The organism is Hymenobacter bucti, from assembly GCF_042681145.1.
Lineage (GTDB): Bacteria > Bacteroidota > Bacteroidia > Cytophagales > Hymenobacteraceae > Hymenobacter > Hymenobacter bucti.
The window spans coordinates 1-57,531 of the sequence record NZ_JBHUFD010000003.1; the positions used below are offsets into that span (position 1 = coordinate 1).

At 62.5% G+C, this 57,531-nt stretch carries 44 protein-coding genes; 28 read left to right on the plus strand and 16 right to left on the minus strand.

The window, feature by feature from the left end; translation table 11 throughout:
• Positions 1-58 precede the first annotated feature (58 nt).
• Complete coding sequence (locus ACFSDX_RS07725; RefSeq protein WP_382312711.1) at positions 59-1,702, plus strand: M28 family peptidase; 1,644 nt, start codon at positions 59-61, stop codon at positions 1,700-1,702.
• A 100-nt stretch (positions 1,703-1,802) separates the two neighbouring features.
• Positions 1,803-2,648 carry an alpha/beta hydrolase gene (locus tag ACFSDX_RS07730; RefSeq protein WP_382312712.1) on the plus strand — a complete coding sequence of 282 codons (846 nt, stop codon included), beginning with the start codon at positions 1,803-1,805 and terminating at the stop codon, positions 2,646-2,648.
• On the opposite strand, the gene ACFSDX_RS07735 is transcribed toward ACFSDX_RS07730, so the two are convergent.
• Positions 2,645-4,066 carry a DNA/RNA non-specific endonuclease gene (locus ACFSDX_RS07735; protein ID WP_382312714.1) on the minus strand — a complete coding sequence of 474 codons (1,422 nt, stop codon included), beginning with the start codon at positions 4,064-4,066 and terminating at the stop codon, positions 2,645-2,647. The two genes, ACFSDX_RS07730 and ACFSDX_RS07735, sit on opposite strands and share 4 nt — an antisense overlap.
• A 169-nt stretch (positions 4,067-4,235) precedes the next feature.
• Entirely contained in the window at positions 4,236-5,558 is a 1,323-nt protein-coding gene (locus ACFSDX_RS07740; RefSeq protein WP_382312715.1) for a hypothetical protein, read from the minus strand.
• Positions 5,559-5,787: 229 nt separating this feature from the next.
• Between ACFSDX_RS07740 and ACFSDX_RS07745 the strand changes: the two genes are divergently transcribed.
• From ACFSDX_RS07745 to dinB, 4 genes are all read left to right on the plus strand, one after another.
• Positions 5,788-7,548 (plus strand): DUF885 domain-containing protein, encoded by a 1,761-nt coding sequence (locus ACFSDX_RS07745; protein ID WP_382312716.1) that lies wholly within the window; start codon positions 5,788-5,790, stop codon positions 7,546-7,548.
• A 76-nt stretch (positions 7,549-7,624) separates the two neighbouring features.
• Complete coding sequence (locus ACFSDX_RS07750; protein WP_382312717.1) at positions 7,625-7,981, plus strand: thioredoxin domain-containing protein; 357 nt, start codon at positions 7,625-7,627, stop codon at positions 7,979-7,981.
• Positions 7,982-8,115: 134 nt separating this feature from the next.
• Positions 8,116-8,883: a YdcF family protein gene (locus ACFSDX_RS07755; protein ID WP_382312718.1), complete on the plus strand. Its 768-nt coding sequence runs from the start codon at positions 8,116-8,118 to the stop codon at positions 8,881-8,883.
• Between the two features lie 83 nt (positions 8,884-8,966).
• Positions 8,967-10,037, plus strand: coding sequence for a DNA polymerase IV (dinB, locus tag ACFSDX_RS07760; RefSeq protein WP_382312720.1), 1,071 nt, complete (start codon positions 8,967-8,969; stop codon positions 10,035-10,037).
• 103 nt (positions 10,038-10,140) lie between these two features.
• Here dinB and ACFSDX_RS07765 read toward each other — a convergent pair whose 3' ends face one another.
• Positions 10,141-11,508: an NAD-dependent succinate-semialdehyde dehydrogenase gene (locus ACFSDX_RS07765; protein ID WP_382312721.1), complete on the minus strand. Its 1,368-nt coding sequence runs from the start codon at positions 11,506-11,508 to the stop codon at positions 10,141-10,143.
• 193 nt (positions 11,509-11,701) lie between these two features.
• On the opposite strand from ACFSDX_RS07765, the gene ACFSDX_RS07770 reads away from it, so the two are divergent.
• The 3 genes from ACFSDX_RS07770 (at position 11,702) to ACFSDX_RS07780 (ending at position 13,890) form a co-directional block, all read left to right on the plus strand.
• The gene (locus tag ACFSDX_RS07770) at positions 11,702-12,262 is read left to right on the plus strand and encodes an RNA polymerase sigma factor (protein ID WP_382312722.1); all 561 of its coding nucleotides are present in this window, start codon (positions 11,702-11,704) and stop codon (positions 12,260-12,262) included.
• 35 nt (positions 12,263-12,297) lie between these two features.
• Positions 12,298-13,197: an anti-sigma factor gene (locus ACFSDX_RS07775; RefSeq protein ID WP_382312723.1), complete on the plus strand. Its 900-nt coding sequence runs from the start codon at positions 12,298-12,300 to the stop codon at positions 13,195-13,197.
• A gap of 153 nt (positions 13,198-13,350) precedes the next feature.
• On the plus strand, positions 13,351-13,890 hold the full coding sequence (locus tag ACFSDX_RS07780; RefSeq protein ID WP_382312724.1) for a heme NO-binding domain-containing protein: 540 nt from the start codon (positions 13,351-13,353) through the stop codon (positions 13,888-13,890).
• A gap of 118 nt (positions 13,891-14,008) precedes the next feature.
• On the opposite strand, the gene xseB is transcribed toward ACFSDX_RS07780, so the two are convergent.
• A complete protein-coding gene (gene xseB, locus ACFSDX_RS07785) occupies positions 14,009-14,326 on the minus strand; it encodes an exodeoxyribonuclease VII small subunit (protein ID WP_382312726.1) in 318 nt (105 codons plus the stop codon).
• Positions 14,327-14,366: 40 nt separating this feature from the next.
• Complete coding sequence (xseA, locus tag ACFSDX_RS07790; RefSeq protein WP_382312728.1) at positions 14,367-15,755, minus strand: exodeoxyribonuclease VII large subunit; 1,389 nt, start codon at positions 15,753-15,755, stop codon at positions 14,367-14,369.
• A 440-nt stretch (positions 15,756-16,195) separates the two neighbouring features.
• Here xseA and ACFSDX_RS07795 point away from each other — a divergent pair, with 440 nt between their 5' ends.
• From ACFSDX_RS07795 to ACFSDX_RS07815, 5 genes are all read left to right on the plus strand, one after another.
• A complete protein-coding gene (locus ACFSDX_RS07795) occupies positions 16,196-18,256 on the plus strand; it encodes a M13 family metallopeptidase (protein WP_382312729.1) in 2,061 nt (686 codons plus the stop codon).
• A 262-nt stretch (positions 18,257-18,518) separates the two neighbouring features.
• The gene (locus ACFSDX_RS07800; RefSeq protein ID WP_382312730.1) at positions 18,519-19,277 is read left to right on the plus strand and encodes a methyltransferase family protein; all 759 of its coding nucleotides are present in this window, start codon (positions 18,519-18,521) and stop codon (positions 19,275-19,277) included.
• A 168-nt stretch (positions 19,278-19,445) separates the two neighbouring features.
• Positions 19,446-21,521: a M13 family metallopeptidase gene (locus ACFSDX_RS07805; protein WP_382312732.1), complete on the plus strand. Its 2,076-nt coding sequence runs from the start codon at positions 19,446-19,448 to the stop codon at positions 21,519-21,521.
• A gap of 151 nt (positions 21,522-21,672) precedes the next feature.
• A complete protein-coding gene (locus tag ACFSDX_RS07810; protein WP_382312734.1) occupies positions 21,673-22,866 on the plus strand; it encodes a zinc dependent phospholipase C family protein in 1,194 nt (397 codons plus the stop codon).
• 119 nt (positions 22,867-22,985) lie between these two features.
• Positions 22,986-23,741, plus strand: coding sequence for a peptidylprolyl isomerase (locus tag ACFSDX_RS07815; RefSeq protein ID WP_382312736.1), 756 nt, complete (start codon positions 22,986-22,988; stop codon positions 23,739-23,741).
• Between the two features lie 60 nt (positions 23,742-23,801).
• Here the strand turns inward: ACFSDX_RS07815 and ACFSDX_RS07820 are convergent, their stop codons facing one another.
• Together ACFSDX_RS07820 and ACFSDX_RS07825 are read right to left on the minus strand one after the other, a co-directional pair.
• Positions 23,802-25,103, minus strand: a complete 1,302-nt coding sequence (locus ACFSDX_RS07820) for a metal-dependent hydrolase family protein (protein ID WP_382312737.1) — start codon at positions 25,101-25,103, stop codon at positions 23,802-23,804.
• Positions 25,104-25,177: 74 nt separating this feature from the next.
• Positions 25,178-25,699: a CinA family protein gene (locus ACFSDX_RS07825; protein ID WP_382312738.1), complete on the minus strand. Its 522-nt coding sequence runs from the start codon at positions 25,697-25,699 to the stop codon at positions 25,178-25,180.
• A gap of 171 nt (positions 25,700-25,870) precedes the next feature.
• On the opposite strand from ACFSDX_RS07825, the gene ACFSDX_RS07830 reads away from it, so the two are divergent.
• From ACFSDX_RS07830 to ACFSDX_RS07840, 3 genes are all read left to right on the plus strand, one after another.
• Positions 25,871-26,125, plus strand: coding sequence for an acyl-CoA-binding protein (locus ACFSDX_RS07830; protein ID WP_382312739.1), 255 nt, complete (start codon positions 25,871-25,873; stop codon positions 26,123-26,125).
• A 97-nt stretch (positions 26,126-26,222) separates the two neighbouring features.
• Complete coding sequence (locus ACFSDX_RS07835; protein ID WP_382312740.1) at positions 26,223-27,260, plus strand: hypothetical protein; 1,038 nt, start codon at positions 26,223-26,225, stop codon at positions 27,258-27,260.
• A gap of 63 nt (positions 27,261-27,323) precedes the next feature.
• On the plus strand, positions 27,324-27,686 hold the full coding sequence (locus ACFSDX_RS07840) for a hypothetical protein (RefSeq protein WP_382312741.1): 363 nt from the start codon (positions 27,324-27,326) through the stop codon (positions 27,684-27,686).
• A gap of 164 nt (positions 27,687-27,850) precedes the next feature.
• Here the strand turns inward: ACFSDX_RS07840 and ACFSDX_RS07845 are convergent, their stop codons facing one another.
• Together ACFSDX_RS07845 and ACFSDX_RS07850 are read right to left on the minus strand one after the other, a co-directional pair.
• The gene (locus ACFSDX_RS07845) at positions 27,851-28,081 is read right to left on the minus strand and encodes a CDGSH iron-sulfur domain-containing protein (protein WP_382312742.1); all 231 of its coding nucleotides are present in this window, start codon (positions 28,079-28,081) and stop codon (positions 27,851-27,853) included.
• A 38-nt stretch (positions 28,082-28,119) separates the two neighbouring features.
• A complete protein-coding gene (locus ACFSDX_RS07850) occupies positions 28,120-28,641 on the minus strand; it encodes a GNAT family N-acetyltransferase (protein ID WP_382312743.1) in 522 nt (173 codons plus the stop codon).
• Between the two features lie 157 nt (positions 28,642-28,798).
• Here ACFSDX_RS07850 and ACFSDX_RS07855 point away from each other — a divergent pair, with 157 nt between their 5' ends.
• Positions 28,799-29,287, plus strand: a complete 489-nt coding sequence (locus ACFSDX_RS07855; RefSeq protein WP_382312744.1) for a hypothetical protein — start codon at positions 28,799-28,801, stop codon at positions 29,285-29,287.
• A gap of 56 nt (positions 29,288-29,343) precedes the next feature.
• On the opposite strand, the gene lepB is transcribed toward ACFSDX_RS07855, so the two are convergent.
• Positions 29,344-30,348 carry a signal peptidase I gene (lepB, locus tag ACFSDX_RS07860; RefSeq protein ID WP_382312745.1) on the minus strand — a complete coding sequence of 335 codons (1,005 nt, stop codon included), beginning with the start codon at positions 30,346-30,348 and terminating at the stop codon, positions 29,344-29,346.
• Between the two features lie 416 nt (positions 30,349-30,764).
• On the opposite strand from lepB, the gene ACFSDX_RS07865 reads away from it, so the two are divergent.
• The 8 genes from ACFSDX_RS07865 to ACFSDX_RS07900 all read left to right on the plus strand — a co-directional run bounded on the left by ACFSDX_RS07865 (position 30,765) and on the right by ACFSDX_RS07900 (position 43,464).
• On the plus strand, positions 30,765-32,096 hold the full coding sequence (locus ACFSDX_RS07865; protein WP_382312746.1) for a tetratricopeptide repeat protein: 1,332 nt from the start codon (positions 30,765-30,767) through the stop codon (positions 32,094-32,096).
• A 103-nt stretch (positions 32,097-32,199) separates the two neighbouring features.
• Positions 32,200-32,871 (plus strand): HupE/UreJ family protein, encoded by a 672-nt coding sequence (locus ACFSDX_RS07870; protein WP_382312747.1) that lies wholly within the window; start codon positions 32,200-32,202, stop codon positions 32,869-32,871.
• Positions 32,872-32,934: 63 nt separating this feature from the next.
• On the plus strand, positions 32,935-33,330 hold the full coding sequence (locus tag ACFSDX_RS07875; protein ID WP_382312748.1) for a hypothetical protein: 396 nt from the start codon (positions 32,935-32,937) through the stop codon (positions 33,328-33,330).
• 241 nt (positions 33,331-33,571) lie between these two features.
• A complete protein-coding gene (locus ACFSDX_RS07880; RefSeq protein ID WP_382312749.1) occupies positions 33,572-35,884 on the plus strand; it encodes a TonB-dependent receptor in 2,313 nt (770 codons plus the stop codon).
• A 679-nt stretch (positions 35,885-36,563) separates the two neighbouring features.
• Positions 36,564-38,369: a DUF4331 domain-containing protein gene (locus ACFSDX_RS07885; protein WP_382312750.1), complete on the plus strand. Its 1,806-nt coding sequence runs from the start codon at positions 36,564-36,566 to the stop codon at positions 38,367-38,369.
• A gap of 33 nt (positions 38,370-38,402) precedes the next feature.
• Positions 38,403-42,236, plus strand: a complete 3,834-nt coding sequence (locus ACFSDX_RS07890) for a DUF4331 family protein (RefSeq protein WP_382312751.1) — start codon at positions 38,403-38,405, stop codon at positions 42,234-42,236.
• 77 nt (positions 42,237-42,313) lie between these two features.
• A complete protein-coding gene (locus ACFSDX_RS07895; RefSeq protein WP_382312752.1) occupies positions 42,314-42,532 on the plus strand; it encodes a PID-CTERM protein-sorting domain-containing protein in 219 nt (72 codons plus the stop codon).
• 308 nt (positions 42,533-42,840) lie between these two features.
• Positions 42,841-43,464 (plus strand): deoxynucleoside kinase, encoded by a 624-nt coding sequence (locus ACFSDX_RS07900; protein ID WP_382312753.1) that lies wholly within the window; start codon positions 42,841-42,843, stop codon positions 43,462-43,464.
• A gap of 91 nt (positions 43,465-43,555) precedes the next feature.
• Here ACFSDX_RS07900 and ACFSDX_RS07905 read toward each other — a convergent pair whose 3' ends face one another.
• Positions 43,556-44,227 (minus strand): DUF2461 domain-containing protein, encoded by a 672-nt coding sequence (locus ACFSDX_RS07905; protein WP_382312754.1) that lies wholly within the window; start codon positions 44,225-44,227, stop codon positions 43,556-43,558.
• A gap of 458 nt (positions 44,228-44,685) precedes the next feature.
• On the opposite strand from ACFSDX_RS07905, the gene ACFSDX_RS07910 reads away from it, so the two are divergent.
• The gene (locus tag ACFSDX_RS07910; protein WP_382312755.1) at positions 44,686-46,350 is read left to right on the plus strand and encodes a sensor histidine kinase; all 1,665 of its coding nucleotides are present in this window, start codon (positions 44,686-44,688) and stop codon (positions 46,348-46,350) included.
• A 596-nt stretch (positions 46,351-46,946) separates the two neighbouring features.
• Positions 46,947-47,852, plus strand: a complete 906-nt coding sequence (locus tag ACFSDX_RS07915; RefSeq protein WP_382312757.1) for an NAD(P)/FAD-dependent oxidoreductase — start codon at positions 46,947-46,949, stop codon at positions 47,850-47,852.
• A gap of 343 nt (positions 47,853-48,195) precedes the next feature.
• Here the strand turns inward: ACFSDX_RS07915 and ACFSDX_RS07920 are convergent, their stop codons facing one another.
• From ACFSDX_RS07920 to ACFSDX_RS07940, 5 genes are all read right to left on the minus strand, one after another.
• The gene (locus ACFSDX_RS07920; protein ID WP_382312758.1) at positions 48,196-49,617 is read right to left on the minus strand and encodes a glycoside hydrolase family 125 protein; all 1,422 of its coding nucleotides are present in this window, start codon (positions 49,615-49,617) and stop codon (positions 48,196-48,198) included.
• A gap of 160 nt (positions 49,618-49,777) precedes the next feature.
• On the minus strand, positions 49,778-52,078 hold the full coding sequence (locus tag ACFSDX_RS07925; RefSeq protein WP_382312760.1) for a GH92 family glycosyl hydrolase: 2,301 nt from the start codon (positions 52,076-52,078) through the stop codon (positions 49,778-49,780).
• Between the two features lie 108 nt (positions 52,079-52,186).
• On the minus strand, positions 52,187-52,897 hold the full coding sequence (locus tag ACFSDX_RS07930) for a basic secretory protein-like protein (protein WP_382312761.1): 711 nt from the start codon (positions 52,895-52,897) through the stop codon (positions 52,187-52,189).
• Positions 52,898-52,984: 87 nt separating this feature from the next.
• A complete protein-coding gene (locus ACFSDX_RS07935) occupies positions 52,985-54,490 on the minus strand; it encodes a RagB/SusD family nutrient uptake outer membrane protein (RefSeq protein WP_382312762.1) in 1,506 nt (501 codons plus the stop codon).
• Between the two features lie 20 nt (positions 54,491-54,510).
• Positions 54,511-57,531: SusC/RagA family TonB-linked outer membrane protein (locus tag ACFSDX_RS07940; RefSeq protein ID WP_382312763.1), on the minus strand; the 3,021-nt coding region annotated here is incomplete at its 5' end.

Here is a 57,531-nt window from a genome sequence, read left to right on the forward strand (position 1 = left end):
GGGGGCCAGCCCCGCACCCTACTTTGCTTTTTGCAAGCTGTTTAATTAGGAATCAATTATGAAAATCTGGCTTTATCTAGCGGCCGCTGGCCTGCTCGCCGCCCCGGCCACCGCCCAAACGCTCACCTTGCCTAAAGCCGTGGCCGACCAACTGCAAACCGTGCGCCCGGCCGACCTGGAAGCCCACGTGCGCTACCTGGCCGACGACCGCCTACGCGGCCGCCTGCCCGGCACGCCCGGCTACCAAATGGCCGTGGACTACGTGGCGGCCCAATTCAAGAAAAACGGCGTGGCCCCGGCCGGCGACCAGGGCGGCTACACCCAAAAAGTGCGTCTACGCCGCGCCTTCGTGGAGCCCGGCGCTGCACTGAGCTACCAGCCCGCCGCGGGCGCGGCCCAGCCGCTGGCCTACGGCCCGGCCATCACGGTGTACCCGAACCCCGGCCAGCCCGAGGTGAGCGTGGCCAACGCGCCGCTGGTATTTGCGGGCTACGGCATCTCGGCGCCCGAGCTGAAGTACGACGACTACGCCGGCCTCGATGTGAAGGGTAAGGTAGTGGTAGTAACGCGCCAGCCACCCAAGCAGTTTGCCGATAACGAGCGGCAGTACTTCGCCGACGTGCGCACAGTGCTCGAAACCGCCGCCCGTCACGGCGCGGTGGGCGTGCTGCTAGCCAGCGCCCACGCGGAGGCCAAGCTGCCCGAGTTTCCGAAGGGCATGGTGAGCGCCCTGGGGCCCGATGGGCAGGTGGCGGTGTCGCGCAGCTACGCGCCCGGCTCGGCGCAGCTGGTGGGGGCCATCAGCCCGGCCACGTTGCAGCAGCTGTTTGCTGGCGCGACTACGGATACCACGCGGGCCCTAGGTGCCCTGCGCGGCGGCAAAGCGGCCTCGGTAGCCCTACCGGGCCGGCTGAGCGCCCACTACCGCAGCCGCTACCAAGACGTGGACAGCTACAACGTGGTGGGCAAACTCACGGGCTCCGACCCCATTCTCAAAAACGAGTACGTGGTGCACAGCGCCCACCTCGATCACCTAGGCGTGGGCGCGGCCATCAACGGCGACTCGATATATAACGGCGCCCACGACAACGCCACCGGCGTGGCCAGCGTGCTTGAAATCAGCAAGCTCTACGCCGGGCTCAAGCAGAAGCCCCGCCGCTCGGTGCTCTTCGTGCTGATGACGGGTGAGGAAATGGGGCTCATTGGCTCGGCCTATTTTGCCAAGCTGCCCACCGTGCCGCAGCGGGCGCTGGTGGCCGATGTCAACACCGACATGCCTACCCTCATTGCCCCGCTGCTGGCGGTGGTGCCCCTGGGGGCCGACCACTCGTCGCTGCTCACGGAGGTAACGCGGGCCGCCAATTACTTGAATCTGAGCATTGAGCCCGACCCGGAGCCAACCCAAAACCGCTTCATCCGCAGCGACCAGTACAGCTTCGTGGTGCAGGGTATCCCGGCGCTGCACATCAAGTACGGCAACAAAACCGCCGATGGTAAGAACAACCTCAGCGAGACGGTGCAAAAGTGGCGCGCCCTCACGTACCACAAGCCGCAGGACAACTTTGAGGGTGGCACCTTCGACTGGGCGGCCGGCGCCAAATACGCGCAGCTCAACTTCCTCATCGGCTACCAAGTGGCCCAGGCCGTGAAGCGCCCCACCTGGAACAAGGGCGACTTTTTTGGGGCAAAGTTCGGGAAGTAAGCCCTAGGTAGGGCGGTGGCGGCTGCAACGCTTAAAGGCAACGGCAGTCTATGTAAAAGCCAAGGCCCTAGGTCTTGGCTTTTACCTTGCACCCCTCCCAATGCTGCGCTACCTCGTACTCTGCTGGCTGCTTTTTGCAACGACTATGGCCTGGGCCAGCAAGCCCCTGGCCGACTGGATAGCTACGCCCGACTCAATGGGCCTTCGCTACAAAAGCCTGACCCTGACCACGCCCGACCACGTGCGGCTCGCGGCTTGGCTGATAGCGCCGGTAGCCAGCGCGCCCGACCAGCGCACGACAATGGTAGTGGCCGGCAGCGACTGGGGCAACATGTCCTACAGCCTCGACCAGGCGCGGGCGCTGGCGGCGGCCGGCTACCAGGTGCTGCTGTTCGACTACCGCGGCTTTGGGCACAGCGAGGCTTTCGCCATCGACCAGCATCAGCTGTACTACCCCGAGTTTGCCATTGACCTAGGTGCCGCCCTGGCCGAGGCACGGCGGCGCAGTCCGCGGCAGCGCGTGGGTATTATCGGCTTTTCGATGGGCACTATCCTGGGGGCGAAAGTGGCCGCCACCACGCGCTGCGATTTTCTGATAACCGACAGCTACTTCGCTAACCCGCAGGCGGTGGTAGCTCACTACCAAAAGGTTCGCCCCGAGCGCCCCGTCACGCTGCCCGCCGATGCGGCTACCTACGTCGGCGTGGCCCCTAGGGTCGATTGCCCCTGGCTGTTCATCGCGGGCACCGAAGACCAGGCCACGCCGCTGGCCGACTCGCTGGCGACGGCCCGCGCCGCCCACCACGGGCAGCGGCGCGAGGTGCTGGCCGTGCCCTGCGGCCACCTAGGTGCCATAGTAAAGCTAACGAAACAGACCTTCGGCGACGGCTACGTGCAGGCCGTGAGCCGCTTTCTGGCCGGCAAATCGGCGACGGCCAAGGGCTAGCGCACCCGGCCGCCGTCCACCACTTGTTGCAGCTGCGCCTGGGTTGCCAGCGGCAGCGCGCTGAGAATATCGAGGCCCGAGGCGGCCTCAATCTTATCAACGGACGTCAGGTACTGGTTCCAGTCGGGGTTGATGCTGTTGTCGTTGGGCGTGTCGATGGCGACTACGCGGCCCTGGCCGGCGGCAATGCGCTGGAGGTCATTGTTGCCTTCGGGCAGAAACACGATGACTTTCCAGATGCGGGCGGGCACCGTCACGCGGCCCTGGTCGATGGTGCTGGCGGGGCCGTTTTTACCCACGCCGCCGCGGCCGTAGCTGCCCATTAGCACGTAGGCCTCCTGGCCTTTTACCACCTGCGCGCGGGTGTATTCCTCTAAGTTGCCCCAGGTTTGCTGGTTGTTCTGGGAGGCCTGAGGCACCATGTTGCTCATCAGGAAAGTGGCCGAATTATCATCGAGGCTGGCGGTGCGGTCGCCGCTGGGGCAGTTGTGGCCTTTGTCGAAGCCCGAGCCCGAGTAGCTCTGCGGCGACACCGCGTAGAACTGCCGGGGCAGGGCCGGGTCGGCTCGGAAATCATCTTGCCGGGGGGCAGCCTTGGTAAGGTCGGTGCGGCCCACGTGCCAGCTCGTCCAGACCGGGATGCCACGCTGGGCATTGTAGCCGGTGGCGTACTGCGGGTGAATGAGCAGGTAGTTGGTCGTGTTCGTCGGGTCCGACGTCGCGCCGCTGGGGTTACCTAGGAGCAGGTTATCGTTGTCGGGGCGGGTGCCGGCGGTGGGTAGCTGGGGCTGCGGGGTAGGCGTGGGGGTTGGGTTGGCCGGAGTTGGAGCAGGGGTGGTAGGCACCACGACTACTACCCCGCCGCCCGTGGTTTCGAGGCTAATGTCATCGAGGTTGAGGCGGTTTTTATCGGTGCCAATCTTGCGGATTTCCAGGCGGATGGCTCCGCTGGCGGTGCCGGCAAACACGGCCGCGCGCAGGTCGGGGCCGCTGGCGGTTTGGGGCTGGCCATTGCGCTGCCAGGTGCGGCCGCGGTCGCGGCTCAGCCACAGCTCCCAGGTGCTGGGGCCATCGCTGCCATAGGCCGCCGCCTTGATGCTAATGCGCCGCACCCCGGCCGGGGCATCGAACTGCATGGTGAGCCGACCGCCGGGGCGCAGGCGGGCGGCGTGCTCGCCGTCCTTGTGGTCTTCGGCAGCGCTGCCAATGAGGGCTTCGGTGAAGAGCCAGGTGCCGGTGGTCAGCATTTCGGGCGCCGTGGCGTAGGCGCCCTTGGTACCCGCCTCAAAGGTTTCGAATAGGGCGGCGGCCTGGGTGGGGGCAGTGGCGTTGGTAGTAACTACGGCCGTGGTTTCGGTAGCAGGCGCCGAACAGGCGAAGAGAAGAGTAGCGGCGAGAAAAGCAGCGGGAAATTGCATGGCGCGAAAGTAGGGTGCGGGGCTTGCCCCCGCCCGGCGTTGTTAGGTATTCCGAACGTAATCTAGTGTTGTTCAGTACGTTACACGCAGTGCTTACGCGCCCGGCGCTGTTCGGCGTTAGAGAGAATACGCCCAGCAACGCCGGGCGGGGGGCAAGCTCCGCACCCTACTAGTATAGTTTAAACAATGGTTTTACGTTGGCCAGCGTCTCGCCAAAGCGCTCCGAAGCGCGGGCCTGCTGGTAGGTTTCGGCGGCGGCTTTGGCGCGGTTGGTTTCGTCGGCAATCACCTTGGTGGCGCGCTCGGCCTTAATCAAGCCATCTTGCTGACCCTGGGCAATGGCGGCCCGGATGGCGGCGCTGTACTGACCCGTAATGACGGGTAGGCGGTCGGTGAGGCTCTGGAGCTGGGTGGCGAGCTGCACCACCTGCTCGGCCGAGTTGTTAGCGGGCGTGAGGTAGGCGTCGGGGTCGAGGATATCGAGCTGGTTTTGGGCGCTGGCAAACGACTTGTCGAGGGCCGTGAAGCGGGCCGGCAGGTTGGTAGCCACGTAGTTACTCATGCGGCTGATGTTGCTGACATCGAGCGAGTTGGTAGCCGGCTGGCCCGCGGGCGATGCCGTGTAGTAGGCCGTAATATCTTCCTGGTACGCTGCTAGCTGCGCATAAGGCCGGTAGAGCTGGCTGAGCTGGTGCTGCAACACGCTCAGCTCATTGTCTAGGGTCAGCAGCGAGGCTTGGTTGTCGGCGCGGGCCGCGTCGAGGGCCCCAAAAAAGGCGAGCGTGGGCTTGAGGCCATTCTCAATCGTGCGGACCTGGGCGGCCGAAAAGCCGTCGCTGGTGAGGCTGCTGGCGCGCACGCCGCTCAGCAGCTCGCTCACGGCGTTCAGCATCGGGCCCACCGTGGGGATGGTCTTGACCAGCGAGTTGCTGGTGAGGTGCGTGGCCAGGTCAACCAGCCGGCTACCCCGGTTTTTGTCCACCATTTTGCTGGTGATGAGCGACTTGGTGTAATCGACCAGCGAGATGCCCAGCGGGTTGGCGTCGGTGGGCGAGGAGAGGGCGGCCTGCTCGTTGGCATTGCGCAGGGCTTGCGTAAGAGCCCGTAGCTGCGAGAGGCGGCTGTGGCACACTTGCAGCAGGTCGGCAGTGGACTTTACATTGCCCTTGGCCAGCGAGAAGCGGGTGGTTTGGCTCAGCTTCTGGCCCGTCAGAAAGTTGTTGAACTTGCCCCCTAGCTCGGTATACACGCGCTGCTGCTGCCGGTACGACTGCCGCAGGCTATCGACGCGCCGCGTAAGCAGCAGCACCGTGGCCTGGGCCTGGGCGAGGGCCTGCGCCTGCATGTCTTCGGGGGTGAGGCGGGCGGCCGGCGCGGGTGCGGATGGGGCCGCCTCGGAGGGCAGCGCCGTGGAAGTAGTAGCCTGGGCAAACGCGCAGGCGGGCAGTAGCAAGCCTAGGCTCAGCAAATAAGGACGGACAGCAATAAGCATAGGATAGAAGAAAGGCTAGTTTGGACGTGGCGGTTAATGCGTTACCGACCAGCCAAACCAGCCCCCAAAGATGCAAACACCGGGCCGAGTGCGGTGTGTAAATTGCTGCTGCCGGCGGGCGACCTAGGGCCTGCCAAAGGGGAAATGACAAGTGCTAAGCCTTTCGCCCGCCGCAAATTCTCGGTGGTTGGCCGTTCCTTTGAGCCGTCGTCCGCTTCCTCGTCTTTGCATGAAACTTCGCTACCTACCCTTACTAGCGCTGGCCCTGCCCGCCTGCACCAGCAACACCACCAAAACCGCCGACCCGGCCGCCACCGTCGCCGATGCGCGCTTCGACCGCTACAAGGACCAGTTCCTGCTCGACTTCTGGCGGCAGAACCCCGACTACGCCTCCTCGCAGGGCTTTCATACATACGACTCGCTGCTGGTGATACCCGACGCGGCCCAGCGGCGCCGCGAGGCGGCCTTCGTGGCGCAGCACCTAGGGCGCCTGGCGGGCTTCAATGTCGATAGCCTCTCGCCCACCAACCAGATAGACTGGCGCCTGCTCGCCAACGAGCTGCGGAGCCAGCGCTGGTACGCCGACACGCTGCGCAGCTGGCAGTGGAACCCCGCCAGCTACAACCTAGGGGCCAGCGTGGGCGACCTGCTCAATGGCCGCCACTACCCGCTGGCGCGTCGCCTGCGCAATATTTCCGACAAAATAGCCCAAGCCCCGGCCTATTACGCGGCGGCCAAGGCCAACATCACCGGGCCCACCCGCGAGCACGCCGAGCTGGCCGTGCAGCAAAACGCGGGCGGCCTGGCCGTGTTTGGCCCCGCACTGGCCGACTCGGTGCGCAAGTCGAGCTTGAGCGCGGCCGAGAAGCAGCTGCTGACTCAGCGTATCGCCGGGGCGCAGCGGGCCGTGCAGGGCTACCTCGATTTCCTGAATAAGGATGTGCTCACGGGTAAGGACTTCCGCTCATTTCGCATCGGCCAGGCGCTGTTCGACCGCAAGTTTGCGCTCGATATTCAATCGCGCTACTCGGCCGCGGAGGTGCTGGCGCTGGCCCAAAAGCGCAAAGCCTATTTGCTGCACGACATGGGCCGGCGGGCGGCGCGGCTGTTCCCTAGGTACTGCGCCGGGCAGCCGGTGCCTAAAGACAGCCTGCAGCTCATCCGGCAGGTGATTGATAAGCTGACGCAGAAGCACGCCCCGCGCGAGGGCTTCGTGGCGGCGGTGAAAAGCCAGATTCCGACGCTGACCAAGTTCGTGAACGACCACCAGCTGCTGACCCAGGACCCCAGCAAGCCGCTGGTGGTGCGCGAAACGCCGCTCTACATGCGCGGCAGCGGCGCCGGTGCCAGCGTGAGCGCCCCCGGCCCCTACGACCTCAAGGCCAACACGTACTACAACGTGGAGCCGCTGCCCGCGACTTGGACGCCCGCCCAGGCCGAGAGCTACCTGCGAGAATACAACGACTATATCTTGCAGATTCTCAACATCCACGAGGCCATTCCGGGGCACTACACGCAGCTCGTGTACGCCAACCGCTCGCCCTCGCGGGTGAAAAGCATCTTCGGCAACGGCGCCATGATAGAGGGCTGGGCCGTGTACGCCGAGCAAATGATGCTGGAAGCCGGCTACGGCAATAACTCCGACGAAATGTGGCTGCTCTGGGACAAGTGGAACATGCGCTCGACCCTCAACGCGGTGGTCGATAACCTGGTGCAAACCCAAAACGCCAGCGAGAAAGACGTGGTGGCCTTGCTCACCGGCGCGGGCTTTCAGGAAGAAGCCGAGGCGCGCAATAAATGGCACCGCGCCACCCTCAGCCAGGTGCAGCTGAGCTCGTACTTCACGGGCTACACCGAAATAGTGGCCCTGCGCAACGAGGTGCGGCAGCAAGAGGGTGATAAGTTCAGCGTCAAGAACTTCAACGAGCAGTTTCTTAGCTTCGGTAGTGCGCCGGTTAAATACATCCGCGACCTGCTGCGGCGGCCTTAGGGTGGTACTTTTGCCGCAACTATTAGGACCCGCTGCCGGTTGTAGCGACTCCGCCTTTATTTTCCGCCTTCCCCCGATGAACGACGAAGCCCGCCAGCAGGTGCTAGATACCGACGACAACCACCTGCGCCGCCTCATTCACGAGCACATGAAGGTATTTGCCAAGTTCACTGCCGAAGACTGCGAAATCTGCTCGGCCTTGGCCCCGCCCTTCACCAAGTTTGCGGACGACGCCCAGAACGTGGGCATCCTGTTCGTGCGCCTCAACACCGACGAAAACCCGGTGGCCAAAAAAATGATGGAGGAGAAAGTGGCTCCCTTCTTCGTGAGCTACTGCCAAGGCCGCCTGCTCGAGTGCGATGCCCTCGTGCATGAAAGCCAGGTAGTGGAGCAGCTCAAGCGCCTGCGGGCCTTTGCGCCGATACCGGGGTAATAATGGACAAAAAACGGTTGCCAAGCTGCCGAAGAAAGTATCTTGTCCGGGCCGCGTGAGCCAACCTGGCAAGATGCTTTCTTGGCCAGCACGGCAACCGTTTTTGAATAGTTCAGCAAGTAGCCAGTCGACTTTTGTTTTTCATCCTCTCCAAAACCCTGGATTTTGTGCTGCTGCCCGCCCTGTGGCTGGTGGTGCTGCTCCTGGGGGCCCTGGTGGCGCAGCCCGGCAGCCTGGCCCAGCGCCGCTGGCTGCGGGCCGCCGGGCTGCTGGTGCTGCTGGGCACCAACAATGCGCTGGTAAACGAGGCGCTGCTGGCCTGGGAAAAGCCGCCCGTGCCGCTGCGCGCCGTGGCCCCGGCCGATGCCGCGGTGGTGCTCACCGGCGTCACGGCCATTCGCAAGTCGCCGCACGACCGGGTGTACTTGCAGCACGGGGCCGACCGCGTCACCAATGCGCTGTGGCTCTACCGGGCGGGGCGGGTGCGGCGCATCATCATCACGGGGGGCTCGGGGGCGGTGCTGAGCGTGGCCAACACCGAGGCCAAGGACCTGGCCACGGTGCTGCGGCTGGCCGCCGTGCCCCAGCAGGACATCCTGCTGGAAGAGCGCAGCCGCAACACCCGCGAAAACGCAAAATTCACCAAGGCGCTGCTGGCCCGGCACCCCGACATTAAGTCGCTGGTGCTCATTACCTCGGGGTTCCACCAGCGGCGGGCGCTGGGCTGCTTTGCCCAGGTGGGCCTGCACCCGCAGTCCTTCCCGGCCGACTTCTACACCACCGACCGCAACTGGACGCCCGACTACTGGCTGGTGCCCGACATCGGCGCCCTCAGCCGCTGGAGCACGCTGCTGCACGAAATGGTGGGCTATGCCGTGTATAAAGTGGCGGGCTACTGCTAGTTGGGTGCGGGGCTTGCCCCCGCCCGGCGTTGTTGAGAACACGGTGCCCAGGCGCTGGGCGGGGGCAAGCCCCGCACCCTACTATGTCTACTCGCAAAATCATTCACCTCGACATGGATGCGTTTTACGCCTCCGTGGAGCAGCGCGACGACCCCGCCCTGCGCGGGCGCCCCGTGGCGGTGGGCGGCGCCCTAGGGCGGGGCGTGGTGGCGGCCGCCAGCTACGAGGCCCGGCAGTTTGGGGTGCGCTCGGCCATGCCCTCGAGCACCGCTCGCCGCCGCTGCCCCGAGCTGGTGTTTGTGAAGCCGCGCTTTGAGGTGTACCGGGCGGTGTCGGCGCAGGTGCGCGCCATCATGGCCGACTACACGCCCCTCATCGAGCCGCTGTCCTTGGACGAGGCTTACCTCGACGTGACCGCGCAGCTGCCGCCGCACACTCCGGCCACGCAGTGGGCCCGCGAAATCAGGGCCCGCATCCGGGCCGAAACGGGCCTGACGGCCTCGGCTGGTATCTCTTATAATAAGTTTCTGGCCAAGCTAGCCTCCGACTACCGCAAGCCCGATGGGCAATTCGTGATTCGGCCGCACGAGGGGCTGGCCTTTGTGGAGGGGCTGGCGGTGGGGCAGTTTCACGGCATCGGGCCGGCCACGGCGGCGCGGCTCAACGCCCTAGGTATCTTCAGCGGCCACGATTTGCGCCAGCAGACGGAGGCCTTTTTGCGTCAGCATTTTGGCAAGGCCGGCGGCTACTACTACGCTATCGCCCGGGCCGAAGACCACCGCCCCGTAGTGCCCGACCGCGTGCGCAAGTCCATCGGCTCCGAAACTACTTTTTTCCAGAGCCTCACCGAGCCGCCCGAGTTCTACGAAAGCCTGGCGCCGCTGCTGGCCAGCGTGTGGGCCAGCGCCGAGCGCCTAGGGGTGGCGGCCCGCTCGGTCACGCTCAAAGTGAAGTACGATGACTTCAAGCAGATTACCCGCAGCCGCAGCGCGCTCTCGCCCCTGCGCACGCTGGCGCAGTTCACCCAAGTAAGCCACGAGCTGCTGGCGCCGCTGCTGCCCCCGGCGCAGGGCGTGCGCCTGCTGGGCGTGGCCCTGTCGGGGCTGGAGGGCGCGGGCGGGGAGGCCGTGGGGCAGCAACTGGGCCTGTTTTGAAATAGGTAATTGGGGTAATGGGAGTAATCGGTAATGCTGAATAAGTAGTGCTCTTAGTTATTCAGCATTACCGATTACTCTCATTACCTATCACTCCAATTACCTATTCGCCAAACCACACCGATTTCTGATTCACAAATTCCCGGATACCTAGGTAGGAAAGCTCGCGGCCGTAGCCCGATTTTTTTACCCCGCCGAAGGGTAGCTCGTTCATCGACTTTACCAGGCCGTTGATGAACACCGCGCCGCTCTCGAGCTGCCGGGCCATCTGTTCGGCCTTGGCCACATCCTGGGTCCACACGGCGGCTCCTAGGCCAAAGCGCGAGTCGTTGGCCAGCCGCACGGCGTCGGCGGCGTCCTGCGCACTGAGCACCAGGGCCACGGGGCCAAACAGCTCCTCAGTATAGGCCCGCTGGCCGGGGCGCACGTTGGTTAGAATGATAGGGTCGAAGCGAGGCGACCTAGGGTCGGGCTGGCCGCCGGCCAGCGCCACGGTGGCGCCCTGGGCCACGCTGTCGGTCACTTGCTGGGTCAGGGTTGCGGCCAGGTCGAGGCGGGCCAGGGGGCCGTAGTCGGTGGCTTCGTCGAGCGGGTCGCCATAGCGCAGGGCTCGCAGGCTTTCGGTTAGCAGCCGCACAAACTCGTCGTGGATGGGCGCCTCTATTATAAAGCGCTTGGCCGCGATGCAGCTTTGGCCAGCGTTAATCATGCGGGCCTGGGCGGCGGTTTTGGCGGCGGCGGCCAGGTCGGCATCGGCCAGCACGATAAACGGGTCGGAGCCGCCCAGCTCCAGCACGGTTTTCTTGATGTGCTGCCCGGCCGCAGCGGCCACGGCCGCGCCAGCCCGCTCCGAGCCGGTGAGTGTGATGGCGGCCACGCGGTCGTCGGCGATGAGGCCGGCCACGGGCTCCGTTTCGATGAGCAGCGTGCGGAAGGCGGCAGGCGGCAGGCCCGCATCGTGGAAAATACTTTCCAGCGCCAGCGCGCACTGCGGCACGTTGGGCGCGTGCTTGAGCAGGCCCACGTTGCCGGCCATGAGGGCGGGCGCGGCAAAGCGCACCACTTGCCACAGCGGGAAGTTCCAGGGCATGATGGCCAGCACCACGCCCAGCGGCGCGTAGCTCAGAAAGCTGCGGCCGGTTTCGGTCTTGATTTCCTCATCGGCCAAAAAGCCCTCGGCGTGGGCAGCGTAGTAGTCGCAGCAGGCGGCGCATTTTTGGGCCTCGGCGCGGCCGTCGCGCACGGGCTTGCCCATTTCGATGGCCATGAAGTGGGCCAGCTCGTGCTGGCGGCGGCGCAGCAGCTCGGCGGCCCGGCGCAGCACCGCGGCCCGCTCGGCAAAGGAAGTGGTGCGCCACGCGGCGGCGGCCTGGTGCGCTTCGGCCAGCACCTGCTCGGTGGCGGCCGCCGAAAAAGCCGGGAAGCTTTGCAGCACCTCGCCGGTGTAAGGATTCAAGGATTCAATAGCCATAATCAAACAGGCGGTACAAGGGGTACCAAAATAAATACTTGCCTAAAACCCCGTGCCGGGCTCCTAGGTTGTGCTGCGGCCCAGGTACAGAAAGTAAAGACGGCAGTCCTAACTTTGAAACCTGTTATTTTCGCCGGTGGCTGCCGAACGAATATCCTGGTGCCGCTGGTTTTTATCCAACTGCCTATTACCCGTGCCCGAAGAACCACTTATCTCTCTTCCCACCGCCGCCGAAGCGGCGTTAGTCAGCCGCCTGCGAGCGCGCGACGAAACGGCCATGACCGAGTTCTACGACCGGTACTCGGCGGCGCTCTACGGCGTCATTCAGCGCATCGTAAAGGCCGAGGACGAAGCCGAAGACGTATTGCAAGAAGCGTTGGTCAAAATCTGGCACGCCATCGAGAGTTACGACGCCGGCAAAGGGCGCTTGTTTACCTGGGTGGTGAACATTAGCCGGAATTTAGCGATTGATAAAATCCGCTCGCGCCAGCACCGCGTAGGTTCTCGCACCCAGGGCCTCGACGACAGCCTTGCCGCTCAGCGGCAAGCCGCCCCGGCCACCTTCCGCCCCGAGCACATCGGCTTGCAAGAGATTACCAAGCAGTTAGTGCCCGAGCAGCGCCAGGTTATCGACCTGCTCTATTTCGGCGGCTTCACCCAGAGCGAAGCGGCCGAAGAACTCAACTTGCCCCTGGGCACCGTGAAAACCCGAGCCCGAACCGCCCTCAAGGTTCTCGCCAAACTTATTCGCTAATCGCGCCCGACTTCGTGGAAAATTATCAAGAAATATTGGAATCTGGACGCCTAGAGCAGTACGCTCTGGGTGAACTTGACCCCGCCGCGCGGGCTGAGGTAGAGGCGCAGGCCAGCCGCTACCCCGAAGTGCGGCAGGAACTGGACACCCTGCTCGCTGGCCTGGATGTGTACGCTGAAGCTCACGCTCTTACGCCTCCCTCTGGTATGCGCGAACGGGTGCTGGGCCGGGTGCTGGCCAAAATAGGTACGGCTGCTCCGGCCGCTCCCGTAGTCGCTCCAGCGGCTCCCGTAGTCGCTGTGGTCACTCCCGTAGCCGCTCCAGCCCCGGAAGTGCCCACCATGCGCGTATCGGCCTCCAACCCGTCCGTGGCTAGCGCCGCCCCCGTGGCCGAGCCCGCCGCCCGCCGCGGTGGCTGGGCCATCGCCGCCTCCATTGCCTTGCTGCTGAGCTTGGTAGGTAATGCGCTGCTGTATAGCAATTTACAGCAAACCCGCAGCGACTTGGCCGTGGCCCTAGGTGAGCAAACCCGCTTTGCCAGTGCCACGCAAGTAATGGAGCGTCGCCTGAGCGCCACCCAGGAGCAGCTGCACGTGCTGCGCTCGCCCGACGACTACAAGCTGGTGGCTCTGGCGGGCACGCCCGCCCACCCTACGGCCCGCGCCCGCGTGCTCTTCAATAAAGTGGCGCACCGCGTGTACATCGACGTGGCGCAGCTGCCCCCGCTGCCGCCCGGCAAGCAGTATCAGCTCTGGGCTCTCGACAACGGCAAGCCCGTGGATGCTGGCGTGCTTACGGCGGCTACTACGGCAGGCAGCGGCTTGCAGCAGATGAAGGATATCACTAGCGCCCAGGCTTTTGCCATGACGGTGGAGCCCACCGGCGGCAGCGCCGGCCCCACGCTCACTACCATGACGGTGATTGGGAATATTTAACTGTTGGACTGACTGTTTGGCCGCTAGCCAAATAACTTAGTGGTTGCGTAATGAAAAATGGTGCGTTACTTCGGCTGTGTAGCCGGGGTAGCGCACCATTTTTTAACTTTGTACGGGCCGAGCGCCTGATGCTATAAATATACTTTTCCATCCATGCACGGTACCATCCTAACGCTCCTGAAGCGCTACGTTCAGACGCAATACGACCACAGTACTTGGGTAAAGTTAGTGGAGTTGTCGGGGCTCGACTCGGGCGATTTTAGCCACAAGGAGGTGTATCCAGACGAGCACCTGTATGCCTTGGTGGGCCGAGCCGCCGAGATGGTGGGTATCCCGGCCGGCGAGCTGCACGAGAAGTTTGGCGAATACCTCGTGCCCGATCTCATGTACATGTACCAGAAGCACTTGAACCCCAATTGGCGCACCCTCGACATGCTGGAGCATACCGAGCATACGATGCACTACGAGGTGCGCCGCCAGCACGCCAATAATGCTCCGCCGGTGCTCGATGTCAAGCGCCTGAACGAGAACGAGGTCATTATCAATTACGTATCGGTGCGCCGCATGGGCGGGCTGGCCGTGGGCATCGTGCGTGGCGTGGCCGCCTACTACGACGAGGCCGACCGCATCGACGTAATGCCCACCACCAGCGAAGACGGCGAGCGCGTGCAAATCCACGTGCGCCGGAATTAAGAAGTAGCTTGGACTCTGCGAGTCCGAGCGCGAGCGCAGCTCGCATCTACGCAAGTGGACGCCCGCAAACGTAGATGCAAGCTGCGCTCGCGCTCAGACTCGCAGAGTCCAAGCTACTTTAGAACAGCCTTGGTTGCGTGGGGCGGCCGGGGCCACCGGGCTGGTAATCATCAGTTTCGTGGTCGTCTTCCTCTTGCTCGTCGTCCATCTCCACTTCAAGCTCGTCTTCCTCTTCGTCAGGGGCTTCTTCTTCCTCATCGAGCGAGTCGAACACGCGGTCGAGCGAGGCTTCGGCGTGGCGCAGCTTGTGGCGGCAAAGGCGAATGAGCTCGGCCGAGCGCTCAGCGCGGGCCGTGAGGTCGTCCACGTCTACCTGGTCGGTTTCGAGGCTGCGCAAGATGGTTTCCAGTTCCTGAATGGCTTCGTTGTAAGTCACTACTTTGAGAATTATTAATTAAAAATTATGAATTATAAATTCAGGAATTTGCTGGTTGGGTAGTGCGAAGCCGCCGCCGCAATAGCTGATTTTCCTGGCGCAGGCCAGTCACTTCGTATTGGCTGATTTTTAATTCATACTTCATAATTTTTAATTCAAACGCGTGCTGCACCACGTAGCGCTGGCGCAGCAGCTGCTCGCGGCGGCGCTGGTGGTGGCGCCCAAAGCGGCGCAGCACCGTGCGCGAGCGGCGGCGCAGGTGCTGTTCCTCGTGCCCTAGGGCGTGCCGGGCCGCCTGCGGCAGCGTGTAGCGGAAGCTTTCGAGGTGCTGGCCGAGCTGCCGTAGGTGCTGGCGCGGCGCCTGAGTGGCTTGGCGGCTGCGCTGCCCTAGGTTGTCCTGGGCCTGTCGCAGCTGCTGGCGGGCCGCCTCACGCGAGTGGTCGGCCAGGCGCTGCAAGCGGGCGTGGTGCTGAACTAGATGCTGGCGGCTGCGGTCGGCCACGCGCTCGGCCAGCTCCAGCACGAGGGTTTCGAGGCGGGCCAAGCGCTCGACTAGGAAGGCGGCTACGGCGGTGGGTGTTTTGAGGGCGCGGTAGGCTACGAGGTCCACCACGGCTTCGTCGCGCTCGTGGCCGATGCCCGTGAGCACCGGCAGCGGAAACGAGGCCACGGCCGCCGCCAGCCCATACTCGTCAAAAGCCAGCAAGTCCGTCTTCGAGCCACCCCCGCGAATGACGATAACCACCTCGAACTGCCCGCGCCGCGGCCGAATGGCCTCGAGCGCCGCCCGGATGCTGGCGGGTGCCTCTTCGCCCTGCATCAGGGCTGGGAAGAGCGTGAGCGCAAAGTCGTAAGGCGCTTCTTCGAGCTGACGCACAAAGTCTTGGAAGCCGGCCGCGGTGGGGGAGGAAATAACCGCCAGCCGCTGCGGCCCTAAGGGCAGGGTCAGCGTTTGCTGGCGCTCGAGCAGGTCTTTCTCGGCCAGCTTTCGCAGGGTGGCCAGGCGCAGGCGGGCTAGCTCACCCACGGTGTAGCTGGGGTCGAGGGCCAGCACGTCGAGCGAGAAGCCGTACTGCTCGTGAAAAGTCACTTTCACGCGCAGCAGCAGGCGCAGGCCGGGGCGCAGCTCCTGGCCGGTGGCCTCGGTGAAGGCGGGCGCGATTTGCTGGTAGCGGCTGCCCCAGAGCGTGGCCCGCGCCTGGGCGGTGAGGCCCATGCCTTCGGCCCCGGCGGGCTCGGTGAGGGTGAGGTAGCAGTGGCCGCCCTGCTGGCGCGGGCGCGTCATGTCGGCCACCTCGGCCACCACCCAGTAGCTGTCGGGGAAGCGGTGGTGCAGGGCGGCGCGCACCTGCGCAAGCAGCGCGCCCAGGCTGAGCGGCGCGGCGGGTTCGGCGGGGGTAGGGGCGGCGCGGCGGGTATAAAGCGGCATGCGAAAACTCTGGCGCGAAACGGCTGCGCGAGCTTATAAAGGTACGGCAGGCCGAAAAGGTTGGCTGCTTAAAGGCATTTCTGAGTCGTGAGTACTGTCCTGCAGGAGTTAGTAGCGCGGACTTTTAACCCGAGTAGCGGATTACGGCTAGCCGTTGCTCAACCCGCGCCGCTCCACGACAACCGGTCGGCCGGCTGGCGCCGGCGGACCGGCGATTGCCCTAGGGCAGTTGTCACACTAAAAATTTCAGGGCATAGTAATCCACAACTTATGGCGGAAGGCCTGGGCTACTCATTCTCCCGAACCTGCCAATTGCTGGTGCCGAACCTTTCGGGCCTTTTCGGGCCTTTGGCACCTAGCCGCTCGGTAGCGCTTTTTTGCGCTCGCCCGTACCTTGCGGCTTCCATTTACTTTCTTTTCTCCCCTCTCACCTCACTTTTATGCTAAATTCTTCCCGGCCCCTGCGGGGCGCGGCCCTGGTGGCTGCCCTGCTGGGTTTGGGGTCCAGCACCCCCGCGCTGGCCCAAACAACGACGGCGGCCGCCCCGCGCGGCATCAACACCGCTAACATCGACAAGTCGGTGGCGCCCTGCGATAACTTCTTCTTGTACGCCTCGGGCAATTGGCTGAAAAATAATCCCGTGCCGGCCGCCGAGAGCCGCTGGGGCAGCTTCAACGAGCTGGCCGACCGCAACAACGCCACTCAAAAAGCCATTCTGGAAGAGCTGGTGCGCGGCGCGGGCACGGCCAAGCCGGGCTCCAATGCCCAAAAAGTAGGCTACTTCTACGCCTCGGCCATGGATACAATGGCCATCGACAAAGCGGGCCTCAAGTACCTCAAGCCCCACCTCGACCGCATCGCCGCCATCCAGACTTTGCCGCAGATGCAGCAGTTCTTGGCCGACCCGCGGGCGCAGGCGGGCAGCGTGTGGTACGGCTTTGGCGTGGGCCAAGACGAGAAAATCAGCACCCAGTATGCCGTGCAGGTAGGTCAGGGCGGCCTTTCGCTGCCCGACCGCGACTACTACCTGAGCGACAACGGGCGCATGAAAAACATTCGCGCCGCCTACCAGACGTACCAGACCAATATCTTCAAGCTCCTAGGTGACGATGCGGCCACCGCGGCCAAGAACGCCGCCACCGTGACGCGCCTCGAAACCAAGCTGGCCCAGGCCAGCCGCAGCCGCGTAGACCTGCGCGACCCGCAGAAGAACTACAATAAGATGACCGTGGCGCAGCTCAGCCAGGCCTATCCGAACCTCGATTTCTCGCAGGTGCTGAAGGCCAGCGGCCTGGGCACGGCCAAGGAAATTATCGTGGGCCAGCCCGAGTTTCTGAAGGAGGCCAACGCCATGCTGGCCGCCGAGCCCATTGCCGACCAGAAGCAGTATTTGCGTTTTCACTTGGTCACGAGCCTCATTCCGGCCCTGCCCAAGTCGTTTGGCGATGAGTCGTTCCGCTTTTCGCAGGTGCTGAGCGGCGCCAAGCAGCAGCAGCCCCGCTGGAAGCGCAGCCTGGCCGCCACCGACCGCGCCCTGGGGGAGGCGTTTGGCCAGCTCTACGTGGACAAGGCGTTTACGCCCGCCGCCAAGGCCAAGGCCAAGGAAATGATTGAGAACCTGCGCGCGGCCTACGCCGAGCGCATCCTGGCCACCGACTGGATGAGCGCCGCCACCAAGAAGGAGGCCATCACCAAGCTCAACGCCTTTGCGGTAAAAATCGGCTACCCCGACAAGTGGAAAGACTATTCGAAGCTGAACGTGGTGCGCGAGAGCTATTTGAATAACCTGGTGGCCGCCCGCATCTGGAGCAGCCAGGACGAGCTGAACCACTTCGGCAAGCCCATCGACCGGGGCGAGTGGGGCATGACGCCGCCCACCGTGAACGCCTACTACAACCCGCCGATGAACGAGATTGTGTTCCCGGCTGGCATTCTGCAAGCGCCTTTCTACGACCCCAAGGCTGATGATGCGGTGAACTACGGCGGCATCGGCGCCGTGATTGGCCACGAAATGACCCACGGCTTTGATGACCAGGGCCGCCAGTACGACTCGAAGGGCAACCTGCGCGACTGGTGGACCAAGGAAGACAACGATAAATTCAATGCCAAGGCCGCGATGGTGGGCAAGCAGTACGACGCTTTCTCGCCCCTCGACTCGGTGCACGTGAACGGCAAGCTGACGATGGGCGAGAACCTGGCCGACCTAGGTGGCCTCACCATCGCCTACCAGGCCTACCAGAAAACGCCCGAGTTCAAGGCGCATAAGAGCGTCGATGGCTTCACGCCCGAGCAGCGCTTCTTCCTGGGCTGGGCCCAAATCTGGCGCACGAACGCCCGGCCCGAGTACCTGCGCCAGCAGGTGCAAACCGACCCGCACTCGCCGGCCCAGTTCCGCACCAACGGCCCGCTCATGAACATGCCTGAGTTTTACCAAGCCTTCGGCTGCAAGCCCACCGACAAGATGGAGCGGCCCACGGCTGAGCAAGCGCGCATCTGGTAAGGTCAACGCCTTTCCTAGGTGCTTCCAAGAAGTCCCGGCTCCGCAGAGCCGGGACTTCTTTTTTATGATTTTTTATAAGCAGAAGGGTCTATTTCTCTTAGGCCCAGCTGTGGCAGCGCGAGGCGCCAGCCAGCGAGAAAGTTGGTGGGAAGAGGGTTCGGCCGGGTTGGCCGAGGGAATCGGCCCCGTGGTCGAGGGGCCGGCACGAACGGGGCGACCTAGGGCGTTCAGTTGGTTCCTTCCCCCATTAGACCAGTCTGTTATGCCTTTACGAGAAGAATCGGAGCGCCACGGTAATTGGCTTTTTCAGCGCCGCAGCTGGCTCCCGCTGCTGTTGTACCCGTTTGCCATCGGCGTCATGTGCGCCTACCCGGCCGCCACGGCCCGCTACATCCTGAGTGATAGCTGGGGCTTGCTGTGCCTGGGCGTGTCGCTGGCGGGGCTGGGTGTGCGGGCCTTCACCATCGGCTACACGCCGCAGGGTACGTCGGGCCGCAATACCGACCACCAAGTGGCCGAGTCGCTCAACCAAACCGGCCTGTACTCGGTGGTGCGGCACCCGCTCTACCTTGGCAATTTTCTGATGTGGCTCGGGCTGTTTATGTTCATCGGCGTGTGGTGGTTTGTGGCCATCTGCAGCCTGGTGTACTGGCTCTACTACGAGCGCATTATGTACGCCGAAGAAGAGTTTTTGCGCCGCAAGTACGGCGCGCAGTACGAGCAGTGGGCCAGCCGCACGCCCGCTTTCCTGCCCCGGCTTTCGGGCTGGGTGCCCGCGCCGCTCGCCTTTTCTTTCAAGAACGTGCTCAAGCGCGAGTACAACGGCTTGTTTGCCATCGTCGTGTCGTTTGTGGTGCTGGTCGGCCTTAGCCGTTGGCTGGGGGAGCCCCGCGCCGGGCTGGGCGCATTGGTCGAGATAGGGCAGCTGTGGCGGGTGGTTTTTGTGGTGGGCGCCAGCATTTTTATCGGGTTGCGCACGCTCAAGAAGAACACGCACGTGTTGGATATTGCGGGGCGCTAACGGCCCCTAGGTGCCTCACAAAGCCCATTCTGCCGCGCAGGATGGGCTTTTATATGATATTGCAGGGAGGTGGGTGGTTTTCGACCCCAGAATGATGCAACTGTGGCGGTGGGTGCGCATCTATACCCTACCTTAGTTACCCCACTTTTCCCCTACTCTTACCTTTTTATGAATACTGCTACTATCTCGCGGCTGGTGCTGGCTACGCTGGGCCTGGGTGGCCTAGCCGCTACCACGGCCTTCGGGCCGCCTACCAACCAAAGGTCAGCGTCAGCTAAGCCAAACCCGCCCCAGAAGGGCATCGGCATCAACCTGGCCAACATTGATACGTCGGTGCAGCCCTGCGAGGACTTCTACCACTACGCCAACGGTACCTGGCTGAAAAACAACCCCGTGCCGGCCGCCGAAACCCGCTGGGGCAGCTTCAACGAGCTGGCCAATAACAACCAGGCCGTGGAGCGCCGCATCCTGGAGAAAGCCGCTGCCAACCGCACCGCCAAGGCCGGCACCAACGACCAGAAAGTGGGCGACTTCTACGCCGCCGCCATGGACTCGGTGGGCATCGAAAAGGCTGGCCTCAAGTATTTGCAGCCGCGCCTAGAGGAGGTGAAAAACCTCAAGAGCCTGGCTGATATCCAGAAGTACATGGCCGGCTCGCACTACTCGGGCGGCTGGTACGGCATGGGCGTGGGCCAGGACAGCAAGAACAGCACGCAGTACGCCGTGCAGCTGCGCCAGGGCGGCCTAGGCCTCGGCGACCGCGACTATTACCTCAAGCAGGATGGCCGCTCGAAGGCCGTGCGCACGGCCTACAAGGCCTACATGACCAGCGTGTTTCAGCTGCTAGGCGATGCGCCGAGTCTGGCCGCCACCAACGCCGATGCCGTAATCGCGCTCGAAACCAAGCTCGCCGAAGCCAGCCGCGACCGCGTGGCCCTGCGCGACCGCCTTAAGAACTACAACAAGGTGCCCGTGGCCCAGGCCGTGAAGGACTACCCCAACCTGAACCTGCCCCTGCGCCTCAAGGAAGCTGGCCTAGGTGGCGCCCAGGACGTAATTATCGGCCAGCCCGAGTTTCTGACGGCCGCCAACAACCTGCTCGCCAGCACGCCCATCGCCGACCAGCAGCAGTACCTGCGCTGGAACCTGGTGGACGGCGTGACCTCGGCCCTGCCCAAAGTCTACGGCGACGCCAGCTTCCGCTTTCAGCAGGTGCTGACGGGCGCCAAGCAGCAGCAGCCCCGCTGGAAGCGCGCCCTGCGCGCGACCGACGGTGCCCTAGGGGAGGCGTTTGGTCAGCTTTACGTGGATGAGGCGTTTTCGCCCGCTGCCAAGGCCCGCGCCAAGCAGATGGTCGAGAACCTGCGCGCGGCCTACGCCGAGCGCATCATGGCCACCGACTGGATGAGCGCCGACACCAAGAAGGAAGCCATCCAGAAGTTGAATGCCTTCGCGGTAAAAATCGGCTACCCGGATAAGTGGAAGGACTATTCGAAGCTGAAAATCACCCGCGAGAGCGCCCTGCAAAACCTGTTTGCCACCGCTGAATGGCGCCGCGCCGACAACCTAGGCAAGTTTGGCAAGCCCATCGACCGGGGCGAGTGGGGCATGACCCCGCCCACCGTGAACGCGTATTACAACTCGAGCATGAATGAAATCGTGTTCCCAGCCGGCATCTTGCAGCCCCCGTTTTACGACCCCAAGGCCGACGATGCGGTAAACTATGGCGGCGTGGGCGCGGTAATCGGCCATGAAATGACGCACGGCTTCGACGACCAAGGCCGCCGCTCCGATGCCAAAGGCAACCTGCGCGACTGGTGGACCAAGGAGGACAACGATAAGTTTAATGCCAAGGCCGACATGGTGGGCAAGCAGTACGACGCCTTCTCGCCTCTCGATTCGGTGCACGTGAACGGCAAGCTGACGATGGGCGAGAACCTGGCCGACATCGGCGGCATCACCATCGCCTACCAAGCCTTCCAGAAAACGGCGCAGTTCAAGGGTGGCCAGAAGATTGATGGTTTCTCACCCAGCCAGCGCTTCTTCTTGGGCTACGCCCAAATCTGGCGCGCCAACCAGCGCCCCGAGGCCTTGCGCCAGCAGGTGCAAACCGACCCGCATTCGCCCGGCCAGTACCGCACCAACGGCCCGCTCATGAACATGCCCGAGTTCTACGAGGCCTTCGGCTGCAAAGACGGCAACAAGATGGTGCGCGCCCAAGCCGACCGCTCGCGCATCTGGTAGGCTGCTTTTAAGTTAAATTGAGAAAGCCCGGCCATATTGGCCGGGCTTTTTTGTGTTTCGGCGTTCTGAGCCTCTGCGCTACATCACTACGCTGAGTACTTTTGCTTATCAACCATTATTGTTAATTAGCACCCGATTCTTACTCTTATTTATGAAGAAACTTATTCTTAGCCTAGGCCTAGTCGCCGCGCTGCTGGGGCCACTGGCCCCGGCCGCCCACGCCTGGGGCTTCTTTGGGCACCGCGTTATCACGCAGGTGGCCGTGTATGAGCTGCCGGCCGGCATGCAGGCCTACTATTTCCGGCACCTGCCGCAGCTGGTGCGCCTGTGCACCGCCCCCGACGAGCGCCGCAACCAGGACAAGGCCGAGGCCAGCCGCCACTACATCGACATGGACCACTACGCCGAGGATAATCCCTTTGCTAAGATGCCCCGCGACTATGAGGCGGCCCAAGAAAAATTTACGGCCGACACCCTGCGCAAGTACGGCACCGTGCCCTGGACCGTGCTCGACAACCGCGCCAAGCTGGTCGAGGCCTTCCGCGAGCGCGATACCACGGCCATCATCCAGTATTCGGCCGAGCTGGCCCACTATGTGGAAGACGCCTTCGTGCCGCTGCACACCACCGTCAACTATGACGGCCAGCTCACCAACCAGGGCGGCCTGCACAGCCTCTGGGAAAGCCAGTTGCCCGAGCGCTACCTGCTCACCTACAAGCTGAGCGGCGACGAAGCCAAGGTGCTCAAAAATCCGCAGGACGATATCTGGGGCGTTATTCAGGGTAGCTATGGCTTCCTCACGGCCACCTTCGACCTCGAAACCAAGGCCAGCAAGGGCTTCACGCCCCAAACCAAGTACACCTACACCCACCGCTATGGCAAAACCCAGCGTCGCTACTCCGACGCCTTCGCCGACGAGTACAACAAGCTGGTGGGCGGGCAGGTCGATTTTCGGATGCGCCAAGCCGCGCCCATGGTGGCCTCGTTCTGGCTCTCGGCCTGGCAGGAGGCCGGCCGCCCCGACCTAGGTACCTACATGTACCCCGCCAAGCTCAGTAAAGACGAAAAGACTAGCCTGGAAACGCAGCTAAAGTCCTTCAAGGCCAACACCCTGCCCCAGGACCAGCTGCTGCTGGCCCAGCAAAAGGAGAAAAAAGCCGAAGCCCCCGACGAAATAAAAGCCGCCGACCCCAACGAGGCCCTGCCGCCGCCCCCGCCCGAGCCCACCCCCGCCGAGGAGCCCGCCGCGCCCGTGGCCGTGCCCGCCGCCCCCACCAAAGTCAAAATCAAAACCAAAGGCGCCGCCGGCACCGAAAAGACCAAGAGCAAGCCCGCCAGCTGGTAGGCTCGGCGTTTGGCCCTAGGTTGTCATTGCGAGGAGGAACGACGAAGCAACCCTTCCTTTGCGTCAGGCGAGTGTTCGCCCACGTAAAAGGAAAGGTTGCTTCGTCGTTCCTCCTCGCAATGACAAACGTATTTCGCATAGTTCGTCCGCTCATTCCCAGCCTGGCCTTAGGGCTGCTCGCTGCCTGCGGCCCCGCCGACAAGCCCGCCGCCACCGCCCCGCCGCCCAAGCCCAAGCTGCCGGGCCCCGATATTGCGGCCCTCACCGACACCACGGCCCCGGCCGCGCTGCGCGCCTACGGCCAGCAATACCCCGGCTCAGAAGTGCTGGTGCAAACCCGCTTTGGCAACATTCGCATCAAGCTCTACGACGATACGCCGCTGCACAAGGCCAATTTCCTGCTGCTGGCTCGGCGCGGTGTGTTCGACGAAACGGTGTTTAACCGCGTGGTGAAGGGCTTTGCCGTGCAGGGCGGCCAAACCAGCACTTCGCGCACCATCCGGCTGCGGCGCTACCGCCTGCCGCCCGAGGTGCGGCCTAATCACTTCCACTTTAAAGGTGCCCTAGGTATGGCCCGCTACGACGACGCCGAGAACCCGCAGCACCTGTCGTCCAACACCGACTTCTACTTCGTCCTAGGTGAGAAATTCACGCCCGCCGAGGCTAAGCTCAACGCCGGCCGCCGCCTCACCCCCGCGCAAGTAAAGACCTACGCCACCAAGGGCGGCGTGCCCGCGCTCGATGGCACCTATACCGTCTTCGGCGAGGTAGTGGAAGGGCTCGACGTGGTCGAGAAAATCTCGCAAGTGCCCGTCAACCCCCAGGATAAGTGGCCCGTGCAGGACGTGGGCATGAAAGTGACGGTGGTAAAGTAATGAGCAATGAGTAATTAACAATGAGCAGGCTGAATGGGTGACCTGCTCATTACCAATTGCTCATTGCTCATTTTTATAAACTACGCCCGCCTTCATCACGAACCGGGGCCGGGTGAGGGCTGAAATATCCTGCAAGGGGTCGCCGTCCACGGCTACCACGTCGGCAAATTTGCCGGTTTCGAGGGCGCCTAGGTTGGCGGGGTCGCCCAGGAGCTGCGCGGCATTGAGGGTAGCGGCCCGGATGGCTTCGAGCGGCGGCATGCCGGCCTCGGTCATGTAGCCAAATTCCAGCGCGTTTTGGCCGTGGCGATACACGCCGGCATCGGTGCCGAAGGCCACGCGCACGCCCGCCTTGTAGGCGCGCCCGAAGGTGCCCTGCATCACGGTGCCGATGCTGATGGCCTTGCCCGCCACCACCGCCGGGAAATAGCCGGGGTGCCGTCGCGCGGTGTCGGCCACCGACTTGCCGGCAATGAGGGTGGGCACGTACCAGGCCTTCGACTTCTTGAAGAGCGCAATGCCCTCATCATCCAGGAGCGAGCCGTGGTCGATGCTGCTCACGCCGGCCCGCAGCGCCCGCTTGATGCCCTCGGGGCCGTGCGCGTGGCAGGCCACGGGCATGCCGAGGTCGCGCGCGGTTTCGACCACCGCCCTTATTTCTTCTTCTGTGTACTGCGGGCCGCTGCCGTTGGGGCTCAGGTCGAGCACGCCGCCGGTGCTGGCGATTTTGATGAGGTCGGCGCCGCGCTTAAACTGCTCGCGCACGGCCTGCCGGCACTGGTCGGGGCCGTTGGCGATGTTGCTGGGGTGGCCGAGCTTGTCCATCATGTCGGCGCTGAGGCCGTCGCCCTCGTCCATGTGCCCGCCAGTGGCCGAGATGGCAGTGCCCGCCGAGTAGATGCGCGGGCCCGGCACTAGGCCGCGGTTCACGGCGTTGCGCAGGGCCGTGTTCACGCCCGAGCCGCCGCAGTCGCGCACCGTGGTGAAGCCCGCCCGCAGCGTGGTCAGCGCGTAGCCCTGCGCCCGGTAGGCGATATCGGCCGGCCCCAGGGTAAACTGCTCGGTGAAGGAACTGCGGCTCTGCTGGCTCTCTAGGTGCACGTGGCAGTCGATGAGGCCGGGCAGCACCGTCTTGTTTTCGAGGTTAATAACCTTGTCCTGGGCCGTGGGCGCGGCCGTGTAGCCGGCCTGCACCGCCACAATGCGGTCTCGGTCCACCACCAGCGTTTGCTGGCTCAGCAGGCGGCCGCTGCGCACGTCGAGCAGGCGCCCGCAGTGCAGGTAGGTTTTTTGGGCAAACGCCGCCGGGCCAGCGAGCCCTAGGGTGGTGAGCAGGAGTAAGGTGCGGGTAGCCGTGCGCATAGACTAAGAGACGAAAAAATGAGATTATTTCGTCGCAAGCTACGCGGTGGCCCGGCTTCGCCCAACCAGCCCCGCTACGCGGGCTCCGGCTTCACGGGTTGCAGGCGGGTGAGCAAATCGGTGAGGCGCTGGTAGATAAAATCGGCGGCCTGCTGGCGCATGCTATTGGCATCGCCCTTAAACAGCGTGCGAAACTCGTGGATGTGCTTATCAACAAAAATGGACACGAACACCGTGCCCACCGGCTTGTCGGGGGTGGCCGAGGGGCCGGGGCCGCACAGGCCCGTCACGGCCACGCACACGTCGGCCTGGGGCAGCTGGCGGTGCAGGCCCATCACCATTTCGTTGGTGGTTTGCTGGCTTTCGGCCGAGTAGAGGGCGAGGGTTTCGGCGCTCACGCCTAGTAGCTGCTGCTTGGCCTGCACGTGGTAGGTCACCACCGAGCCCAGCAGCACGTCGCTGATGCCCTCGGCCGGGGCCAACTGGGCCGCCACCAGGCCGCAAGTACAGCTTTCGGCCAGAGCCAGGGTGAGTTTATATTGTAAAAAAAGCTTGACGAGGGAAGTGCAGTCGGATGAGAAGGGCGAGGGTTTCATGTAGCGAACAGGAAGGATAAGAAGTTATTCAGGCGCCCTACGTAGCCCGCCCGCCGCCGTGTTGCGGTCGAGTTTAACGCCCTAGGGGCCACAATTGCCGCTTGCGCGCTACGTTTGTGGCCGTAAGGCTGGCCAGTGCGCCGGTTATTTTATCCTGCTTTTCCCTCCGTCATGACCACCCAAGAAGATTTTGAGGCCGCCGCCCAGCGCGCCCAGCAGTTGCCCGCCAAGCCCAGTAACACGGTGCTGCTCCAACTCTACGCCCTCTACAAGCAAGCCACCGAAGGCGACTCCACCGGCCCGCGCCCCGGCGGCTTCGACTTCAAGGCCATCGCCAAGTACGACGCCTGGTACCAGCTCGCCGGCCTCAGCAAAGACGCCGCCCGCCAGCAGTACGTGGAGCTGGTGAGCGAGCTGGCGGGGTAAGTTTTAGTGATTAGTTCGTAGTGGTTAGTGATTAATTATCAATGAGTAGCTAACGCCGAGAGTTAATCACTAACCACTACAAACTAACCACTACAAAATGAACATTTCGCGCAAAAAGCCGAGCTACCCGCTCACGCCGGCCTTGCGGCAGTACCTGCGCGACTACGACCGCGAGGCGCCGCTGCCCGTGAGCTACGCCGACCTAGGGCGGTACAGCAACTCGTTTGCGCTATTCGACCGCACGGGGCGCGACACGCTCTGGCAAACCGTGTTTTATGAGCCGCAGGCGATGCTCGAGCTCAGCGCGGGCCTGGTGCAGGTGTACGCGCTACTCAAAACGGCCGGCGACTTGTCCTTCACCGAGCACCTGCTGGCCGACCGCATCGACTACTGCCGCTTCGGCAACTCCAACCCGTTTCGGGTGCGCATCCTCAACCAGCTCAACGACAACTACGACTACTTCTACGTGAAGCAGGCCGATGCCTCGCGCCTCTACGGCCTGGAGCTCGAGCATTTGCTGTCGCCCAACTCGATGAACTACCTGGTCGATACTGGCAATACGCTCATTGAGGAGCACATTGCCGGCATTCCGGGTGATGATTTTATTCGGCTGCGCTTGCAGCTGCCGCACCTCAATCAAGTGCGGATTGCCAAGGAGTTTGTGAAGTTCAACGAGCGCTGCTTTGCGCGCCTGCTCGGCGATATGCGGGCCTACAACTATGTCATCGACGTCACGCCCGACTTTGAGGACGAGCAGTACCGGGTGCGGGCCATCGACTTCGACCAGCAGAGCTACGAGGGCCGCCGCATTATGTACCAGCCCCAGCATTTCAAAGACAATGGCCCCGTGGTGGACATGTGCGCCCGCCTGCTCAAGCCCGAAAGCCTGCGCCAGTACCAGGCCGAAGAGCGCACCCTGATGGCCCGCCGCGCCCGCGCTGAGCGCCACCGCCTCAAGGCTCTGCTCGACGTGATGCGCCGCCAGGAGCTGGCTCCCGCCGAGAAAATAGACGAGCTCAAAGGCGCCCTCAACCGCTACCACCGCACCACCAAATTTGACTATTGCGACTCGATGGGCGACGTGGTGCGCCAGAACCTGTGGCTGATGCTCTGGCCCGCGCGCCCGCCGCTGTAATGCCCGAGGGCTGCCCGGCGATATAGTAACCTAGGTGGCAAATATGGGCCACCGCCCCTTCGTATGGTAACTGTTCAGGAACAGGGTGATACCGTAGTTTTTACGGTAGAAGGCTGGCACAAGCTCTGGGCGATGCGCAGCGAATTGCGCATCCCGCGCACGCACATCCTAGGTGCCCGGCGCGACCCCGAGGCGTCGAAGGCGTGGGGCATCCGCGCCCCCGGCACCCACATCCCCGGCCTACTCAAAGCTGGTACTTTTTACTTCGATAACACGGGTGACAACAAGCCCACCTTCCTGGACGTGCAGCACCGCGAAAATACGGTGGTAATCGACCTGGCGGACGAAGAATATAATCGCCTCATCATCGAAGTGGCCGACCCTGATGAGGTGGTGGCGCTGTTTGGCCCTGCGGCGGCGACCTAGGCGATTATTTAGTTGCTTAAAATGAAGAGGCCGCCTGGTTGTACCAGACGGCCTCTTCATTTTAAGCGAGTTGTAGGGTGCGGGGCTTGCCCCCGCCCGGCGTTGCTGAGCCAATTGTATGCTCAGCAACGCCGGGCGGGGGCCAGCCCCGCACCCTACCAGCGTTACACCGCTGGCTTCGGCGCGGGCAAATCAAACGCCGTGGCGTCGTGCTCGAAGTGGCCCTTGTGCGAACCGTCGCAGAAGGGCTTTTGGGCGCTCAGGCCGCAGCGGCAGATGCTGATGCGCTCGCGGCCACCTAGGCCGTAGGGCTGGCCTTTGGCATCTACGAGTTCGAAATCATTGCCCTCCACGCGGAGCGAGCCGTTGGCGAGAACGGTAAGTTTAGTAGCCATAAAAAGGGGGTTGGGGTTGGTAAAATAAAGGGGAACGGCTACAACTCTTTGCGCAGCACAAAATCATTCATCCAGTACGGGCCGATGGCGATGTCTTCCTCGCGGTGCTGGGCAAAGCCCTGGCGCTCGTAGAAGCTGAGGGCGGGGTTGTGGCGGTTCACGTTGAGCTCCAGCACGCGGCCGCCCACTTCGCGCACTGCGTTTTCAACCGCCAGAATGAGTTTTTGGCCCAGGCCCTGGCCTTGGTGCGAGGGCAGCACGTAGATTTTATTGAGGTGGTACACGCCCTCGGGCTTCTCCGAATAGGAGGCGAAGCCGCTGGGGTGGCCCTCCACGTAGGCCAGCAAAAAGGCGTGGTGCTGGTCGCGCATTTGCTTGCGCAGCGAGGCCGGCGTATAAATGACGCGGTACATGTACTCAATCTGCTCCTTCGAGATGATGAAGCGATACGTAGGCTCCCAGGTGGCCTCGGCCAGCGTGATGATGGTCGGAATATCCTGCTCGGTAGCAGGCTGAATATGGAGGGGCGCGGCCGGCGCGGCGGGAACGAGTGCAGACATAATTAACAAAAAGATAAGCGAAGGTCGGCGATAAACCCGACTTTTGCGCCCCGCCAAGCATACGCAAAGTGCCCTTCGGCCGTTGACTAGCCCAAATTGGCCCGCAACTTGGTAGGTGGGCCGTAGTACTACTTCCGGTTTTTATTGTTTCCTACCCATGACCACTTCCCGCACCTTCCGCCTTCCCGATTCTCGCCTCGTACTAGCTGGCTTGCTGCTGGCCGCGCTGCCGCTGGCCGCTCAGGCCCAGCAGGCCGGCGACCTCACTGGCTCGCGCCCGAGCGCCGCTGCCTCCCGCACCGCCGCCAGCCAGTCGGCCAAAGCCGGCGCCAATGCCGACGCGGGCCTGGCCTCGCTGATTAAGGAGGGCGTGGACCTGAACCGCGCTACCGCCGACCAGATGCCCGACCTTTACGGCCGCTTTATCGACGCCGTGCGCGAGCAGCGCCGCCAGTGGACCGAGCGCGACTGGACCAACGCCAACGACGCCCTCAGCCGCCTCAACGCCCGCTACGAAGCTGTGCGCACTGACATTGACATGGAAGACCGCCTCCGCATCCGGTCGTGGCAGGGTGAGTTTCGCACCCTGCAAGGCGCCCGCAAGGTCAATCAAAAGCTTGACGAAAAGAACGTTAACGTAAAATAGCGCGCCACCCGCCGCTGGGTAGGGCGCCGGCCCTAGGTGTCCTGCCCAGCTACCGGCTACCTGATGGGCCTGCCGATGCGGTGCCAGCGAATTTTGTGCAGCGCATCGGCGTAGGGGTCCAGCGAAAACCACACCCGCGCGGCCCGGCCCACTAGGTAGTTTTCGGGCACAAAGCCCCAGAAGCGCGAGTCCTCGGAATTGTGGCGGTTGTCGCCGAGCACGAAATAGTAGTTCTGCTTAATCGTGTACTGCGTCAGGGGCCGGCCGTGCTGGTATATCCTGCCCTGCTGCCAGCTAATGCCGGGGTTGGGCTCATACTGCGCCACGATTTTGTAGTAAGTAGCGGCATTGGCGGGCGTTAGCGCGATGGTTTGGCCCTTTTTGGGCACGGCAAGCGGCCCGTAGTCGTCGAGCTGCCAGTTTCGCGGCACCGCACTGCGCGCCTGGGAAACCCGAAAATCGACCTGGTCCGGAAACAAAGTGCCAGCGGGCACGTGGCCCCCGGCCTCGGCAAGCGCCCGCACGTAGGGCTGGCGGCGCAGGTAGGCGGCCGTGGCCGCGGGGCAGCTGATGAGGTAGCCCAGCCGCCCCGTTTCGAGGTTGGTAGTCACCGCGGGCAGGCCGCTCGGTTCTAGGTTATCGACTATTCCGAGGGCTCGCAGCGCGGCCTGCACCTCGTCGCCAGGGGCCGCCACTTCGAGGAAATAGGTCAGCTGCAACTGGCCCGTGCCCGGCGCCGGCCGGCCATTGAGCAGCACCTGCCCCCGGCGGATGGCCAGCGTATCGCCGGCCCCGGCCACGCAGCGCTTGATGAGGAGCGTGCGCTGCTTGGCGCCGCGCTGCGGCTCGTAGGGAGCGTAGAATACTACCACATCGTTGCGCTGCGGGTCAGGGTCGTCGGTAGTTAATTTGTTGATGGATACGTAGTCACCCACCAGCAGCGAGCGCTCCATGCTATCGGAAGGTATTACGTAGGCCGTTGCCAGCGCCCAGCTGAGCAGCACGGCCGCCAGCGCGAGCAGAAGCCAGCCGGCTAGCTTAATCTGAGGTTTTGAAAACAACGTATTTGCCCGAAATAGTACGGCAGCCGAGGCCGCGTGCGGAAAACCAAACGCTAAAAGTAGCAGCTGCAGCCACCTAGGGCGGCCGCGAAGCAGGCGCTACAAAATTCAGGTATATTATAATTGTGGCAATCTGCCTGGGCCGCCTCAACCGTAGATGGCACCAGCCACTGTATCCGACTAACCAGCTTATAGGTAGCCACTAAAACTAGCTGGCTTGCGCCACGAATGGCTTGCGGTGGGAAGCGCCTGGGGTACCCGCCTCGCTGAGCATTGTGCCAGTAAAGTTCTACCTTAGCGGCCGCCGCGCCAGCTTATTGGCGAGCGGCCAAAGTGGGGGAGGCGGCGAGCGGGCCGCTGGGGCGGAAAGTTTTTGGAGTATATCGTAAGTTCAGGTACCTAACGCTCTTTTTTCTGTGCAGAAAAAACTCTACCCCACCCTTTTAGTAGTTTTTGGCCTGGCCGTGGCCGCCATCATTTTCTTTAAGCAACAGCGCCCGGCCGCCCTGCCCGAGCCCAAAAATCGCATCGGCCGCTTGGCGTTGGGCGGCGAGTGGCTGAACACCAAAGCCGCCATGGAAGGCCTGCTGGCCAAGCTGCGCGCCGACCCCACCGACCAGAAAAGCCGCTTGCTGCTGGCCGAAGCCTACATGCAGGAAGGCCGCGTGACCGGCAACCACCCTTACTATGACGCGGCCGCCATGCAACTGCTGCAAGAAGTGCTCAAGGCCGAGCCCGAAAGCTTCGAGGCGCTGTGCTGCCAGGCCTCGCTGAGCCTCACCCAGCACCATTTTTCGCAGGGTTTGGCGCTGGCCGAGCAGGCGCAGGCCATCAACCCCAACAGCGGCTATGTCTATGGCCTGCTGACCGATGCCAACGTGGAGCTGGGCCACTACGACCAAGCCGTGAAGATGGCCGACAAGATGAACCAGGTGCGCCCTGACCTCACGGCCTACGCCCGCGTGAGCTACCTGCGCGAGATTCATGGCGACCTGCCGGGCGCCATTCAAGCCATGGACATGGCCGTGAAAGCTGGCTTTGCGGGCCTCGAGCAAACCGAGTGGAGCCGCGTGGCCCTAGGCCACCTCTACGAAGTGAGCGGGCAACTCGACCAGGCCCAGGGATACTACCAGCAGGCCCTAGAACTGCGTCCCAACTACGCCTACGCCCTAGCCGGCCTGGCCCGCGTGGCCGCCGCCCGCCACGACTACCCCACCGCCATTCAAAACCTGAACTTGGCCCGCGCCACGGTCAAGGACTACGCCTTCACCGACGAGCTAGTGGATGTGTACCGCCTCAACCACCAGCCCGCCGAAGCCGCCAAAATGGCCCAGGAATCGGTAGCCATGCTGGCCGACGCCGCCCAGCAAGCCAATGATAATGAGGAGCTAGGCCACTACACCGACCGCGAGCTGGCCTACGCCTACCTCAAAATCGGCGACCTAGGCAAAGCCCTGGAGCACGCCAAAATAGAGTACGCCCGCCGCCCCGATAACATCGACGTCAACGAAACCCTGGCCTGGGTACACTACAAGCGCGGCGAGTATGCCGAGGCCCAGAAGTACATGCAGGTGGCTCGCCGAACCAACTCGCAAAACCCCGTGTTGCTCGGCCGCGCCGGCCTCATCCTGAGCAAAGTTGGCAAGGCGGCCGAGGGGCGCGCCCTCATCGAAAAAGCCGTAAAAACTGCGCCATACCTCAACCCTGAGGTGACGGCCGAAGGCGAAAACCTGTTGGCCACCCGGTAAGAATATGGCTGAGCTTATAACCGCTCGTCCTTGCGAGTGCAGCGAAGCAATTGTACCCGAACGGCTGCGCTGGAACGGTGCAAGCGGAGCTATTCTGAGGCGATTGCCTCGCTTTGCTCGCAATAACGGGCGGGGGTGGGCCGTGTTATTGCTGCTGCTACTCGCGTTGCCCGCCGCCGCCCACGTCATCGACGCTGACCTAAGCAAGCTCTCGCGCACCGAGATTTTTTGGACTTACATCAAGCTCGGGTTTACCCACATTCTGCCGCTCGGGTTCGACCATATTCTGTTTATTGTCAGCCTTTATATTTTGGAACCGCGCCTCAAGCCGGTACTGTGGCAGGCCACGGCGTTCACGGTGGCGCATTCCATCACGCTGGGGCTGGCTATGTACGGCATCATTCGGCCGCCGGGCAGCGTGGTCGAGCCCATTATTGCGCTGTCTATCTTGTTTGTAGCGCTGGAAAACATGATTATCGTCAAGCTTAGTCCGTGGCGCTTGGCCATCGTGTTTGGGTTTGGGCTGGTGCACGGGCTGGGGTTTGCGGGCGCGCTCACTGGGCTCGGGTTGCCGCAAAAAGACTATTTTGGCTCGCTCGTTTCCTTCAACGTGGGCGTCGAGCTAGGACAGATTACTATTATCCTATTATGCTGGGCGCTGGTCGGGCGCTGGGCCGCCAGCCGGCCCTGGTACCGGGCGCGGGTCGTTATTCCGGTATCGGTGGCTATCGGCCTGGTGGCGGCCTACTGGACGATGGAGCGGCTGCTGGCTTAGGTATCTAGGTCGCCTCTATCTCATTAAATCACTGCATACTAACTAAAAACCAGTCGTTTTTATATGTTGCGTCCGCTACTCACGCTGTTCTGGCTCCTCAACTACCTGCTGGTAGTGGGGGTGGGCCTGGCCGTGAGTCGGCCGCCCGAACCGCTCTTCTCGGCCGCGCACCCCTACGCGCACAGTAAAGAGTGCCAGCAGCATAACTACTTGCGCCTCGACTGCTTCGAGCACTGCAACGGTGACCAGTCCACCGTGCATCGCTCACTGCCCACTGGCACTGGCCTGCATTACCTAGCCCAGCTCAAGGGGCTCGATGTGCATTGCCCGGCCACTACGAAAGTGGCCCCGCTGGCACCTAAGCAGTGGCAGCCGGCGGCCCGGTACCGGGCTTTGCCCGCGCAGGCCCTGCCCACCCGCCTAGGTGGGCGCGACTACCCGCCGCCCCAACGTGCCTAAAACTGCCGATGGCCCGGCGGCTGCCCAGCCGCCGGGGCCCCCGTGCGCGGCCGCAAGGCCGGGCCGCGGGCCGTTTTATTCACGTTGGAGTTTGCGGGCTATTAATTCAGAATACTAGTGGGGAAGTAGCAGCACGGCCTTTCGCTTAGGTCGCCCATTTGCCGGGCAGCTGGCGCAGGGCCTCCGCGCTACCCGCTTCCCTCAAGTTTCTGATAAGCTGCTGCTTCGCTAATGCGTTAGTATGAAGTTTTTTACGGACAATAAATTACGCTGGCAGTATTTGCTGCCAGCGCTGGTACTACTGAGTGCGCCCGCGGCGCTGGCCCAGCGCACCGCCGCCCTGCGCGGCACCGTTACCGATTCACTCTCGGGGCAGCCGCTGGCCGGCGTGAGCGTAGGGCTGGTGGGCCAGCCGGGGGGCACGGCCACCGATGCGCTCGGTCAGTTTCGCCTGTCGGGCTTGGCGGCGGGCACGTATCAGGCGAGGTTTGGGGCGCTAGGCTACCGGTTGAAAACCAGCGCCGTAACGCTGCTGGCCGGCGAAACGCGGGGCCTCACGACCGTGCTGGCCATTACCAGCCTTAACCTGGCCGAAGTGACGGTGAGTCAGCCCCGCGACCCCAACCAGACGCTGGCCGCTATCTCGCACATCGACCAGACGCTGCGGCCCATTAACTCGGCCCAGGACCTGCTGCGGCTGGTGCCCGGTCTCTTCATTGCGCAGCACGCGGGCGGCGGCAAGGCCGAGCAGATTTTCGTGCGGGGCTTCGATGCCGACCACGGCACCGACTTTGCGGTGAGCATCGACGGGCTGCCGGTGAATATGGTTAGCCACGCCCACGGCCAGGGCTACGCCGATTTTCACTTCGTAATCCCCGAAACGGTGGAGCAGCTCAAGGTGTACAAAGGCCCATACACAGCGCGCTTTGGCGATTTTGCCACTGCCGGCGCGGGCGAGTTTTCGACTAAAACCAGCCTCGACCGCAGCCAGGTGAAGCTCGAGGTGGGCCGATTTGACACGCGCCGGGCTCTGGTGCTGCTCGATTTGCTGGGTACGCGCCACCTGCTTTCGAAGAAGGCGGAGAGCGCCTACGTGGCCGCCGAGTACAACTTCACCAACTCGTACTTCGACGCGCCGCAGCGTTTCAAGCGGTTCAACGGCCTCCTAAAATACACTGGCCAGCTCACCGACCGCATCTCGCTCACGCTGCTGAGCTCGCACTTTACCTCTAACTGGGATGCCAGCGGCCAAATCCCCGACCGCGCAGTGAGTGAGGGGCTTATCTCGCGTTTCGGTAGCCTCGACCCCAGTGAGGGCGGTAGCACTAACCGCACCAATGCCTCGGCCATCCTCACCACGGCCCTGCCCCACGAGGCGGTGCTGCGCCAGCAGGTGTACTATTCGCGCTACAACTTTAGCCTGTTCTCGAACTTCACTTTCTTCAAAAACGACCCCGTCAACGGCGACGAAATCGACCAGACTGACCACCGCAACCTTTACGGCTACACCGGCACCTACGACCGCGACGACCATCTAGGGCGCCGCAAGCTGCATACGGTAGTCGGCCTCGGCACCCGCCTCGACAATTCGGAGCTGGGCCTGCGCCGCGCCGTGCAGCGCCGCATCCTGGACACCGTGAGCGTGGGCCGGCTGCACGAGCAGAATATTAACGCCTACCTCGACGAAACCCTGGAGCTAACCGACCGCCTCACGCTGAACGCGGCCCTGCGCGCCGACGTGTTCATCTTCCAGTTTCGGGGCCAAAAAGCGGATTCCGCGGCGGGTCTCGTGCCGCTAACGGGGCGCGTGACGCGCGGCCGCGTGTCGCCCAAGCTCAACCTCTACTACCAACTATCGCCAGCAGTGCAGCTGTTTGTGCGCTCGGGCCTGGGCTTCCACTCCAACGATGCGCGGGGCGTGGTGCAAGCTACGGGTAGCTTCAACGCGCTGCCCCGCGCCCTGGGAGCCGAGGTGGGTAGCACCTTCAAGCCCGTGCCCAGCCTGGTCGTGAACGCCGCACTCTGGACGCTACACCTGCAAGACGAGCTGGTGTACTCGGGCGACGAGGGCACCACCGAAAGCGCCGGCCCCACGCGGCGCTACGGCCTCGACGTGTCGGCCCGTTACCAGCTCACGCGCCAGCTTTTCCTCGATGTGGACGCTAACTACAGCCACGGCCGCCTCGTGGACGCGCCGCCCGGCGAAAACTACATTCCGCTGGCGCCCAGCTTCACCAGCATCGGTGGCCTCACCTTTAAGAGCCCTAATGGCCTAAGCGCCAGTCTCCGCTACCGCCACATCGATAGCCGGCCGGCGCAGGAAGACGATGCCATTCGGGCGCGGGGCTACTTCCTGCTCGATGCGGTGGCGAGCTATACCCGGCCGCGCTTTCAACTGGGTGCCACCGCCGAAAACCTGCTGAATACCCAGTGGAACGAAGCGCAGTTTGCCACCGACAGCCGCTTGCGCGGCGAAATAGCTTCCGTGAATGAATTGAATTTTACCCCTGGCACGCCTTTTTTCGTGAAGTTGAACGCTAGTATTTTTTTCTAGCTTCGGCTGATTTTCGAGCGTCTCCCACGCTGCTACCCACAACGCCCACCGATGGCCTAGCGAGCATTGCTCGCTAGGCCATCGGTGGGCGTTGTGCTGTGGAAAAATACTGGGCTCGGCTCGGGGCGGCCAACGCCCATTTTACTGACGCTATGCTGTGAGTTTATGATGAAATTCTGATTATTTGCTGAATCATCTCTGGTGGAGAAGTACCATTTTTTTTTCTTGGCTAGAATTGAACATCTGGCCCGAATTATATACAAAAACAGACTTGGCAATTTATTTTTTTAAAAAGTTCATTTTCTAAAGTCTGGGTTGCATTTAATCTCGTAGGTGTCAACAAAAGAGTATAGACATTTACAAATGGGTGTACTATTGTATTCTGTATTCAGTCAGCGAGTTGCATTAGGATAATGTTAAGATTTTCTTGACTTACGGGTTAAGCGTCACCCAATCGATTTACTGCATACGATAGCATATATTTAGGTGGCGCAGCTATTCTATTTTGTGGTGCTAACAGGTTAAAATTATTTTTTTCAGCGCCGTATGCGACCGAAAAAGTTAGCTAGGTACCCTGATACTACTTGGTATTGTCTAATAGTGCCCCTGCAGAACCGTTGTTCTGTGGGGTAGTATAGTTTGTTGCTTTTCCTACCCATTTTACCCCTTTCAGTTTCTCATGAAAAGATTTACCAGACCTATCCAATGGGCGGTCGGGGCTTGTGCAGTAACGGCGCTCGCTACCTGGGGCACCGTTCGACACACGCCGCTGGAAGCCAGCAGCCACCGCGAGGCCCCGCTGATTGCTGACGACCCGCTGGCCGACAACACCGATGTGTACGCTTTTAAGGACCCCGCCGACCCGGAGCGAATTATCCTCATCGCGGATTACATCCCGTTTCAGCTGCCGCAGGGCGGGCCGAACTACTACACGTTCGGCGAAAACGTGCGCTACGAGATTCACGTCAAGAACAACGCCGCTACCACCGGCGATGACATTGTGTATCGCTTCACCTTTACGCGTGCCAACAGCGACCCTAGTACGTTTTTTAATATCCGGCTGGGCGCGCAGAACCTGAAGACCACTTACACTTGCGAGAAAATCGTGGGTGGCAACACTACTACCCTGGTTACCAATGGGGTAGTACCGGCCTATAACATCGGGCCGCGCTCGATAAGCGGCTCACCGGCGGGCCTCGGGCAGGCCTCATACACGGCCTACCGCCAGGGCGCCGTGACCAACGCCAGCGGCGGCGGCGGCGAGCAGGTATTCTGCGGCTCGTCCGACGACCCGTTTTATGTGGACCTAGGGGCCATTTTTGACTTGGCGGGCCTGCGGCCCAACCGGGGCGCCCGCGATGGCTTGGCCCGGTACAATGTGCACTCGATAGCCCTGAGCATTCCGGTGGCCACGCTGCAAAAGAGCGGCCAGCCGGCCGCTTCTGCGGCTAACATCCTGGATGGCAACTACGTAATTGGCGTGTGGGCTTCGGCCAGCCGCCCCGCCATGCGCACCCTTAATGGGGGCACCACTGGCACCACCACGGCCACCGGCGCTTACACCCAGGTATCGCGCCTAGGTATGCCGCTGTTCAACGAGGCTATCAACCCCATTGGGGCCAAGGATGCCTGGAACCGGGTGACACCTTATAATGAGGCGGCCATTACTGACGACTACCTCTCGAACCCTGAGCTGAGCCTCTACATGGCCGACAACACGCCCGTGAACGGCGCGGCCCCCAAGCCCGGTGGCCAGACCTACTTCGGCGAGGCGGTGCCAGCGCTGAACGCGCTGCGCATTCAAACGAAGTCGCTGGGTTCTTTTGACTTCCGCAACGGGGCCGCTGGCCTCTCGGGCCTGGCTGGCTCTGCCGCCGTGGCGGGCACGGCGCTGGCCCCCAGTGCGAATGGCGGCTTTGGCGAATACCTGCTGGTAGCGGGCAAGCCGCGCTCGGTGGACATCAAGCCGATTTTCCACACGGGCGTGCCCAACCTGCCACCGTACCAGCTGGCAACCGGCAAAAACGGCAACCCGCTGGCGGCCGGTAAGCCGTTCATCAACAATTTCTTGCCGGTGTTTGGCGACATGCTGCGCCTAAACATGGCTGTGCCGGCTACCCCGCGCAACTCGCCCGATTTCAGCAATCAAGGCCTGCTGGCCGCCGCGGTCCTAGGTCTCACTGACTCGCGCTATAATGGCAGCACCAACCTGCAAAATATTCCGAACATGGACGGCTTCCCCAACGGCCGCCGGCTGGAGGATGAAGTAGTGAAGATTGAGTTGCAGGCCGTGAGTGGCGCCGTACTGGCGGCCATTGGCCTGTGGTACGACGACTACACGGCGGGCACCACCGCATCGCCGGTGACGCCGCAGCTGAAGGGCGTGCTCAACTTCACGGCTGGCGTCGAGAAAAACGACACGACGTTCCGCACCACCTTCCCCTACGTGCAGACACCGTGGCAGGGCATGCGCGTCCGCCGCTAATTCATCGTCTCACTTTGCTATCGCCTATATAAAATGACTACCAAACAGTTACGTACCTACGTCGCGCTGCCCGCGCTCGCGACGGCGGTAGTCGGCGGCGCCTTCTGGAGCCAGCTGCGCTACACGCCCCTGGAGGCCTCCTCGCACCGCGAGGCCCCGCTGATTGCCGACGACCCGGTGGCCGACAACACCGACCTCTACGCCTTCAAGGACCCGAATGATGCCAGTAAAATCATCATCATTGCCAACTACATCCCGTTTGAGCTGCCGCAGGGCGGGCCCAACTACTCGACGTTTGGCGAGAATGTGCGCTACGAGATTCACGTCAAGAACAACACCGCCACCACCGGCGACGACGTGACGTACCGCTTCACGTTTACGCGCACGAACGAGGACCCGACGACCTTCTTCAACATCCGCAACGCCGGCGCCGGGCCTAAGCAGAATCTGAAAACCACCTACACCTGTGAGAAAATCACGTCGGGCGGCACGACCACCATCGTGAGCAGCGGCGTGGTGCCGGCCAACAACATTGGACCGCGCTCCATCAACGGGCCGGCGGGCCTCGGCCTGGGCACGCCCTACGAAACGCTGCGTACCAACGCCATTGCCACGGCCTCGACGGGTGAGCGCATCTTGTGCGGCCCGGCCGACGACCCGTTTTTTGCCGACCTAGGGGCCATCTTTGATTTGGCTAACATCCGGGGCGCTTCGGGCGGAGCGGGCACGCCTACCGATGGCCTGGCGCGCAAAAACTGCCACACCATCGCGCTGAGTATTCCGGTCGAGAACCTGCAAAAGACGGGCAAGCCCATCGGGCAGGCGGCCAACATTCTGGACCCCGACTACGTGATTGGCGTGTGGGCCTCGGCTAGCCGCCCGGCCATGCAAACCCTGAGCGCTACCGCCAACCCCACCAACAGCGGGGCTTGGGTGCAGGTATCGCGCCTAGGTATGCCGCTCACCAACGAGGTCATCAGCCCCGTGGGGGACAAGGATGCCTGGAACGCCCGCACCCCCGGCAACGAGGCGGCCGCGACCGACGGCTACCTCTCGAACCCCGAACTGGGCCTGTACATGGCCGACAACACGCCCATGAACGGCGCGGCCCCCAAGCCCGCCGGCCAGACCTACTACGGCGAGGCGATTCCGAACATTGCCAAGCTGCGCATCCAGACCAAGTCGCTGGCTGGGCGGCCAGGCTTCGGCAACGGCTTCGACTTCCGCAACGGGGCGCCGGGCCTGAGCGCCCTGTACAGCAGCGCCACTGGTGCTAATGCGGGCACGGCTTTCGCCCCGGCCCCGGCTGGCTTTGGCGAGTACCTGCTAAATAGCGGCCAGGCTGGCAGCCCGCGCTCAGTCGATATCAAGCCGATTTTCCACACGGGTGTGCCGAATTTGATTCCGTACCAACTGGCGACGGGCAAGGGTGGCAACCCACTGGCGGCCGGCAAGCCGTTCATCAACAACTTCCTGCCGGTAATCGGCGACATGCTGCGCCTGAACATGGCCGTGCCGGCCACCCCGCGCACCTCGGCTGATTTCAGCAACCAGGGCCTGCTGCAAGCCGCCGCGCTGGGCCTCACGGACCCACGCTACAACACGAATACTACTCTGGAATTCATCCCCAACATGGACGGCTTCCCCAACGGCCGCCGCTTGGAGGATGCCGTGGACCAGATTGAACTGAAGGCCGTGAGCGGCGTGGTACTGGCCGCCATCGGCCTGTGGTACGATGACTTTGGGCCGACTGCTACCAACCCCGTGACGACGCAGCTCGGCAATGTGCTGACCTACACGACGGGTGTGGAAGCCAACGACACGACCATCCGCACAACGTTCCCGTTCGTGCAGACGCCCTGGGTTGGCACTGGTTCGGCTAGCGGTCCCACCAACTCGGTGGTCGTCCCCGACCTGACGGTGAGCACCGCTATGCCGGTAGAGTCGGGCACGTATAACAACGTGACCATCACGAGTACCGGCGTGGCATCGTTCAACGGCCCCATCGTGGTGAACGGCACCCTAACCGTGCAAACGGGCGGCGTACTGAGCACCCGCGGCGTGCTGGCTACCAACTGCAACCCCATCACGGGGCCAGGCAGCTTTGTGCTGCAAGCCGGCGCTACGCTGCGCATCTGCGACAGCAACGGCATTGCGACTACGGGCAGCACCGGCGCTATTCAGCTGGCGGGTGCCCGCTCGTATTCGAGTGACGCTACGTATGAGTACAACGGCCTCGATGCCCAGACCACTGGCACGGGCCTGCCCACTCAGGTGCGCGGCCTGACGGTGAACAACGCAGCCGGCCTTACCCTCAACAATGGGGGCGTGCGCGTGTCTCGGCTCGTGACGCTTACCAATGGCAACCTGGTTTCCAGCACCAGCCAGATGCTGACGCTGCTCTCGACGCCCACCGCCGGCACCGCCCTCGTGGTGAATACCAACGGTGCCGTAACCGGCCCGGCTACCATGCAGCGCGCCATCGACCCGGCCTTCAACGCCGGCGCGGGCTACCGCCACTACAGCTCGCCGGTGGTGAGCACCATGCTCAGCGACCTAGCCAGTAATACGCCGAGCTTCAACCCGGTATTCAACCAGGCTTACAACACGGCTGCCACCCCAAGCGCTACTGTACCGTTCCCGAATGTGTTTGCCTACGACCAGGCCCGCGTGATGAGCGCTGCCAATACGGCGGCGGCCTTTGACATGGGCTTCATAGTGCCCCAGGCCAGCGACCTGATGACGGTACTGGGCGGCTACACCGTCAACATCGGGGCCAGCTCGGTTGTCGATTTGATGGGTACGTTCAACAACGGCCCCGTAACGCGCGGCAGCTTGGCCCGCGGCACACAGGCCCAAAGTGGCTGGCAGTTTTTGGGTAACCCCTACCCGTCGCCAATCGACTTTAGCCTAACGACTGCTATCACGCGCACCAACCTCGACGATGCCGTGTACGTGTACCAGAGCACCGGCCAGTATGTGGGTGGCTACCGCAGCTACGTCAATGGCTTCGGCGACCCGAAAGTAGCGGCCATGCAAGGCTTCTTTATGCGGGTAAGCACGCCCGGCACCACCACTGGTAGCCTGGCCCTGACCAACGCGGCCCGCATCACCACTTTTGATACTGCGCCGAGCTTCAACCGCACCACCGCCGATTCCCGCCCACAGGTAACGCTAAGCCTGAAAGGCAACTCGCTGCAGGTGGCCGATGAAACGTCGGTGTACTTCGAGCAGGGCGCTACCGCCAATTTCGACACGCACTTCGATGCCTACAAGCTGCCCAACTCATCGGGCCTGAGCCTAGGTAGCTACGCCGCCAGCGAGGAGATGTCCATCAACGGCCTGGCTCCCCTGGATGTGGCCGTGGCTACCACGGTGCCGCTGAATGTGCTCGTGCCCAGCCCGGGTACCTACACCCTGAACGCCACTAGCCTGGCCAACTTCGCCAGCGCTACCACGGTGCTCTTGCTCGACGCCGAAACCGGGGCCCGCATCAACCTGACGAAGCAGCCGCAGTACAGCTTCACGGCAACGTCTACCGCGCTGCCAGGGCGCTTTACCCTGACGTTTGGCCCCGCCACGCCGCTGGCAGTGGCCAACGCCGCGCTGGCCCAGCAAGTGCAGCTGTTCCCGAACCCGGCCCACGACAGCTTCACGCTGGTAGTGCCCACCGGGCTCGACCGCACCACGGTTACGGCTACGCTCTACAACCAGCTTGGCCAGGTCGTGCTGCAGCGCAAGCTGGCCATGACGGCCGCCGGCGCCACGGCGCAGTTCAATGTATCGGGCGTAGCGCTGGGGATATACACCTTGCAGCTAGCTGGCAGCGACGCTAAAGTGTCGAAGCGACTAATTATTCAGCAATAACTAATCGAGGAAACCCTAGCCTAGGCTGCCCTGCGTAGCCTGGGCTAGGATTACCCAATTTCCTAGCCTCTATTCAAATGAAAAAATATGCGTTCCTGTTTTTCCTAGGTAGTGCGCTGGTGTGCGTAGTGCTCGCGCCTACCCCAGTCCTGGCCCAAGCGTCCACAGGGGGGCCGACCCCTAGCCCGGTCCCCGACCCCGCCGCCGTGCCGCTGGATGGCGGCGCTTCGCTGCTGCTGGCCAGCGGGGTGGCATTTGGCCTCAGAAAGCTGCGCGCTCGCTATAAGGCCCGCTAACTACCCAAGTGTTATCCTGAGCAGCCGCCCCGGCTTTGGCTCGGTAAATGGACTAGCCCGCTAGTTCATCTGCCAGGCCAGAGCCGGGGCGGCTATTTAGCTAAGGCGTTGTCTGCGCGTTGGGTAGGGGCCGGGCGGCGACGCTAAGGGGTAACCTGGCGGGCTGGTGCAGGCGTGCCGGGCCGCCCGACGGTGGCCGCCCAATAGGGCAACCCAGCCCAGGCGTGAGCGACCGCGCCAAGGGTCCCGGCCGGCTCGGCGGCCCTACCTTTGGGCTCAACTAGCCTCCCAACAGGACCACTTACGTCATGCACATTGCCATCGTCGGCAACATCGGAGCCGGCAAAACCACGCTGGCCCACAAGCTGGCCCAGCATTTTCGCTGGGAAGTATTTTTGGAAGACGTAGATGATAATCCCTACCTCAAGGATTTTTACGCCGACATGCCGCGCTGGGCGTTTCACTTGCAGGTGTATTTCCTGAATGGCCGCTTCCGGCAGACGCAGCGCATTAAAGAGCTGGTGCAGGAAGGGAAAAGCGTGATTCAGGACCGCACAATTTACGAGGACGCGCACATTTTCGCCGCCAACTTGCACGAGTCGGGCCAGCTCGTGGAGCGCGACTACCAGAACTACTACGCCCTGTTTGAGACGCTGATTGGCCTCGTCAACCCGCCCGACTTGCTGCTCTACCTGCGCGCCGACCTGCCCAAGCTCATCGGCCAGATTGAGAAGCGCGGGCGCGACTACGAAAACTCCATCAGCATCGAATACCTGCGCAACCTCAACGAGCACTACGAGCAGTGGATTGCCAATTACAAAGAAGGCAAGCTGCTCATTATCGACGTGAACGAGCTCGACTACGTGAAGCGCCCCGAGGACCTGGGCGACATCATCGAGCGCATCAACGGCAAGCTGTTCGGGCTGTTTTAGGCATGAGGTAATTGGCGTAATGGGTAATGGGAGTAATACCGTTCGGCTAGTCAGAACGACATTAATCCCATTACCCATTACGCCAATTACCTCATGCCTCCAGCGCCGTATTCAGAAACTCGACCCACGGCCGGGCCGCCGCGATGCCCGCCACCACGCTCGCGATAAAATCGGGACCTAGGACTTCCTCATCCGTAAAAAGCCGCCCCACGCCGAAGCTTTTGAGCTTGAGCGAAGGCAGCTCGGGGTCGTCGGCGGCGTAGCCGCGGGGCGGGCGCGTCAGCTGCTCGCCGCTCCTGTCGAGGCCGTTGGGGAAGTGCCGCAGCAGTTCCGCATCCTCAAGCCGGCGGTGAAACTCGTCGCTGCTGTAGTGGATTTCCTGCCGGATGGCCGCCAGCTCGGGCGGGGTGGGGGTGAAGCGGCCCGCCCGCAGCCACGAGTGGCCGCCGGGGCTCAGGGCCAGGTAGTAGCCCGCCCGCGGGGCGTGCCGCCCGCCCGGCACCAGGCCCGAGCCAAAGCGCCGCTTGTAGGGCTCAGGGTCGGTTTGGCTGCGGTCGTTTTTATGCAGCCGAAACATTGCTTGCGCGGGCGTGAGGCCGGCCAGCTCGGGCGCCAGCGGCGTGGCCTGGCGCAGCACCTCCGTCACGAGCGCGGCAAAGTGGTCGCGGGCGCGCAGGTACTCGGCGCGGTGCGCCTGCATCCAAGCCGTGTTGTTGTTGGCCGCTAAGCGGCGCAGAAAATCCAGCACAAAAGCATTATCCATCGGGGGTGCTGCGCTAGCATGGGAAATAGTATTGCTGAGCGCAGTAACGCATGACGTTCCCCGGCCGTTGATTGTTCAGTATTTCCGGGTGCTCACTGCCGCCCGCCGCCCATTGCTTACCAGCCCGGCCGCTCGCTGCACGCCCCGGCCCACCCTAGGGCTAATCATTGGCCTCACCGGGGCGGCAGCAGAGCCTAGGGCTGCGCAGGAAACGGCAATTGGTTCTAGCTCAGCTACTATTCCTTCGGTAAGAATGGCTTAAAAAGGCTGCCGCCTCACCCGGGGCCAGCAGCCCCGGCAAGCCGCTACGCGCGCGGAGCGCAGGGCTAGTGTTGAGGGAGTATTATTCTTTGTAAAAACAGTAAAAAACTTAGTTTAATTAAGGTGATTTTGGCGAGCCTAAGCAACTCGTCCCAGTATCTTCGCATGCTCGCATTTCCCGTGCTTTTTATTCCCACATGGCTGATTCTGTTCCCCGACTGTTGCCGGACGGCGATGCTAATCCGGCCGGCCTGGTGGAGGTGTTGCTGACTATTTCTCCAACGGGTACCATGCTGCTGCGGCCGGTTTACGGCGCCGCGGGCGAGCTGATTGAGGATTTCGACTGGGTGCGGCTCAACCCGGCGGCTCAGCAGCTGCTGCAACTGCCCGAGCAGCCGGCGGCTTCTTTCCTGACGCTCTTTCCCGCGGCCCGGCAAGCGGGGGTGTTTGAGTTTTACCGCGAGGCGTTTTTGGCGGGGTCCGTGGCGCAGTGCTCCCGGCAGTGCCAGCACGATGGCCTCAGCGGCTACTACATTGCGGCCGCCCAGCGCCACGAGCAGCTGCTGGTCGTTAGCCTCTGCAGCGCCCACAATAGCGCCCCGGTGGCCGAGGCGCCGGCCGAGCCCGCGAGCGGCGCCCGCGAGCCGGCGCCGCCCTACGCGCCGCTGCCCGCGGCCCAGCAGGGCCTAGGTGCGCCCGCGCACGCCACCCAACTGGCCGAGCAGCAAACGCTGCTGCGGCAGATACTGCGGCAAGTGCCCGCCGCCGTGGCCACGCTTAGCGGCCCCGAGCACCGCTACACGTTCTTCAACGACCAGTACTGGGCCTTGTCGGCCCAACGCGTTGAGTTGGATAAGACCGTAGACCAGATTCTGCCCGAGCTGGTCGAGCAGGGTTTTGTAGCTATGCTCGACCAGGTGTACGCCACGGGGCAGCCCGTGACGGGCACCGACAAGCCCGTGCAGCTGCTTGACCGCGCCACCGGCCGCCCCGAGCAGCGCTACCTGGATTTTATCTACCAGCCGCTGTTCGATAAGCAGGGGCAGGCGCAGGGAATTCTGGCTTTCCTAGTCGACACTACCGAGCGGGTGCTGGCCCGCCGCCAGGTAGAGGCCACCAACCGGGAGCTAGCCACCGCTAATGCGCGCCTCACCCGCACTAATAGCGACCTAGACATCTTTGTGTATTCGGCCTCGCACGACCTGCGGGCGCCCATTGCCAACATTGAGGGGCTGCTGCTGGCCCTGCGCCAAGAGCTGCCCGTGGAGGCCTGGCAAGCCGCGCTGGTGCCGCGCCTGCTCGAGCTAATGGATGGGGCCGTGGCGCGCTTCCAGCAAACCCTAGGGTACCTCACCGACGTGACGCGGCTGCAACCCGAGGCAACGGACCACACCACCGAGCTGGTCGAGCTGCCGGCCTTGGTAGAAGCCGTGCGCCTCGATATCCTGCCCGAGCTGACGGCGGCCCGCGCCACGCTCAACGTAAGCCTGGAAGACTACCCGGTGCTCTTTGCGTCGCCTAAGCTGCTGCGCAGCATTTTTTACAACCTGCTCTCCAACGCCATCAAGTACCGGGCGCCTGACCGGCCGCCGTTGGTGCAGCTGCGCTGCCGCCGGGCCGCCCCCGGCTACCTCGCCCTGGAGGTGCAAGACAATGGCCTAGGGCTCACGGCGAAGCAGCAGAGTAGTCTGTTTCAGCTGTTTAAGCGTATGCACACCCACGTGTCGGGGTCGGGCGTGGGGCTGTACATGGTGAAGAAAATGGTGGACAATGCCGGCGGTACACTCACGGTGCAAAGCCAGCCGGGCGTCGGCTCCACCTTTACCGTCACGCTGCCGCTCTCGGACCGCCCGCTGCCCTAACCATTAGCTACCGGCTACTTCGGGCTTGGTATTCGGCGCTTGCTGGCCGGCCCTTCGGCGTGCGCACGTACGCCACCTAGGGGCCAAAAAGTGTCAGCACGATGGCCAGAGGCTCGTGGCCGGGCGATAGGTTACCTAGGCCCCGGCGCAAACACGCCCTGACCAAAAGCCAATGGTTGGTTGCCTTTCTGCCAAAACCAAACCAGAGATAAAGACGGTGGGCGAGCTAGCCTGCCGCCGTCCATCAGTGTGGGAGCGGCCGAAAGCCAGCGTCCGCAGGCGGGAGGCTTAGGCAAGTTGCCGCGGGCCTTATTTTTAATCGGTTCTGGGGTGGGAGTGCGCTCGCGCTACGGGGCAGGCACTTGGGTTGGGCAAGGCCATCTCTGTTTTAAGACGGGTAGGGCAACGAGTGATTCCACCAGTACGGCAAAGGGAAGTAGGAATTTTGTTGCTGTTTTTGGAATGAAACAATGTTGCAAAATGTAAAATCTCATATACATTTGTGCGGCCGGCAGCATTCTTCTAGCTCGGAAAAGGTCACCACTTACCCAATGTTGAGCGAGGTGGTATGGCCACACTTACCTGGTTTTATATTCATGAATACCACCGAAATAGTAGACGTACTCATTGTTGGCGGCAGCTACGCGGGGCTGTCGGCCGCCCTAGTCCTGGGGCGCGCCCTGCGGCAAGTAGTGGTGCTGGACAGTGGCCTGCCTTGCAACCGCCAGACGCCGCACTCGCACAATTTTCTGACCCAGGATGGCAGCACGCCCGCGGCCCTGGCAGCGGTGGCCCGCGAGCAAGTGCTGGCCTACCCCACCGTGCAGTTGCGCCACGAAGCGGCCGTAATGGCCATGGGTGAGGATAATGCGTTTGCTGTCACCACGGCCAGCGGCACGGTGCTGCACGCGCGCAAACTGCTGTTTGCCACCGGTATACGTGACCTGATGCCCGCCCTACCGGGCTTTGCCGAGTGTTGGGGCATCTCGGCTATTCACTGCCCGTACTGCCACGGCTACGAGTACCGGGAGCAGCCCACCGGCATCCTGGCCACCGGTGATACGGCGGTCGAAATGGGTTTGCTCATCCGCAACTGGACCGATAAGCTAACCATCTTTACCGACGGCCCCGCGGCCTTGCTGCCCGCGCCGCGGCAGCAGCTGGCCGGCCGCGGCATTGTTGTGGAAGAAACGCCCGTGCGGCAGCTACTGCACCACGCTGGCTACCTAACGCACCTTGAATTGGCTGATGGCCGCACCGTAGCGCTGGCGGCCCTTTACGCCCGGCTGCCCTTCGAGCAGCACTGCGCCCTACCGCAGGCCCTAGGCTGCACGCACACCGCTGCGGGCCACCTCACGGTAGATAACTTTCAGAAAACGAGCGTCCCAGGTGTTTATGCCGCGGGCGATGCTACCAGCCCCATGCGGGCCGTGGGCGCGGCGGTAGCGGCCGGCATGATGGCGGGAGCCATGCTCAATCGGGAATTAATCTTTGAGGCGTAGTCTATTCAGACAGGCCGAAGCTAGTCTAATCTCCTTCCCGAAGCGAATGCCCTGGCAACTGGCTCATAAATGGACGTTAGCTCACTAAGCAAAAGGTGCTAACTCGCTTTATTCTAAAAGCGAGTCAGCACCTTGGCTGCTAGTTGCTAATTAAACAACGTTGCACTTGGTAGGTGTTACGGTGGCGGGTAATTCATCCTGCTAAAAACCACAGGTCAATTATTTTGCCTTATATCGCTGGTTTAGATGCTTTGGCGCAGCGTTGTTGGAGCAATGCTGATTAGCTGATTCGGAAAGAACCGGTCCAGTACCAAGGCCCTAGGTGCCTCGCGCCGCTCGCTTGCTAAGCCAGCAGTTGTGGCTTCTCCTGGTACACTTTCCACAGAAACTCGCCAAAGAGCGTGTTGGCCCAGGCAAACCAGGCGCGGCTGAATTTCTTGGGGTCGTCTTTGTGGAACGACTCGTGCATGTAGCCGGTGCCGGCGTGGGTGGCCTTGAGGCTCTGGATGCAGGCCCGGATTTCGGCGTCGTCGGTGCTGGTGAGGCCGCGGGTGGTGATGGCGATGGGCCAAATCATGTCCTGGCCCACGTGCGGGCCGCCGATGCCCTCGGCCGCCGTGCCCTTGAAGAAGAATGGGTTGGCCTCGGACAGCAAAAACTTGCGGGTGTTCTGGTAAATAGGGTCGCTGGTGGGCAGGGCGCCTAGGTAGGGCAGGGCCACCAGGCTGGGCACGTTGGCATCGTCCATGAGCACCTGGCTGCCGAAGCCATCGACCTCATAGGCGTAAATTTTGCCGTGCTGCGGGTGGTTTACCACGGCGTGCTGGCGCAGGGCGGCGTCTACCTCGTCGGCCAGGGCGGTGCAGTCCTTGGCGGTGGCGGCCTCGGTGGGAGCCAGGGCGGTTAGCATTTCGGCGGCTTGGCGCAGGCTGGTCACGGCGAAGAAGTTGCTGGGTACCAAGAAGGAGTAGAGCGTGGCGTCGTCGCTGGGGCGGAAGGCCGAGCAGATGAGGCCCACCGGCTTGATGGGGTAGCCGTAGCCCTTCATCGGCTGGGTGTCGGTCGAGTTGGCCGTGACGCGCTGGAAGTGGTACGGCCCCAGGCCGTCCTTGCGCTGCTGCGCCCGGAAGGTTTGCAGGGTGGTTTTGATGGCCTGCTGCCACTGGGCATCAAAGGGCTTGGCGTCGCCGGTTTTTTTCCAGTAGTGGTAGGCCAGGCGGATGGGGTAGCAGAGCGAGTCGATTTCCCACTTGCGCTCGTGCACGCCGGGCTGCATGGCGGTCTTGTCGGTTTGCCACTCGCCCACCTTGGTGTCGTCGCCGTAAAAAGCGTTGGCGTAGGGGTCCTTCAGGATGCAGCGCGTCTGTCGATTGATAACGCCCGCAATTAGCTGGCGCAGCTCGGCGTCCTTGTCAATGAGCTGCAAATAGGGCCACACCTGGGCCGACGAGTCGCGCAGCCACATGGCGTCGATGTCGCCGGTAATGACGTAGGTATCGGGCCGGCCGGCCGTTTGGGCGTAGGTCACGGTCGTGTCCAGGGTGCTCGGGAAGCAGTTTTCAAACAGCCAGCCCAGCTCGGGGTCTTTCACCTTTTTCTTGAACTCGGTGATGGCCGCCTCCACGGCCTTGCTGCGAAACCGGCGCTTGGCCGCGGCGGGCCGCACCACCGGAAAGGCGGGCGCCGCGGCAGCCAAGATGGTAGAGGGTAGGGCGAGGCCCGCGGCGAGGAGAGAGGCTTGGTGGGCGAAAGTGCGACGGTTCATGATTTAACGGGAGATTCTGGTCAAAAATAGAACGTCCGTCAGGCTCAGCTGGCGTCCGCTTGTCGAAGCATCTCTACCGCACCGTTGAACGGTTTGGATGAAGCGGTAGAGATGCTTCGACAAGCGGACGCCAGCTGAGCCTGACGGACGTCAGTGGTTTTTACTTTTTGGCGGGCGAGAACGAGTACGGCGCGGCGCTCGGGGCCGTGCCGCGGGTCTTGTTAGGCACGGCGCTCATCTCAAAGTTGAGGGTGGCGCCCTGCTTCAGCGTCTCGTAGTCGAGGTAGTTCTTGTCGTAGGTCTGTCCGTTCAGGGTCAGCTGATTAACGTAGCGATTCTGGGCCGAGTTCTGGGGCGCATTCAGCACCACGTCTTTGCCGCCGGGCAGGTGCAGGGTGGCCTTGGGGAAGAGCGGCGCGCCGAGCACGTACTGATTCACGGCCGGGCACACGGGGTAGAAGCCCAGCGCCGAGAACACGTACCAGGCCGAGGTTTGGCCGTTGTCTTCGTCGCCGCAGTAGCCGTCGGAGGTGGGCAGGTAGAGGCGGTTCATCACCTCGCGCAGCCAGTACTGCGCCTTCCAGGGCTGGCCGGCATAATTATAGAGGTAAATCATGTGCTGGATGGGCTGGTTGCCGTGCGCGTAGTTTCCCATGCCCGCAATCTGCATCTCCCTGATTTCGTGAATAGTACCGCCGTAGTACGAGTCGTCGAACACGGGTGGCAGGGTAAACACGGTATCGAGCGTGGCCACGAATTTCTGCTTGCCGCCCATCAAATCCATCAGGCCCTGGATGTCGTGAAACACCGACCAGGTGTAGTGCAGGCTGTTGCCTTCGGTAAAGGCATCGCCCCACTTAAAGGGGCTGAACGGCTTTTGGAAGGTGCCATCCTGGTTGCGGCCGCGCATCAGGCCCGACTCTTTGTCGAACAGCTTGCGGTAGTTCTGGCTGCGCTGGGCGTAGAGGTTGATTTCCTTCTTGGGCCGACCTAGGGACTTGGCCAGCTGGTAGATGGCGAAGTCGTCGTAGGCGTACTCAAGGGTACGGGCGGCGTTCTCCTTGATTTTAACATCGTAGGGCACGTAGCCGAGCTTGTTGTAGTACTGCACGCCGGTGCGGCCCACGGCATCGAGCGGGCCGGCGTTGTTGGCGCCGTGCTGCAAGGCTTCGTAGAGCACGTTCATGTCCTGCCCCCGGATGCCCTTGAGGTAAGCATCGGCCACCACGGAGGCCGAGTTGTTGCCCACCATTACGTTGCGCAGGCCGGGGCTACCCCATTCGGGCAGCCAGCCGCTCTCCTTGTAGTCGTTGGCCAAACCTTGCTGAATCTCGGTGTTTATCTCCGGGTACATCAGGTTCAAGAAGGGAAACAGCGCCCGAAACGTATCCCAGAAACCAGTATCGGTGTACATGTAGCCCGGCAGCACCTGCCCATTAAAAGGGCTGTAATGCATCACTTTACCGCCGGCGTCGAGCTCGTAGAGCTTGCGCGGAAACAGCAGTGCCCGGTACAAACACGAGTAAAACGTGCGCCGCTGGTCGGCCGTGCCGCCCTCAATGTCAATGCGACCTAGGACCTTATTCCAGGCCACGCGGCCTTCTTGGCGAATGGTCTCTAGGTCTTTCTTACCCAGCTCGCCTAGGTTAAGAATGGCCTGCTCGGGGCTGATGAACGACGAGGCCACGCGGGCATTCACACGCTCGCCCTTACTGGTGCGAAAGCCTACGATGGCCCCGGCGTGGTTGGCCGTCACGTCCAGCGTGCCCGCCGCGGCAGCCACTTTATCTTGGTACAGAGTCGTGCTGGTAAAGTCGTGGTCGAACTCCAGCACGAAGTAATTCTTGAAATTCTGGGGTACGCCGCCGCTGTTGCGGGTGGTGTAGCCCACCACGCGGCGCTGCTGCGGCAGCACCTGCACGTGCGAGCCCTTGTCGAGGGCGTCAATCACGACGTAGGCGCTGTCCGTTTTGGGGAAGGTGAACCGGAAGCTCGCCGCCCGCTCGGTGGGCGCGATTTCGGTGGTCACGTCGTGGTCGGCCAAGTACACGCGGTAGTAGTTGGGCTCGGCCACTTCGGCCTTGTGCGAGTACCAGCTGGCGCGGGCGTCCTGGTCAAACACCGGTTTGCCGGTGAGCGGCATGAGGGCAAACTGGCCGTAGTCGTTCATCCAGGGCGAAGGCTGGTGCGTCTGCTTGAAGCCCCGGATTTTGTCGGCCGAGTACTGGTAGGCCCAGCCATCACCCATCTTGCCGGTTTGCGGCATCCAGAAATTCATGCCCCAGGGTAGGCAAATGGCCGGGTAGGTGTTGCCATTGGAAAGGCTGGGCTTCGAGTCGGTGCCGATGAGTGGGTTGACCCACTGCGCGGGGTCGGCGGCAGTCGAGGCCGCGGGGCCTTGGGCCAGGGCCGGGCCCGCCGCCAGCAGTAGGGAAGCCAGTATGGAGAGAGGTTTGGACATTCAGTGGGGGAGAGAAGCGCCGCCAGCAAGCGGCACCGAAAAGGTAAGAAGTAGGAACAGTTCGTGCTCAGCGACCGCCTAGGTCGGCCGCTCAAGCCATAGTCCCCGTTAGCGGTAGGTAAGCTGCACGGCAGGCTGGGCGGCATAGGCGGCCCACAGCTCATCGAGGGTTTTGCCGGTTTTCTGCGACCAGATGTCGGGGGTGTAGGTGCGGGTGCGGGCGGCGGCATCGAGTTGGTTCACCAGCTTAGGGTGGCCGTGCTGGTCGAGCCAGACCAGGAAGCGCGCCATAATGCGGTAGCTGTTGGTGTAATTCTGGCCGGCCTTGTATTCGGGCAGCTTCCAGTTGCCGGCCTGGTTGTTTACGCCGTACACGTAGCGGGCGTAGTCGGCAATGCCCTCGGTGAGCCAGCCCGGCGCGCTGTCGTTAGGGTAGGCCTGCACGATGTGCATGACCTCGTGCGTCACCACGTCGATGTCCTCGGGATGCTCGCGCAGCCACTTGGGGTTATAGTCGACTAAGCCGTTATCAGTGGCCGCCACGCCGGTATAAGCCGGGTTGACAAAAAACGTGACTTTGCGCAGCGTCTTCTGATTGAACCGCTTGGCCTCCTGCGGGTACACCTTGAAGAACGCATCCGTCATGCGCTGCTTGGTAGCGGGCGCCAGGGCGGGGTCTTGGTTGATAAAGACCAGCGTGTAGCCCTTTTGCGTGAGCGAGTCGCGGCCGATGGGTACGGCCGTAGCGGGGCTTTGGGCGGCGGCCGGGGCCGCCCAAAGCCCTAGGGTGGCGGCAGCTAGGAGAAAGGAATGCAGCACGGATAGATTGCTAAAGCCTGAGAAAAGAAAAGCCCCGTAGCCGGCCCCTAGGTGGGGCAACTAGCTACGGGGCTTCTTAGTACCTGCTTACCAACCAGGGTTTTGGGTCAGGCTTTTGTTGTTGTTGATTTCGGCCGATGGGATGCCCCACAGCAGGTATTTCTGCTGGAAGGCCGGGCCAACTTCACCCTTAAAGCCCACCACGTCCACAAACGTATTGGCGGCCACGTTGTAGGTTTTGCGGGTGCGCTGGATGTCGAAATATGCCTTGTTTTCGTAGGCCAGCTCGTGGTAGCGCTCCTTCCAAACTGCCGTGCGAAAGGCATCCTGGCTGAGGCCGCTAAGCGCGGGCAGCTTGGCCCGGTTCCGGATGGCGTTGATTTGGGTGTAGGCCTTGGTGTTGGGGCCGCTCACCTCGTTGATGGCCTCCGCGTAAATCAGCATTACTTCGGGCATCCGCAGCAGCGTCCAGTTTTCGTCGCCCACGCCGTTGCCGCGGGCGCTCTCCACGTGGAAGTACTTGTAGAGTGCCTGGGTGCCAAAATTGACTGTCACGCTGGGGTCCCGGATGGACGGATACTTGGAGAAGTAGAACTGCTGCTCCTGGGCGCGCAGGTCGCCGGCTTCGTGGGTGGCGTAGAAGCCGGGCGTCGGAATTACGGCGCCAAACTCATCGTTGTAGCGCGAAACGCCCGCGAAGTAGGGAATAACGAGCGCACTAATGGCATTGGTAGCAATGCCAAACGCAAACTGCGCCTGCAAAATGAGTTCGCCCGAATTTTTGTCGGCCGTGTTATGCAGCGAGATGTAGTTGGTAAACAGCGGATACTGGTTGGCGTCAATCAGCTCGGCAGCTTTGTCGGCGGCCTTCTGGTAGTTGGCCTTAATCTGGAGTGGGAAACCAGCCGAGGTGAGATATACACTAGACAACAGCGCTTTCACCGCGCTCTGCGAGATGCGCCCCGTGCGGTCGACGGCCGGTAGGCCCGCCTGCTCGGCGGCCTGCAAGTCGGCAATGATGAGGTTGTACACATCGGCCTGCGCCGCGCGAGTAGGGTAAAGGTCGGGGCTGGTGCCGTCGATGGGCGTCGTAATCAGCGGCACATCGCCGTAGAGGCGTACCAGGTGGTAGTACAGAAAAGCCCGCATGAAGTAGGCTTGGCCCAGCAAGGCCTTTTTCTGCGTTTCATCCATCGAAATGGCTGGCACGCGCGCCAATACCAAGTTAGCCGCCCCAATGCCGTTGTAAGCATTGTTCCACATGCTAGAAAAGTATGGGTTGGCCGGGTCAATGGTCTGGTTGATAATCTGGTTGTTGTTGAAGCTCTGCCCAAGGGTAGTGGCGTGCAGGGCCATCAGCTCCACGCCTACCCAGATGGACTCACCGTAGCCATTGTCGGTGTTCATGATGCGCAGGCGGTTGTAGAGACCATCCACGGCCGACTGGGCCTGCGTAGCATTAGTGAAGTAGTTGTCCTGGGTGAGCGAGGAGCGATTATCTTCCTTAAGGAAGTCCTTGCAGCCGGTAGCGGCCAGTAGCAAACCGGTGCATAAGGCCGTGGCCTGTGCGCGGGAGCGAATACGTGCTAACATAATAAAGCTGGGTGGGAGAATTAGAGGGTGACGTTGAGACCAGCCGTGAACACGCGCGCCTTGGGGTAGTCGAAGAACTGGATGCCCTGCGCGAAAGCGTTGCCGTAGGTCGACGTTTCGGGGTCGTAGCCTTTGTATTTGGTGGCCAAGAAGAAGTTCTGAGCCGACACGTACACCCGCAGGCGAGCTAGCTTGAGGCGCTGCACCAACTCGGGCGAGAAGTTGTAGCCCAGCGCCGCGTTGCGACCCCGGATGAACGAGCCGTCTTCTACCTTATAGGAGTCGATGCGCGAATCGTAGTACACGTAGGAAGGCCGCACCTGGGCAATCATCGTGTTCTGGTTGTCGGGAGTCCAAGCGTCGGTGTAGGCGCGCGAGTAGCTGTTGGCTTGGTCGGTACGGTCGAGGGCCGAGTGGTGCGTGAGGTTCATCACGTCGTTGCCGTAGGTGAACTGGATGTCAACCAGTAAGTCGAAGCCCCTGTAGCGGAAGTTGTTGCTGAAGGTGCCGAAGCCCGTCGGGATGGCCTTGCCGATGATAACGCGGTCTAGGTCATTAATCTGCCCGTCGTTGTTCTGGTCCACAAACTTGAGGTCGCCGGGTAGGCGGTTGTAGCGCAGGGCCTGGTCGGCCTCAGCGGTGCCCCAGGTGCCGGCGCGTACCACCCCAAACAGCGAGCCTACTGGCTGGCCAATGCGCAGCACGTTGGTTTCGTTCAAAAAGTTAGGACCGGGGTAGATGTCGTCGCCCGCCGACCCAAGGGCCAGCACTCGGTTTTTAAGAAACGAGATATTGAAATTGGTTGACCACGTGAAGTCCTTACCCTGGATGTTCACCGTATTCAGGGCTAGCTCCAGACCTTGGTTGCGCACGCTGCCGATGTTGCTGAAGATGCTGCTGTAGCCGCTGGTGCGCGGCACCGGGCGGGCCAGCAGCAGTTCAGTGGTCGTGCGGGTATAGATGTCAGCCTCGAAGGTGACGCGGTTCTGCCACAGGCCCAGGTTGAAGCCCAGGTCGTACTGGCTGGCGTGCTCCCAGCCTAGTTCGGGGTTTCCAAGAGAGCCTAAGGTGGTACCGCCCACGCGCACCCCGTTGAAGATGTAGCTATTGGTACCTAAGCGGGCCGACGACTGGTAATTGGCGAAATTGCTGTTGCCGGTTTGGCCGTAGCCAAAGCGCAGCTTCATGTCGCTAATCGTCTTATTACCCACCAAAAATGGCTCCTGCGAAATGCGCCAAGCCACGGCGCCCGATGGAAAGAAGCCGTACTGGTTGGCCGCGCCAAAGCGCGAAGCACCATCGGAGCGCGCCGTCGCCGTCAGGATGTAGCGGTCTTTGTACGTGTAGTTCGCCCGCCCGAATACGGATAGAAACTGGTTAGCGTCAAACTGGTTAGCCGCGCCGCCAAACGTGCCCTGCACCTGTGGCGTCGCACCAGCCGCTAGGTTGTAATACCCATAGGCGTTGTCTGAAAGACCCTGGGTTTCGGTATAAATACCCTGGCTCTGAAAGCGTTGGGCATCAACACCTGCTACGACGTTTAGCGCGTGGTCTTGGCTAAACGATTTGTTGTAAGTCAGGTAGTTCTGCCACTGAATGCTCTTGCCGTCGTAGGCGCCAATGCCAGCTAGGTTCTGGGTGCCTGCCCGCAGTTGGATAAGGTTACTCTCGTAAGTGGGGTTAAACTGCGAGCTGATGTTAGCACCAAATACTGTGCGGAAGTTCAGGTTGGGCGAGAAAATAATGTTAGCGTAGAGGTTAGCCGCAAAGACCTGGTTGCGCGTCAGGTTCACATCCTCACGGGTGATGGCCACCGGGTTGTCGCCGCCCTCCATGTCGGGGTAGTCCTGGCGTTTGCCGTAGACCCCGTTGGGGTACAGCGTCGGGACGATAGGAATCATCTCAATCATCATCCGTGGGATGTTGTTGCCGCCCACGAAATTGTTGCCAATCTTATCCTCGATGTTGCTGTAGTTCAGCGTAGCGCCCACTTTCAGCCAGTCCTTCACCTGGTTGTCCACCGTGAGGCGGCCCGAGTAGCGCTTCTGGTACGTCTCGCGCATGATGCCCTGCGCGTTGGTGTAGTTCAGAAACAAGCCGAAATTCGTTTGGTCGCTGCCGCCCGAAAACGCTAGGTTGTGGCTCTGGGCCACCGCCGTTTGCGTCACCGCATCCTGCCAGTCCACGTCGTAGAGCGGGTTCAGGTCGGCGTCGAACAACCGCTTGGGGTCATTGGGATTGGCCAGGGCCTGGCGCTTGAGGCGCGGGTTGCGGGCGGTGTACTTGCCCGCCGCCCAGCCGGTGGGGTCAAACTTCTGCACGTTCTGGTAGCCTAGGTCCTCCAAGGCCAGGAAGTCGCGGGCATTGAGCACGTCGAGCTTGCGTGCCAGCTTACTCACGCTCACGTAGTTGTCGTAACTTACCTGGCTGCTGCCCTTGCGCCCACGCTTAGTCGTGATGAGGATAACCCCACTGCTGCCGCGCGCCCCGTAGATGGCGGTGGCCGAGGCGTCTTTCAGTACCTCTAGGCTCTCGATGTCGTTGGGGTTGAGCGTGGTAATGCCCTGCTCCCAAAACACGCCGTCCACCACGTAGAGTGGCGTATTGCCGGCGTTGATGGACGAGTAGCCTCGTATCCGAATCACGGGCGCCGCGCCCGGCTGCCCCGAGTTCAGCGACACGTCCACGCCCGGTACCTTGCCCTGCAGGCCCTGCGCGATGTTCACTACCGGCCGCTCCACCAGCTCGGCGGCTTTCACCGAGCCAATCGCGCCGGTCACGTCCGAGCGCTTCTGGGTGCCGTAGCCCACTACCACCACTTCATCCAGCGCCTTGTTGTCGGCCACGAGCTTGATGCTGAGCGTGGTGCGCCCACCTAGGGCTACTTCCTGCGCCACAAAGCCCACCGACGAAATCACTAGCGTGGCGTTGGCGTCGGGCACCGAGAGCGAGAATTTGCCATCCGCGTCGGCCGTTACGCCCACGCCCGCCACGCCTTTCAGCACCACGGTAGCGCCGGGTAGCGGGCTGCCCTTGTCGTC

Bases quoted from the DNA above. Each gene is read 5' to 3' on its own strand.
- ACFSDX_RS07725 (WP_382312711.1), top strand. From the start codon at position 59: ATGAAAATCTGGCTTTATCTAGCGGCCGCTGGCCTGCTCGCCGCCCCG.
- ACFSDX_RS07730 (WP_382312712.1), top strand. From the start codon at position 1,803: ATGCTGCGCTACCTCGTACTCTGCTGGCTGCTTTTTGCAACGACTATG.
- ACFSDX_RS07735 (WP_382312714.1), bottom strand. From the start codon at position 4,066: ATGCAATTTCCCGCTGCTTTTCTCGCCGCTACTCTTCTCTTCGCCTGT.
- ACFSDX_RS07740 (WP_382312715.1), bottom strand. From the start codon at position 5,558: ATGCTTATTGCTGTCCGTCCTTATTTGCTGAGCCTAGGCTTGCTACTG.
- ACFSDX_RS07745 (WP_382312716.1), top strand. From the start codon at position 5,788: ATGAAACTTCGCTACCTACCCTTACTAGCGCTGGCCCTGCCCGCCTGC.
- ACFSDX_RS07750 (WP_382312717.1), top strand. From the start codon at position 7,625: ATGAACGACGAAGCCCGCCAGCAGGTGCTAGATACCGACGACAACCAC.
- dinB (WP_382312720.1), top strand. From the start codon at position 8,967: ATGTCTACTCGCAAAATCATTCACCTCGACATGGATGCGTTTTACGCC.
- ACFSDX_RS07765 (WP_382312721.1), bottom strand. From the start codon at position 11,508: ATGGCTATTGAATCCTTGAATCCTTACACCGGCGAGGTGCTGCAAAGC.
- ACFSDX_RS07780 (WP_382312724.1), top strand. From the start codon at position 13,351: ATGCACGGTACCATCCTAACGCTCCTGAAGCGCTACGTTCAGACGCAA.
- xseA (WP_382312728.1), bottom strand. From the start codon at position 15,755: ATGCCGCTTTATACCCGCCGCGCCGCCCCTACCCCCGCCGAACCCGCC.
- ACFSDX_RS07795 (WP_382312729.1), top strand. From the start codon at position 16,196: ATGCTAAATTCTTCCCGGCCCCTGCGGGGCGCGGCCCTGGTGGCTGCC.
- ACFSDX_RS07800 (WP_382312730.1), top strand. From the start codon at position 18,519: ATGCCTTTACGAGAAGAATCGGAGCGCCACGGTAATTGGCTTTTTCAG.
- ACFSDX_RS07805 (WP_382312732.1), top strand. From the start codon at position 19,446: ATGAATACTGCTACTATCTCGCGGCTGGTGCTGGCTACGCTGGGCCTG.
- ACFSDX_RS07810 (WP_382312734.1), top strand. From the start codon at position 21,673: ATGAAGAAACTTATTCTTAGCCTAGGCCTAGTCGCCGCGCTGCTGGGG.
- ACFSDX_RS07815 (WP_382312736.1), top strand. From the start codon at position 22,986: ATGACAAACGTATTTCGCATAGTTCGTCCGCTCATTCCCAGCCTGGCC.
- ACFSDX_RS07820 (WP_382312737.1), bottom strand. From the start codon at position 25,103: ATGCGCACGGCTACCCGCACCTTACTCCTGCTCACCACCCTAGGGCTC.
- ACFSDX_RS07825 (WP_382312738.1), bottom strand. From the start codon at position 25,699: ATGAAACCCTCGCCCTTCTCATCCGACTGCACTTCCCTCGTCAAGCTT.
- ACFSDX_RS07830 (WP_382312739.1), top strand. From the start codon at position 25,871: ATGACCACCCAAGAAGATTTTGAGGCCGCCGCCCAGCGCGCCCAGCAG.
- ACFSDX_RS07835 (WP_382312740.1), top strand. From the start codon at position 26,223: ATGAACATTTCGCGCAAAAAGCCGAGCTACCCGCTCACGCCGGCCTTG.
- ACFSDX_RS07840 (WP_382312741.1), top strand. From the start codon at position 27,324: ATGGTAACTGTTCAGGAACAGGGTGATACCGTAGTTTTTACGGTAGAA.
- ACFSDX_RS07845 (WP_382312742.1), bottom strand. From the start codon at position 28,081: ATGGCTACTAAACTTACCGTTCTCGCCAACGGCTCGCTCCGCGTGGAG.
- ACFSDX_RS07850 (WP_382312743.1), bottom strand. From the start codon at position 28,641: ATGTCTGCACTCGTTCCCGCCGCGCCGGCCGCGCCCCTCCATATTCAG.
- ACFSDX_RS07855 (WP_382312744.1), top strand. From the start codon at position 28,799: ATGACCACTTCCCGCACCTTCCGCCTTCCCGATTCTCGCCTCGTACTA.
- ACFSDX_RS07875 (WP_382312748.1), top strand. From the start codon at position 32,935: ATGTTGCGTCCGCTACTCACGCTGTTCTGGCTCCTCAACTACCTGCTG.
- ACFSDX_RS07880 (WP_382312749.1), top strand. From the start codon at position 33,572: ATGAAGTTTTTTACGGACAATAAATTACGCTGGCAGTATTTGCTGCCA.
- ACFSDX_RS07885 (WP_382312750.1), top strand. From the start codon at position 36,564: ATGAAAAGATTTACCAGACCTATCCAATGGGCGGTCGGGGCTTGTGCA.
- ACFSDX_RS07890 (WP_382312751.1), top strand. From the start codon at position 38,403: ATGACTACCAAACAGTTACGTACCTACGTCGCGCTGCCCGCGCTCGCG.
- ACFSDX_RS07895 (WP_382312752.1), top strand. From the start codon at position 42,314: ATGAAAAAATATGCGTTCCTGTTTTTCCTAGGTAGTGCGCTGGTGTGC.
- ACFSDX_RS07900 (WP_382312753.1), top strand. From the start codon at position 42,841: ATGCACATTGCCATCGTCGGCAACATCGGAGCCGGCAAAACCACGCTG.
- ACFSDX_RS07905 (WP_382312754.1), bottom strand. From the start codon at position 44,227: ATGGATAATGCTTTTGTGCTGGATTTTCTGCGCCGCTTAGCGGCCAAC.
- ACFSDX_RS07910 (WP_382312755.1), top strand. From the start codon at position 44,686: ATGGCTGATTCTGTTCCCCGACTGTTGCCGGACGGCGATGCTAATCCG.
- ACFSDX_RS07915 (WP_382312757.1), top strand. From the start codon at position 46,947: ATGAATACCACCGAAATAGTAGACGTACTCATTGTTGGCGGCAGCTAC.
- ACFSDX_RS07920 (WP_382312758.1), bottom strand. From the start codon at position 49,617: ATGAACCGTCGCACTTTCGCCCACCAAGCCTCTCTCCTCGCCGCGGGC.
- ACFSDX_RS07925 (WP_382312760.1), bottom strand. From the start codon at position 52,078: ATGTCCAAACCTCTCTCCATACTGGCTTCCCTACTGCTGGCGGCGGGC.
- ACFSDX_RS07935 (WP_382312762.1), bottom strand. From the start codon at position 54,490: ATGTTAGCACGTATTCGCTCCCGCGCACAGGCCACGGCCTTATGCACC.